Raw genomic sequence first — 57,671 nt, forward strand, 5'->3', positions numbered from 1 at the left:
ACTAATTGTTATCCTCTTCCACAAATTTCTTAAGAGCAGACAGCTTATCCTCCCAATAATGTTCAAAAAATGTAAGCCAGTCCTGTATTTCTACTAATGGTTCTGGATTAAGTCTATAACGGGTTTCACGTCCAATCTTCTGGCTTATGACAAGACGTGAACTCGAAAGAATATGCAGGTGTTTATTTACTCCTGTGCGGCTTATTGGAAAGTTTTCCGCAATTTCAGCTATTGACATTTCCCTTTCTGCAAGTAATTTTAATATACTGCGTCGAGTGGGGTCGGAAATAGCTTGAAAAACATCGTGCTTAGAATGCTCAACCATTTAAGCCTCAATATAGGCTGGAAGTTTATCTTTTACAATTTTTTCCCAGCCACTATCCATATGTTCGCGAATGGCAGTGTGTGGTTGACCGAATTCGGTTGTTTCTTCTGCATACCAGCCAGAATGAATGAGGGTAAACTCTGTTTTGTTCGCTTCTAATTTTTTTAATTCAAAGGTAAGATGCCAATCCTTATCCCAGTCAAATCCCACTCGGTTAGGTGGGTCTAGTTCGGTTATTTTACAAGGGGAGTCACCATATTCACCAGCATGAAGAACAAATTCGTGTCCCAAAACAGGTTCAAAAGTGCTTCGCATCCACCATTCAGCAATACCTTCTGATGTTGAAACAGCCTTCCATACTTTTTCAATTGGAGCATTGAGGACAATTGTTTTACGAATATCTGGTAATTCTTCCTTTGTTTGCATAAATTCATACCTCCAAAAATAGTAACTTTACGCTTAATCTTGATAAACGCTTTAACAAAAAACTTGAAAAATATTTAGATATATCTTAATTAGTGCCGTGGTTTCCAGCAAATTGCTTTACAATTTCTTTTACTTCTTCTATTTTTTCTGGCTTTAATAAACTATTCATCTTAGGTAAAAATTGTTGAATGTCATTTTGAGTAAAAGTACCGCCTACTTGCTTCCTAAAGTTGGCTGTAAGTATTTCTCTTGCTTCATCTTTCTTATCCTCTTTTACTCTTTCCAAAATAAAATTTAAAAACTTTTCTTGGCCTTGATTATTCATTGATTCTTCCTCCTAAGAACTGATGTGACACTTTTAGGTGTTATTTTATTATAACACCTAAAAGTGTCATGTCAAATACCAAAAATTGAATTTAAATCTTCTTTTGTAAATATTTATTGAATATTATTTTTCGGAATGGAATTGCTTTACTAACCCGAAATGGCATAAGCTTTCAACATATTACTGAAAGTGCTACAGTATATTCGTCTTATTGCATATCGATTTGTGAAAGCTGATGTATCTGATCGCGTTTTCCATAAACAACTGCAGCTTCTAATGCATCCAATAAACTTAGTGTTGCATCCATTTCATCGAGTGCTATAGGTTTTGTTGGAATGGGTAGAGAGAATGGGAAGCTCTTTGTCATGATGATTTGTTTGTAAAGCATATTGATGACAACAGAAGCTGGTAAGCCCAATTGGGACATAATCTCTTCAGCCTTTTCTCTTATTTCCGGTTCAACACGAGCAATGACATTTGCAGTTTTAGCTACCATAAATCATTCCCCATCAATAGGAAACCTCCTATGAAAATAAATATTTTTTTGTTCGAAATGAGATGTTTAAAACGATACCTAATCCAAACATGGTAGCTAGTACGGAGCTTCCACCATAGCTCATAAGCAGAAGTGGGATTCCAGTTATCGGAAGTAATCCGGAAACCATTCCTATGTTTTGAAAAGTGTGAAACCCAATCATCCCAATCATTCCAATACAAATAATAATTTCAAAGGTTTCTTCTCCTTGTTTAATAGCAATCGTAACAATGCGGTATATAAGAAAGAAATAGAAAAATATGACCGTACACGCTCCAATAAAACCAAATGCTTCAGCGACTACTGTGAATATAAAATCAGAGTGTGCTTCAGGTATATAGACCTGGCCACCATAATATCCTTTTCCAGTAATCATTCCAGAACCAATAGCTAAGATCGACTTGCTAAGCTGGTACCCTATTCCTCCGTCGTATTCAAACGGATTCAACCAAGAATAAATCCGGTCTAATTGATATGTATCCACGAATAGAAGCAATGTGTTCGGACTATAAAGAAATAATAAGACAAGAATGGCAATGACCGTAATACCCATCCCTAAAAACCCAACCATTATTTTCCAATTGATACCTGATACAAAAACAATAGATATAGTAATCACGAGCATAACAAGCGATGTACCAAAATCATTCTGACGATATACCAAGAAAATGGGAATCATTGAAGCAAGAAAGATTTTCAGTAGGTATTTACCATCCTGAGAAATTCTTCCCATTCCAATTTTATCTCTATGGTTTTTCGTTATGTAAGCCAGCATTAAAATGAGGAAAATTTTCATGAATTCGGATGGTTGAATTTGGCCAATACCAGGAAATAAAATCCATGATTTTGCTCCATTTCTAATTGGTGCAATTGACTCAGGTGCAAATAGAACGAAAATTAGTAATAGGATTCCGAACACGTAAAGGAATGGTGTTAGTTTCCTTATTTGTTCCATATCAAACGCGAAAATAAAAAGGATAATGATCGTTCCTAGACAAAACCATATAATTTGGCTTAGTAGAAAGTTCTGTTCATATTGCTGATATTTCTGAGAGCTTGCTATAGCAATACAGCTTGAAAGAGCGAGTAATATAATAGAAAGCACCAGTTTTTCATCTAAATGACTTTCTATAAGTTTTTTCAAAAAATCACCTCTGTATCATAGTTCCTATTCTAAATTTATCATGTATTGTTGAAAAATTGAATCTAATTAATGTAAAATTTTGTAATAAATTCTGATTTTGTTTACCAACTTAATTTTATATCATTCTTCCAATAATATTGTTAATCAAAAATACAATAAAGATTGTTTGTTGTACTGGGGTTAATTCTTAGTTTTTTTAGTATCTACACTTAATTAAAGTAAACGTTCCCAATCCGAGGGTATTTCCGTTACTTTTCCGGATGACCCCTGATTATTTTTATCCCAATTTGGATAAAACTTAGTTGAATTCCGATCTTATTTTTCAACTCCAATCCTATGTCAAATGGTGGTTTTAATGGTCTTCTAATCCTTTCAAGTTATTTTCCACACGACATTGAATCGGTATGCTCTCCAATGTAAGACTTAGTTCAATGTTAGAGGAAAAACTTAGGGACAGGTCAGGGAAAGGTTAAGCTATAAAAACATTTATTTTCTCGGAATATCATGCAACTAATAAAATTGCACGTAGAATTGCGATGTGCTACTCTTTGGTTGCACAACAAACCAAGGAGGAATAGTTATGAATAATGATCGAATAGAGAGAGAGATTTTTATTGTGTCTACGATTCAAACAGTGTGGGATTTGGTAAGTCAACCAGCATGGTGGGTAGGTGATAACCCTGGTCCTGATAGTGTACAAATCGACGGGAATAGAGTAGTAGCGAAAACAAGGTTTGGTATATTCCCAGTATTAATTGAAAAAATGGATACACCTAATTACCTCGCCTGTCGATGGGCTAGTTCATTCCCAGGAGAGGAACCTCGAGAAGAGAATGCTACACTTGTTGAGTTTCAGTTGACTGAGAAAGATGGAGGAACCTTGCTTTGTGTTGTTGAAAGTGGCTTTTCTAGCATTGCCGTACCGGAGGATGAGCAACGTAAGTTCTTTGAAGGGAATGTCTATGGTTGGGTACAACAACTAGAAGTATTGCGAAAGCGTGCGGAGCAATAAAATGAACTCCGCATATAAGAACAATTTTGAGCAGGTTTTGATTGCATTAGCAGACCTAACTCGCCATCAATTGCTTGACCTCATTGCTGCAAGGGGACAAGCTACTGCATCGACATTAGCGACGACAGTGAACGTATCTCGTCAAGCAGTTGAAACATCTAACCGTTCTCAATAGAGCTGGTCTTGTTGTTTCTAATCGTATTGGACGGGAAGTAAGGTATAACAGTATGTCCAGATCAATTATCCGCAACAGCAGAGTGGCTAGTGGAACTGGCAAAGGATTGGGATAGACGATTGGAATGGATTAAGCTGAAAGCAGAATCCAATGAATAAAGAGAAACAAGGTATAGACTAAATCCAGTTCCCTTACAGGAAGTGAAAGATTGGTTATCCTTTTACTCGTAGGTCTCAGGCAGATGCATGTGATTTTTTTATTGCTTCCTAAGCAACAATGAAAAACCCACTACTTTTGAAAAAGCAGGGAGAGAAAAAAAACGGTCATTTTTGAACCGAAAGAGTGTTAAAATGGGTGTTCGACAGCAAACTTTTATTCTAACTGAACCAGTGGAATTTGGGCTTGAGCTGGCGATTTTTTGAAGACATTAGATTGAATGTACAGCAAGTGTATAGTTAAAATAAACATAATTCGTTTGAAAAAAAGTGCCTATACATGGTATAAGTGTAAAGGAAGCAGAGTAATCTTTGCTTTTTAATTTTGCATAGGCTTTGACCTGGGAACCACAATGAGAGGATTTGAATTTAAGATGACAGATAATTTTTGGCGTGATTTACCACGACCGTTTTTTATATTAGCACCAATGGAAGATGTGACAGATGTTGTTTTTCGTCATGTAGTAAGTGAGGCAGCAAGTCCTGATGTGTATTTTACTGAGTTTACAAACACGGTGAGTTATTGTCACCCAGAGGGGAAACAAAGTGTTCGTGGGCGTTTGACTTTTACAGAGGATGAACAACCGATTGTAGCCCATATATGGGGGGATAAGCCTGAACACTTTAGGGAAATGAGTATTGGAATGGCGAAACAAGGGTTTAAGGGTGTAGATATCAACATGGGATGTCCTGTACCTAATGTGGCAGCGAATGGGAGGGGAAGTGGCCTTATCCGTCGTCCTGAAGTTGCAGCAGATCTAATTCAAGCAGCGAAAGCAGGAGGATTGCCCGTAAGTGTAAAGACAAGGCTTGGTTACACGAGTGTAGATGAATGGCGCGACTGGCTCACACATATATTGCAACAAGATATTGCTAATCTTTCTATTCATTTACGTACAAGAAAAGAAATGAGCAAAGTAGATGCTCATTGGGATCTAATTCCTGAGATTAAGAAACTTCGTGATGAGGTGGCACCAGATACACTATTGACAATTAATGGGGATATCCCTGACCGTCAAACTGGTATGAAGCTTGTTCAGCAATACGGTGTTGATGGGGTTATGATTGGGCGAGGGATATTTAAAAATCCATTTGCCTTTGAAAAAGAGCCGAAAGATCATAGTAATAAGGAACTGCTTGATCTCTTAAGGTTGCAGCTCGATCTCTTTGATAAATATTCAAAACTGGACCCGCGTCCGTTCAGGCCGCTTCGTCGCTTTTTTAAGATATATGTTCGTGAGTTTCAAGGCGCAAGTGAATTAAGAAATCAATTGATGAGTACAGAGACAACAGATGAAGTGCGTGCATTGCTTGATGAGTTTGAGTGAAAATTTTATATTAAACAGTTAATCTGCTTGAATGAATACGGTATTGAACCGTATTCATTCAAGCCAATTTTTGCTTTATACTTTTAGTATTTGTAATTCTGCTCTCTCTTCTTGATTCTAAGAGATATCCACCTATATTCAACAAAAAATCTTATAACATCTATTGCCAATCCTCATTTTCCCTACAATAAGAATGTATCTTTATGCTATAATTTAAAAGGTGAAAATTCGCAATCAAGAGAGGTGAATTACTTCGCTTATTGGAATATTGATTATTACAATTGGTCTTATTCCTATTGTATTAGCTTTTGCTATTAGTCAAATTTTTAAAGGATCTAAACTGTCCAAAGGATTATTCATGGCGATGTGTTTACTAGCCGTTTGGCAATTTTACATAGGAGTTCTTTACTTTGAAGAGTCTTGGAATGAAGATGTTGTATTATTTCTTTTTCGTATGTTTCGCTTCGGTCCAATCTTTACTATACCTACTCTCTTTTATTTAATATCCATCATCATACAGAATGAACCAATGAAAAAGGATAACAATAGATGGATAGAAGGTATCTCTAAGTCTGTATTTAATAAAAGAAACTTCTACTTATTACTTGTTTGGAGTGTATTTGTTTATCTTGTTGATTGGACAACGTTAGGTATTGCTGGACTGGATATTGTTAGTGTAGGTTTTTCTTCTATTAACTTTTATTACCCAGTTTACGGTCCGCTAGGTTGGTTGTTTAAAATTCATTTGGGCAGCTTTGCGCTGATCTTAACAATGGCATTTATCATTCTGCCAAAGCTATTTCATTCGAATACAAAAAACTTTTTAATGCGGTTTTCTATATATGCAGTGTTTTTTTATACATTTGGTTTATTAAACTTTCACCCAGCGACGGGCATGATATCCGGCAGCATAGCAGTCATACTATTCTCAACGTTAATCATGTTGGAGTTTGTAAAGCTGAATACGAATATGAAGTTAAATTACCATGTGCTGATGGAAAGACAAAGAAAGTTAGACTATACAGGAAGCTTAACTGCCAGCTTAATACATGAGGTTAAAAACACCAATCAAATCATAAAAGGTTTTTCTAAAATGTTAAACAAGACAGACTCCATGACAGATAGAGAGAATGGTGCTTTAGGGATGATCATGAAGTCATCAGTGCATTTACAGAAACTTGCAGACAATTACCAAGAATATATGAGGGCGTCCAAAATAGCACTTATAGTAGATGATTTAGAGTCAGTTATTAACAATGCCATAGAACTATCGCAGGAAATTGCGAAAGAGCGTCATGTAGAAATTGAATTCATCAATCATTATAAACCACTAAAGGCTTTCATAAATAAAACCTATTTGGAACAGGTGTTTATTAATTTGATCAAAAATAGCGTGGAGGCTATTCCAGACAATAAGGAAATTAGGAAAATAACGATTAGTACAGAAGTTGTTGACAAGCGTATCTTCATTCATTTTTGTGATACTGGGAATGGGATACCTTTTGAAAATTGGGAAAGTGTCTTTAATCCCTTTATGTCTATTAAAGATAATGGGATGGGATTAGGACTTCCATTTGTTAAAAAGGTATTAATCGAACATTTGGGAAACATCAGCATTGTTGAAAGTACTGCTATGGGAACCTATTTTCGAATTGAATTACCACAGAACGGGTTGTTGAATTTGGAGTAACTGAAAAAAGGATCCGCTTAAATAAGCGCTGATCCTTTTTTCATGGGAACTAAAGTGATTTGGTTCACCCTAAAATGAAACCTAATTAATTATCAATCGTAAATAAAGTTAGAGTATTATTGTCATATCCAATAAGTTTTTCCTAAAATAACCCTTTAAGAGAACTAGAAAATATGACTTCACGTAAACAAGGGGTGGCAGAATGAGAAAACTCGGTGGAATAGTAATCATTATTTTTAGTTTGCTGCTGGCATTTAGCGGGGCTATATCCTTTCAAGAGGATATTATCTTTGCCAGCATAGTGTTTTGGCTGATTAGTCTTCCTCTTTATATTAGTGGTCAAATAATCAGAACCTCCAAGTCTGAATTTAAACATCGTGGAAAACATTGGGTATCAATCTACATATTTTTCTTTTTTATTCTTCCTTTATTATTCTATTTATATGAATTTTATAACCATCTTAAGGAAGATACATTTGTTAATGAACAATTTATCATTTATGAACCAGCATCAGGAATATTAGGAGATTTGTCTCTTGGTGTTTTTTTAATTCTTATCTCCCTGTTTGCTGGTCGATTTCTTAATCCTGGATTAAAAAGAAAAGGGTTATTAAATGCAATGATAATAGGGACTCTTATTTTCTTAGCTGGATTTAATTATTTCATATTCTCTGATTACAGGGGGATACACGAGGACAAGGGATTAGTATCAAGCAATTGGAAAGGTGAAGAGCAGATTATTTCCTATGAAGAGATTGCAAGCGTCCATGTGGAACCTTATGTTCATTATGCAAATTTATCCAGTAGATCCGATGAAACAAGATTTGTTTGGAAGGTTATCTTTCAATCTAACAGTCCAAAAAATGAAGTAGTTTACCATTTTTCAGGGATGTCAGAGTTCCGTTTAGAACAAACCATCGATTTGAGGAAAATAGCGATGGAAAACAATATACCTTTTATTATGGGTGACATGAGTCAGGAAACAGTGAAGTGGTTTGATCTTGATTTGGAATTGGAAGAACTTGATAAAGAGCGTTATTATGAGCTTTTTCAAGTGAATTATAAGTAATATCGATTGGCAGACGTGGAGTTAAATATTGTAATTATATTTTAGATGAATGTTAACTGCGAATATTGTGAGATTATTAATTTTAAATAACTTTAAAAGTGAGGTCCTAAACATGTTTTTTATTCAAATGTCTGGCTTCCCGGGCTCTGGAAAGTCCACCCTTTCCAGGGAAATTGCCAAGAAAACAGGTGCAATTATTGTTGATCATGATATTGCAAAATCTGCTTTACTACATACGATACAAGATATGCCAATGGATGCAAAATTAGCTGGCAAGATTTCATATAATATTGATTGGGCCTTAATCGAATTTCACTTATCACAGGGGCACAAGGTAATATTTGATAGTCCATGCCTTTATCAAGTGATGGTTGACAGAGGAATTGAGTTATCTAAAAAGTATAAAGTAAAATATAAGTACGTTGAGTGCCGCCTCCATGATTTCCATGAGATTAACTATAGATTAAAAAATCGGGAAAGAATGGTCAGTCAAATACAAGTGGTAAGTTCTGAAGAGGAATTTAAATATACCGTAGAAAATAGCAAAAAGCCAACGGATTATCAGTGTATGGTGGTAGATACAGGTAAGCCATTAGATAGTTACATTGATAAGGTTATAGATTACATAAATGGATGAGTAATCCTCCTTATTTAAGCAACATCTTTAAATCAATTTTCTTATATCATTAAAAGAGGGGGATTTTATCATGATGGATAAAGGAAAAATCATTACTCTTATTAAAGAGGATGAATGGATGATGGAAATATTGCTCGCAGCAAAATCATTGAACTTGCCTGATTGGTGGATATGTGCTGGATTTGTTCGTTCAAAAATATGGGATGTATTACATAATTTCAGTGAAAGAACACCACTTCCAGATATTGATGTAATTTATTTCGACTCTAAAAATATTGATGAAATAGAAGAAAAGAAATTTGAAGAAATGCTCATCAAAATTATGCCAAATATTCCTTGGTCTGTGAAGAATGAAGCAAGAATGCATATTAAGAGTAATATGCCCCCATACTCCTCTTCAGTTGATGCTATATCTAAGTTTCCAGAAACAGCAACAGCTTTAGGGGTTAAATTAGATAGCAAAAATAATGTGATATTAGTGGCTCCTTGTGGAATTAGCGATGTTATCAATTTAGAGGTTAAGCCTACTCCATTTTTTGCAGAGGATAAATTACGTGTGGAAATTTATGAAGATCGTATAGTGCAAAAGAATTGGAAATCGATCTGGAGTAATTTAAAAGTGGAACATATCAATACTTCTTCATTAATCTAAATCAACTGATTGAGTTTATTTTTACTATTAATAGAAAACGTTTACAATTATATAAATGGAAAAAGAACGAAAAAGATTTATTCAAGAGCAGTAGAAAGTAGGGGGAAATGTTATGGGAAATAAAAAGCCGCCAATAGTTATTTCCATTGCTGGAGTCTCTGGTGGTGGGAAAACAACTATCGCAAAGAGTTTAAATGAAAAATTACATAATTCCAAAATCCTGTATTTTGATGACTATGACTTTGAAGGACCTGACGACATAATAGAGTGGGTCGACAATGGGGCTAATTATGATCAGTGGAATTTGGAACCGTTAATTACAGACTTAGAAGTATTACTTGCGGAACCCTTAGACCACATTGTCCTTGATTTACCGTTTGCTTATAAACACGCTAAAATAAGTAAATTGATAGACTTCGCTGTTTATATTGACACCCCATTGGATATTGCGATGGCACGTCGGATAATAAGGGATTTCAAAAATTACTCTGGAGAAAGCATTTTGATTGAAATGGAAAACTACTTGTCGGCTGGAAGACGAGGCTATCTTGAAATGCTTAAGTCTATTAAACCAAATTCAGACATGATTGAGGATGGTTCCCAATCGGTATCTGAAATTACGGATAATATTTGTACAGCGATTCTAAGGCGATAAAACTGGTGTTGTTGCTGAATTGGCAATTATTTTACGGTGGTACTCACTAAAATATAATAAAAGGGGGGATATTTATGCTTCTCACGGCTTTGATTTTATGGGCGTTAGCATTTATTTTTATTCTTTTCGTATTAGGATTCCTGTTAGAAAACTGGTTTAATAGATTACTTGGTGTTGAAAAGAAAAAGATTTCAGAAACGCCAGGTAAAAAGTTTGAGAAATGGGGAAGGGGAATTTTCATACTTTTCTATGTATGTACTCTTCCGTTTATGATAAGGGAACCTAGTCTTCTGAAGTGGCTTTTGATACTGTATGCAGTTGTGGCATTGGGTTTTCAGTCTGTTTTGGAGTGGAAATACATAAAGAACTCCAAACAATATATCACTACACTTATTATTATGGTTTTAGTAATAATTATTATCTTTGGTGTTGAGTATCTTATTCAATCATTGCTTTGAAATTAGTTTTTTGAATGTAATGGTAATATTGGAGTGGAAGGTTCAATGATTTCCGAACTAACTAAGAATGACTTTGATAGATGTAAAAGTTTAATCAATCAGCGGGAACAAATAGAAGTGAAAGCTGTAATTGAAGGAATTTACATTTGCTTATCAAATGTATTGTATACTGTAAATATCCTACTGACATGCAGGAAAGTATCTTTCTAGGAGAATTACGATGAAATTAGATTGCTTGATTGTTGATGATGAAATTGCTTTAACTCATTCGAATCGGAACAATCAAATGTCTTGGTCAATGTTAAGCCAACTGCAGATACAAGAGAACTTTTGAGAAATATTGAACAAATGGACCATGTGAGGAAAGTAAATATTTTCGACTTGATTACAACAAAAATTGATGGCCAAACCGTATATACAAATGTTACAGATCGTTATGATGATTTAGAGAATGATATTGTGTATGAAGGTCGCCAGCCAAAGTATGAAAATGAAATATCCATTTCTTGGGTCGTGTCAAATCAAGTTAATAAAGGAATTGGTGATACGGTTGAAGTCGAATATGGCACGGAAACAAAGCGTTACTTGGTAACCGGTCTGAGTCAATCAATTGGAAATCTGGGCCAGGTAGCAGCACTAACAATGGAAGGAATTCAGCAATTACAATCAGACTATAAAGGGTCGACTCTTTATGTGTACCTAAATAATATTAAGAATAAAGACTTCATCAAAAGTATACAGGAGCAGTATGGAGATAATATCGATGAAACATTAGATATCGATGAAAATATTGAAAGTCAGACAGGTATGTATACAGCTGCAGTGTTTGCTGTTATGGTGATGGTTCTGACAATTACTGTTCTGGTCGTTGTGATGATACTGTATTTAATAATTAAAACGATGATTATTAAACGTAAGAAAGAGTTTGGTGTAATGAAAGCAATAGGCTATTCAACGATTCAACTGATGAACCAAATATCCATTAGTTTTCTGCCTGTAATAATGACAGGTGTTGCAATTGGTGGTGTGCTGGGTTATTTCTTCACTAATCCTATGCTTTCCGCCCTACTTTCAAGTGCAGGGGTAAAACGGTTAGATTTTATTATTCATTTACCAACTATCTTAATGCTTTGTGTGAGCATTATTATTTTAGCCTATATTGTGTCATTGCTCGTATCTCGAAGAATTAAGTCTATTTCTGCTTATGGATTGATTACGGAATAGTGCAGGTGATGAACTATTAGATTCCTGCTATAATGTAAGGGAGCTTGCGGCTCTTTATAGGGTTGACTTATACACAGTTATGAATAACCTTCCAGTCGGTTTTTTTATAAATCGCGAGGGAAGGTTATTTATCATTCAATATGATTTTTTGTTTATGATTTAAAGTGGAACGGACATTTTACTTAAATAGACTTAATTGTTAATTGCCAAATATTCATTTAAGGCCTGCTGCAAGTTTCCTTTTATTTCTGTATTTTCCCCAATGTCTACCCCTAAGTTAACCATTTTTTTCGCAAGTGTTGGTCTTAAGCCTGTCAGGATTGATTTTGAGCCCATCAACTTTATCTCAATTAACACTTTTTGAAAATGGGCAACTGTATTTTCGTCCATGTCGGTTATACCGGAAAGATCAATAATTAATGCGTTAATCCTTAATCTGGATATTTCACTTAAAGCCTTTTCCTCAATAATATCCATTCGATATGAATCAAACATACCAATCAATGGTAGAACGGCTATTGAAGAGCTAACGGGTATGATCGGAACCGTTAGATGTTCAACTAACATTCTTTGATTCATAATTAATTCATCTTTAAATTTAGAATAGCTAATGAAAAAGTTGTTTAAAAATTCATCAATACCGTCATTGATTACCTGTTCGAGTTCGTAAAAATCTTCAACGGATGCAGAGCTGTTGTTCAATTGATTATATTCACGCAGGAAGTGCCATAAAGTGCGTCTAATTGCATGTACCCATTCTAATTTGAGCGCCAAGGTTAATGAATGTCTTGCCCAAGAAATACCCTCTACTTCTGCAAATGCAATAAGGTTATCACGTTTATTTCCCAAAACGTAGAGCGCAATAGTTTCTGCATTTTTTAAAAGATCAATATTTCCTGCTTCTAGAATAGCATGAATTTTTGTAGCAACATTACTTGCCTCTGATAAAAGCTTAGCCTGAAACTCCTCTCTATTATTCAATATATATTTATCAATATCGCTTCTGCCTGCCAAGCTCATTTCCTCCTTTTGTGAGTTTTTTATCGGAAGTCCCGATAAGAATAATGTTATGTATATATATATTTTCATTCTATAGTAAGAAGAAAATCCCTTCTTTTTCGTCTAACAATTAACCTAATTATACTCTATTACTGCTTCCAGATGTTAAATAAGAAAATATGGAGAGTTTTTATGTACACTTTAATCTATTATGATAAAATATTCAGTAACTTATTTGGAGGGGAATTTATGAAGGCTGTGGTAAATAAACATTTATTTCTATTTGACGGCAGTCCGCCATTTGGTAAAATGCTTGGCAGTAAGTTCGCAGACCTGTCTTTAAATGATAAAGGGAAGATAGCGATTTTATTTGTTGAAAGAGAAGGCTGGATGGAATATATGGGGAGATATACAAATATGCTGTTGGCCAATGGGGTTACCAACTTTGATTATTTGCCTCTTTCTTCAAATCAGACAAATAATTATATAAATGAATTGATATTCTGCACCGGAATAATTATTGGCGGGGGAAAAACTGAACGATATCATGAATATATTGTTGATACAGAGATCGGGAAGTATATTAGAAAACGATATGAAAAAGGAATTCTTGTAGCAGGATTTTCCACAGGTGCTTTAATCAGTCCTGAAAAATGTGTCATACCTCCGATTGATAATGCTGGAAGGCAGCATTTATTCCTTAGTGGTTTAGGACTTTTAAGGGATTGTATGATAAGTGTACATTTTACTAAATGGAATGAGGAAGAAAATCTAAAAAAGGCGATATATAAAGTTAAAGTGCCAATCGGTTACGGTATTGATGACGAGGAAGGTTTGTATTTTAAAAATGGAGTGCTTTCAGGATCAGAGGGCGATAAAATTTACATTTTCAATACGTAAAATTGATTGATCTGAAACTAAATATTGGACTTTATTGGCTAATGCTATTGGAGGGAAGGTTACTATGTGGAGAGGTTCAGCAGCTATTTGTATTAATCAAAAAGATGGAATTTTGATGGTGGCACAAGAAAAGCCAAATGAATCAGAACTTTAGTCCGTTCCATCTGGCGGAATTGAAGCAAATGAGACATTTGAAGATTGTTGCATCCGTGAAGTTTTAGAGGAAACGGGATACAAAGCTACCGTAATATCTAAAATCAATGAACGAAATACTCTTACATATGGAGTATGTATACCATATATAATACTTTGATGTTGAAATCGTCGGAGAGGAGAAAAAAATTCAACACCCTGATTGCTTAATTTTTGATATTTGTTGGAAGCCGATATCTAAAATAAAAAATGATTTAAAAATGTTATTTGAAGAAGAACATGAGATACTGCTTAATTATATAAAAGAAAGTTAAAAAAATGGAGGGGTACTTTGCAAAAATGTGAAAACTGTAACTCACAATTTGGCTGGGAAAAAGTCTTTAAATCGTTTTGGTGGGCATATAGACCAATTGAATGTGATAACTGTGGCAATACGCATAAGATAACCATTTTAGGTAGACTAACTGGAGCAGCCATATCCGTTGTGCCAATGATGTTATTTTTTAATTACCTCTCCCCTTTTGATAGTTCTTCTTTAACCATCAGTACAGGTCTTATTATAGGAATTGTTGGTTTATTAGTTGCGCCGTATGTTATTCAATACAAAAGGACATACTGAGCAGTTAAACATAAATAATTGGTGCTAGTATAGTTGACTGTTAGATAAACTGAATAAGTAGAGGAAATTTGCTATTTAACTAATTGGTTTGTTAATGCAAGAGGAATAGCGCCATGATATTTTACTAAAATGCAAGTTAATATAAAGGGGGGATTGGTGAAATAAAGGCGTGATTAAGAACATATTAATAAAGAGGTGTAGTTTATGTTTAATAATAAAATTACAAAACTTTTGCATATTCAGTATCCGATAATACAAGCACCAATGGCTGGCGGAGTAACTACTTCGAATTTAGTAGCAGAGGTTTCGAATTCTGGAGGTTTGGGGATGATTGGGGCAGGCTATATGACCCCTAATCAAATGCGTGAACAAATTAGGGAAATAAAACAGTCAACATCCAATTTTTTTGGTATAAATCTATTTGTCCCCAGCGAATTCGATGTTACGCAAGACAAGATAAAATCAGCTAACCAGATATTACAGCCTATTCGTGAGCAATTGGGTTTACACCATATAGATAACTTAGAAATTCCTAAATATGATAATGTACTAGAAACATTTAATGAACAAATTAAGATTGTAATAGAAGAAAAAGTCCCTGTTTGTTCTTTCACATTTGGCATTCCTTCAAGCAAAGTTATTAATGAGTTAAAACAACATAACATTATGCTAATGGGAACAGCCACAACTGTTAAAGAAGCAATTGAAAATGAAAATGCTGGAATGGATATTGTTACCGTTCAAGGCAGTGAGGCTGGAGGTCATCGAGGCAACTTTATCAATGAGGATCACGAAAGTTTAATTGGATTAATGTCATTAATCCCGCAAGTTGTTGACAATGTAAGTATTCCCGTTGTTTCAGCTGGAGGGATAATGGATGGGAGAGGGTTAATGGCATCTATTTGCTTAGGAGCCAAGGGTGTACAAATGGGAACGGCTTTTCTAACCTGTACTGAAAGTGGGGCTAGTGAGATTCATAAAGAAGAAATTCTTCATGCTCACGAAGATCAAATGGTTTTAACTCGTTCATTTTCAGGAAAACGGGCAAGAGGAATTAAAAATAAATATATTTCAGAGATGGAGAAACATGAAGCAACTTTACCGGAGTTTCCTGTTCAAAACACACTAACTAAAGGTATTAGAAGTGCTTCTTCTTCACAAAAAAACCGGGAATTTATGTCTCTTTGGTCAGGACAAAGTCCAAGATTAGCTGAAAAACAAACTGTTAACTCGTTAATAAAAAATATTATTACAGAAGCAAAGAATATTATAACAGCTTTATAGAATTAATTGACAGTTTAGTTCAATAGACACCGTCCATTACCACCGACAACAGGGCATGCAAAGAAGTAATAGGTATTCACCTATGGATGCCTAACTGAATAGCTTATTGGGAAGGCTATTTTTAGGGGGAATCGGTGTGGGTTACTATGTTACTGTAGAGTCAGGCGTAAAACTGTATGTAGAAGATATAAATACCGAGGGCAGTAAGACGATAGTGTTTTTACATGGTTGGCCGTTAAGCCATAAACAGTTTGAATATCAATTTAATGTTCTCCCTTTTATGGGTTACCGCTGTATCGGAATAGACTGGAGAGGATTCGGAAAGTCGGATAAGCCAATAAGTGGATACAATTTTGACCGATTGGCGGATGATATACGTGCAGTAGTTGATGTACTTCAATTAGACAATTTCACTCTCGTAGGTCACTCTACAGGTGGAGCAATTGCGATTCGGTATATGTCGCGACATAATGGTTACGGAGTATCCAGCCTTGTCTTAGTAGACGCCGCAGCACCTATAGGATTTTCTACAGAAACTGCAAATAGATTCCTTACTCAAACGTTAAATGACCGTCCTAAGATGATTAGAGAAGTGACAGACAGCTTTTTCTTTCAGTATATAACAAGCTCATTCTCTGAGTGGTTTTTTCAATTGGGTATACAAGCAGCAAGTTGGTCAACGGCAGCAATCATAATTACACTAAGAGATGAGAAGCTTTATACAGATTTGCAAAAAATACTTGTACCTACCTTAATCGTTCATGGTGTTCACGACAAAGTTATTCCATTTGCACAAGCTCATGAACTAAATCAACAAATAAAAAATTCACAGCTAGTTCCATTTCATTACAGCGGTCATGGTCTTTTCTGGGAAGAACGTGACAAGTTTAACGAGCTATTAGGAAAATTTATTGGTTGATAGTCCTCTTCAACAAACTATGCAGGGTTTAACAAGAAAATCTTCATTTTATCGATCTATTTTTCTTACCCCCCAAAGGAATTAGTTAAACAAAGAGACGATCAGTAATAATTAACAAAATAATTACTTGCTATTAAGCTAATAGGTTACAAATTAGGATTTTTTCTCGAAACTCGGACTTTTTATTGTTTCACACTATTTTCTTTTTGTACGGACTTGTTAAATTATAATGTCGATATTTATGATAAAAAATGACTTATTCTCTTGATAAGTCATTTTTAACTTTGCAGACTGAACATTACCCTTCGATAGCGCGTCACATAATTCAATCTTTGTATAAAGTTTTTTCTCTTGTTTCAGAGTATGAAGAAACAAACGAATCAAGTCATCGGTCAAATCGTGATTCTCTGATAATATTTTTACAGCGATAGTTCTATTATATGTTTCTTTGGATTTAAGCATTTCTAATAGTTCAATTTGTGTATGGTTGCTATATTGTTGCAAATCATCACTTGTAATCTTTCCACGATTTTTTAACTGAGAATCAGAACTTTTCATTTATTCCCCCCTATATCAATTTTACTCATTTCAGAAGCTTAGACAAATTATTAGGATCTTATTGGACAAGTTAGTTGCTATCGTAATTTAGTATGTAAAATTTTTGAGTTAAGTTGACTTTAGTCGTAGCACTTTAAGAAAGAATGGGATACCTATACAAAATGTTTTTAATGTATTCCTTTATGAAACTTTTCAAATTTCCACTCGTATAAAGATTAAAAGTTGTAATGAAAGGAGTGTTTATATGTCAGACCCATTTTTCATGGATGAACCTATGTTCCAAATTGTCCCTATTTTTATTGGAATTATTTTTGTTATAGTTATCGGTGGTATCTTATTTTCAGTTTTCAAAGGTGTTGGTCAGTGGCGTAAAAATGAGCAGTCTCCGAAACTAAAAGTGGCAGCTGAAGTCAAATCCAAACGAGCAGAAGTTTCTAGAAGTGCTAATATGAATCATCACAATGACGACCAACACTACCATTCCTCAAGCAGCACTCATACAAGTTACTTTGTTACTTTCGAGTTTGAAAGTGGTGACCGTTCAGAGTTTCATCTTTCCGGAAATGAATATGGGTTACTTTCTGAAGGTGACATTGGGATGTTAAGCTTTCAAGGAACTCGATATTTAGGCTTCGAGAGGGATAAAGCTAAGAGAGAAAATAATTAGGCAGAAGGATGAATTAATTTGATTGATACAGAGAGATGTTATTTCAATACTTTTACAAAAGCGGACAATGCCGATGTGAAAAAGCTTTTTGTAAATCAGGCTGTAAGAAAATACCTGGGTGGCATCAGAGATGAAGAATCCATTTTAAATGTATTAGACGATATGATAAATCCTCCAGATAATGCTTTTTATTGGGTTGTTAGAGAGAAACAAACCAATAACTTTATTGGCTTAGTTTCTCTGGATCCCCATCATGAGGGAAGGTTTCTTGAGATTTCATATCAAATATTACCAAATTGGTGGGGGAAAGGTTATGCAACGGAGGTAGTCCGGCCCATTATTGATTATGCCTTTAAAGAATTAAACCAAATAATATTAATTGCTGAAACGCAAACTGATAATAAAAATTCTATCAGGCTATTGGAGAAATTAGGGATGCAATTAGAATGCAAAATTACCAGATTTGGTGCTGAACAAGCAATTTATTCTATAAAACTATCCTAATATACTGCTATTAATTATTGGTTAGGACTGAGAAATCTGTGTTTAATCGTTTTGGTGCCTTTCATCCATGAGAATCTTTAACTATACAAATTATTAAGGGGGAGTAGTTAACATGAAAAAGTACATTAATAAGGGAAATATTATAATATTTTTATTAGGTTTTTTATCATATTTTATTATTTCTACGATTTTTAAACTAATATGGTAAGATCCCCTTTTAAAATGGGAGATTTGTTTTCATTTTTATGATTTATGATGAAATGGGCATTTGCCTTGAATTGGCTCTATATCGTCTCCAATAAAGAATTGCTTCCATTCATTATGTGTCGGATCGCCAAAGTGGCCGATATCTGGATGCTTCGGCAGCTGATCCCATGCTTCTACACGTTTACGGACCCTTTCACGTGACATAATACCACCTTTATCAGTTCCTCTCAATCCTTCAAAGATCTTGCGCGGCTGGAATCCAAGCACCATTGCATTTCCTAGATTACGAGTCTTTCGCTGCTTATATGCCGGAGCATTTCCGAACACGAAGATTGGCTCGCCATTAAATCGATAATCCCATAAATAATGTTCAGGATCATGCTGACTGCCCTTTGGCCATTCAACTTCATCGACTTCATGTAAGTATTGGAGAATCTCCCAAAACTGCTTACGGTAATCTTCAAGAGCGCCCTCTTGCTTAAAAGGTTCTACAAATACAAAGAGACCGTGTCTCTTGTAGTTTGGCAATTTAAACAAATTCAGAAAGACTTCCAGTGCAGCAGGCAGATTACTCCAATCTTCTTGGGTAATATAAGCATAGCGGAGCTCGCCTTTCAGTTCGCCACCCATACCAAAATAACATGGAAACGTTTTATTTGTTACCGTGTTATGAAAAGTTTCATATTCCTTATAGAGCCAGCTCGGCAAGTCTATTCGATTATGGAAATCATCTTTTGTTAATAATGCTTGTTTCTTCGTAATCATACTTTCGCCTCCACCAACTTTATTCGCAGATTTCTTTATGTCTAATCTCTACCCATCCTAATTTTCCCGAAACATTGGTGTAGTTGAATTTTTAAATTAGTTATGGAATGAAATTTCAAGTGAGCAAGGGAAGGATGAACTAAGAAAGTGAGGATAAATTATGATGAAATTGAGATGAATCTAATCTCAAATCCATTGGCAAACAAAGAATATAAGAATAATAATACTGAGCGTTCATTAGCTGTGTCACAGTACCATATTTTAGAGGTTGATTTTTCAAAAATTATGAATTCAGGTAGAATATTCCGATATTGTATCATACCAAAGATGCGCTTTTCAAAAATAGTGCCAATAGCATCATATTAAGAAAAAATGCTATTTATGCGAAGAAAAAAATTTAATTACAAATAATGCTTCAGCAGATAAATATAAAAAGTTTATAAATTATTTTGTGAAATCCCCATAAACTCTAGGGTGCTATTAGTATATGTTCGAACAATTTGTTATTAAATGGAATGCCTAACCGTTAACAATCAATTGCTCGTATGATAAAATATTCAGTAACTTACGTTGCATGTAGAGATCAGTGGGATTCATTTCAAGGAGGAAGGGAGCTCAGAATGAATTACATTAAAATTGCGATTGTTTTACTTTTGATAAGTAACTGTCTTTTACTTATTGGTCTTTTTCCAAGAGAAATACAATATATCTACATTTTTTTAGGGGTAATATTAAGTTATATTGGGATAGCAGCATTATTGCTGGGGGCTTTTAAAAGGTACAAAATCGACAAAGGGTCTAGATGATAGTTTGAAATTAATGATTTAAGGTGGAATGGAAATCTAACTGTTTGATATGTTGTAAATGATATGAAGTAATTACGGTGTTGTTCCTGGCTTAAGGATAGAATATGAACATTGGTGTCAGATTAATGTTAATATATAAAATAGGGTGATTTATTTGTTAATAAGGGAGGCGATTTAGAATGATGCAAAAGGGATTGCTAAAGTCCACGTGGAAAGTTGGAGAACCACATATAAAGATATCAATCCAGATGATTTTTTGAATAACTTGTCTTATGAAATACGGGAGCAATTGTGGATCAATAATATTCCGAGTGGAAATGTATTTGTTGCAGAAAATGAACTTGGCCAGATTGTTGGCTTTTCATCAGGTGAAAGAGAAAGAAGCGGAGAGTACAAGGAATATGAAGGTGAACTGAGTTCAATTTATATTCTAAAGAAGTATCAAGGCAGAGGAATAGGGAAGTTATTAGCAAAGCCAGTATTTGAGAAGATTAGGGATTTAGGAATGAACACAATACTTGTTTTTGTATTAGAAGATAATGAATCCAGATTATTCTATGAAGCACTTGGTGGTAAGGTGATAGATAATGTAGAAATTGAGATTGCAGGAAAGAAACTTAATGAACTTGTTACGGATGGGATAATATTAGAAGCATTTTATAATACCGAAGACACAGGAGGGTTACTATGAAAAGAAAATTTTTGTTCAGTTTTAGCATTATTGGGACTTTAGCGCTCTCAATTGGGCTAATGACAGAATTAGAAAGCACAGTTGTATTGGTAAAGGAACAGAAAGAATCGAAAATTTCTATTATAGGACAATCCGCCATTAATAATGGAGATCAATACAGAGTTGTAACGGCAGCAGAACAAGACATGCTGGAAGGCTATATTAAAGATAAAGATCGATACATAGAAATCACAGCAGAAGAACAAAAAATGGTAGAGGAATCGAAGGATTTATCCGGATTTGTATCGCAGGAAAATGGAGAAGGCTTCTATTTTGAAAAAAGGATGCCAAAGTATTAAAAAATGATAAAGGGTTGATCAATTAATGGAATCTATAATGTCGATATTCCCGATTATATTTATGCTGGCAATTATAGTGGCAGTAGTCACGATTTTATTAAGAGCATTAAATAATTCCAAACCAAACACAGATTTAGAAAGAAGGGTTGAAATCTTGGAAAAGGAAATAACCAACCTTAAGAATAATAAATGATACAAATTCTGCCGTTCTTACTTTTTCATACAGAATTACGATATTTGAGGAGGTATAAGACAATGGTGAAATTACGATATCACTCTTCAAAATAAAATTTGAGGAGGGAAAATACATGAAAATAGATTTTAGCAATAATAAAAGTGTTAACAAAGAACAATTAGTGAAATTATATAATGATGTCCAATGGTATGCTTATACACGGGATGTAGATGTTTTACAGCATGCAATATCACAATCATTAGATGTTATATCTGCTTGGGACGGAAATAATTTAGTTGGGCTCATCCGGGTTGTAGGTGATGGATTAACGATCATTTATATCCAGGATATCCTTGTTCTAAACGCTTACCAAAATCAAGGGATTGCAACTCAACTAATGCAGCAAATTCTGTTAAAGTACGGAGGTGTTCGTCAAAAAGTTCTTTTGACTGAGGAAGCACCTGACGTAAGACATTTTTATGAAAAGAATGGATTCGAATCTTGTGATAAGGGTTCTTTTGTAGCATTCGCTAAGTTTAGTTAATTCTTCAATTAAAATCATCTTGCAAATCTAGCATGCTATCTAACTCTTTAGTAAAACTTTATATGGGAATTAACAGGAAGTAATGATATATGGAACCAAGTTGGCTTGATTGGGCGAAGCAACATCAAGCAATTGCACAGGCTGGATTAACTTATTTGAATTAATAAGAGATATATTTATAGTAGAAACAGGGAAAGTAAATGGCAAATTAACACCATTATTTTTTAGGAGCATCCCTATATGTTATTTAAAAAAGTATTTGTAAATGGAAAATGAATATCATTTTGGGGGTAATCTAATGAATTTAGAAGAGCAGAAGAAATATATTTGGTCCGGTAAAGTGTATAACGATTTAACTCCGGATTTAGTCAAGGCAAGAGAAGATGCGGTATTTCATTACAAATGAATATAATAATAGTTTCGGCAAACCACAGCATGAAAGAGAAGACATATTAAAAAAGCTGTTAAAGAGTAGCGGAAGCGCCGTTCTTTTTCAACCAAACTTTAGATGTGAATTTGGCTACAATATTACAGTAGGCAATAATTTCTATTGGTGTGTTTTTATTCTAAGTAAATAATATCGATGAAAGTGGTCTTCACGGGAGAATGGCTATAAATAATGAATCATGAATCAATAAAAAACGAATCCTAATCTATAGAAGGATTCGTTTTTTATTTTCGTAATTGAAAGTTTGCCGGGGGGATAAATGGATATACCATCAATGGAAAATATGTCTGATTTGGACATTTTTCTACAAAAACACCTTGTCTAGCTAAATTTAATAGTATATAATTACTCTATTGATTTAGCGCTTTAATACGATAAAGTATAATGTGTTCTGAAAGTACTTGTTTAGTTTAAGAAAGTAGGGAGTTTTATAATGTTAGCGGAAAAAGGAAAGAATCCAGAGCCAAAAAATATGGAAAAATCAAAAATACCACATACCTTTATTATCCTATTCGGAATTATTGTTTTACTAGCAATTACTACTTATTTCATTCCAGCTGGTGAATATGATCGAGAAACGACTGAAGATGGAAGAACGATTGTTATAAATGGGACATATCATGAAACCGATGCAAGTCCAGCAGGCTTCCTGGATATCTTCACAGCTGTATTTGATGGAATGGTTCAAAGTGCAGACATCATTTTTTTATTATTTATTGTTGGTGGATCATTTGGAATTTTAACAAGTACTGGTGCGATTGAAGGTTTGTTTAACAGGTTAATAACAAAGCTAAAAGGGAATGAAATTTATTTAATCCCAATATTAATAACGTTTTTTGCTATCTGTGGTGCAACCTTTGGTATGGCTGAAGAGAGTATCCCATACTTAATAATTCTTTTACCTTTCCTGCTTAAACTGGGATTTGACCGAATCATTGCTGTGGCTGCCCCCATGATTGGTACGGCCATTGGATATGCGGGAGGCGTTACAAATCCATTTAATGTTGGGGTGGCACAAGGTATTGCAGAATTACCATTGTTCTCAGGAATGTTCGTGCGAATTGTTTTATTAGCAATCTTGATTATTATCACAAATATATATGTCATGCGATATGCTAGAAAGATATTGAAAAGTCCTGAGAGAAGTCTTGTATATAGAGAAAGACCATTTATTTCAGAAGATGAAAACCCAACTTTTAGTCATCAATTAACGAAAAGTAATGGAGTTATTTTGATTATCTTTCTTCTTACCATTTTAATCATTCCTTTTGGTATCATCAATTATGGATGGTATATGAAGGAAATCGCTTCCCTATTTTTAATCATGGGTGTCATAGTAGGGATCATTGCCAAAATGAAGTATAATCAGATAGCCGAATCATTTGCAAAGGGATGTAATGATATGGTTGTAGCAGCATTGGCTGTTGGTTTAGCACATGGTGCAGTCGTCATCCTAGAAAATGCAAATGCGATTGATACGATAGTCTACTCATTATCTGGTTTAATTGAAGGCCTGCCGTCAACAGTTGCAGTAGCTGGGATCTATGGCGTTCAGAATGTTATCAATTATATTGTTAGTTCAGGAAGTGGACAAGCTGCATTAACGATGCCGCTCATAGCGCCGTTAGCTGATTTGGTTGAAGTAAACAGACAAACTGCTGTTTTAGCTTTTCAAATTGGCGATGGTATTTCCAATGCGCTTACACCTACCAATGGTCAGTTGATGGCCAGTTTAGCGATTGCTGGATTATCCTGGATTAAGTGGGCAAGATTTCTTATTCCATTATTAATCATCCTTTATATTGTTGGGTTAATTTACCTTCTTTGTATACATCTATTTATATGGGTATAAAAAATTGCTAGTAATTAGAGAGGGAGAGACAACGATGTACAATAGTTTACAAAAACTAAATGAGATACCGATATTTCATTTCTTTTCCGAGATATCCCAAATACCGAGAGGCTCAGGAAACGAAAAAGAAATTAGTGATTATTTAGTCCGCTTTGCTTATGAGCGCGGATTAGAAGTAATTCAAGATGAGGCATTAAATGTAATTATCAAAAAGCCTGCTACAGAAGGATATGAAAATGGGCCGACAGTGATCATCCAAGGACATATGGATATGGTATGTGAGAAAAATGAAGGGACAATTCATGATTTTAGCAAAGACCCATTAAAGCTGCGAATTAAAGATGATATGTTATATGCAACAGATACAACGCTAGGAGCGGATAATGGTGTAGCGGTTGCGTATCAATTAGCGTTATTGGATGCTGTGGATATAGCCCATCCAGCCCTCAAAATTGTCATAACGACAGAGGAAGAAACAACAATGAAGGGTGCATTAGCAGTTGACTCCAGTCTTTTGGAAGGGAAAATTTTGATAAATATTGATTCAGAAGAAGATAATAAACTGTTGGTCAGTAGTGCAGGCGGATTACAGACAGTTTTAGAAATACCGATAATAGAAGAAACTACACATGAGGAATACGTGAGTTATAATCTATCGGTGAAAGGTTTAATAGGTGGACATTCTGGAATTGAAATTGACCAGGAAAGAGGAAATGCGATTAAAATAATGGGACGACTGCTGTATGACCTGTCGACTAATTTTAACTTAGTAATCCAACATGTGCGTGGCGGTATGGCATCCAATGCAATTCCTCGTGAAGTAATGGTTACCATCGCATTGCCGGAAGGGGAAGTTGGTTTATTACATCAAAAAATACAATCATGGACGCATACGCTTAAAAAGGAATTTGCCATTTCTGACCCTGATGTTTTCATTGAGCTGAAGCAAGTAGAATACTCCTTGCCGACATGTTTTTCAGAAGAAACAAAACGGAAGGTAATAACATCTCTCATGCTTTTACCAAATGGAATCCAAAATATGAGTATGGATTTGAAAGGCCTAGTAGAGAGCTCAGTTAATGTAGGGAAAGTCTATACAACTAAAACCTCGATTATAATTGAAAGTGATGTAAGAAGTTCCATGAAAAGCCGCAAATATGCGATTACGGATCAATCTCGAGTGGTTGCTGAAAGCTTAGATTGCAATTTTAGAGTTACTTCGGATTATCCCGAATGGCCATACAATCCTAATTCCGCAATACGTCAATTATTTGAAAAGATATATTTTGAAAGAGAAGGAAAAAATATTGAAGTGGTTGCAGTGCATGCTGGGATAGAATGCGGGATTTTTATCGAAAAAACTCCTGAATTAGACGCTATTTCTATTGGTCCCGATATGTTTGATGTACATACTCCAAATGAGCATGTTAGTATACCGTCTATGTTAAATAATTGGGAATATTTCCTAGCTGTACTTAAACAAATGAAATAGATCCCTGGTGAAGTGTGGAGAAGACATTAGTGTTTTAATCAGAGAGATTCGAGCCCTTAAACATTTTGTAGTAGACAGAAACCCTGTCTGTTTGTATTTTCAAACAGCAGGGTTATTTGCTTATTTCCTTTTCATTTGTTCCTGTGCCATCCTCACCATTTCTTTCACCATGTTTCCTCCAATCGGACCACCAACTTTCCCCGCTTGTTCAGAGGTTAGGTGTCCATTGTAGCCTTCCTTTAACGGAACTCCTTGCTCTTTTGCAACTTCGTATTTAACCGCATCTGGATTCTCATTGTCGACCGTGTACCCTTTTGCTTTCATGACGCGTCCTTTAAACTCGCTTAACTCATTTTTTCCCATGATATTCGCCTCCTTTTTATAGGTTTTCCTGAATGCATAAGATTACGCAAGCGGATTTGAAGGTGGCTAGAATCAACTGTGATATACATGCAAAAATAACCTGAATTTGTTTGCAAATTGTACTTTGTGGAGAAGTGGAACTTTTCTTAACTTTATTCGTATTAAATAATAAAAATAAAGTTATTGATTAGTTGAGAAACGCGAAGAGGAGTATAGTTTGAAAGTCGATTGAGAACATATTTAGGATAATAAAGGAATTCATATCAAAATAATTGGGGGGAGTATCCAGATGTTTGAAAAGTTTAATTTTGACTTAATTTAGTAGGTAAGAAAGTATAACTACTTTCTTAACGAATAAGTGCAACTAAGGCTGTCACCGAAAGGCTTGGTGACAACCAAGTTTTTTAATCATGAACGCGATGATTTCACCCCTCTAGTGGTAATGATGTGTGGCGTGGCTGTCTCTGGGAAAACTACATTCTCACAACAATTAGAAAAGGAAGGTTTTGTACGCCTTTCTATCGATGAAGAAATATGGGCTACTAATGGTCGTTATGGGATTGATTTCCCAATTGAAAGGATTGAGGAATACAAGAAAGATGCAGAAATAAAATTACGCAATCATTTTATAAAGTTAATTCACGATAAACAACAGGTCGTAATCGACTTCAGTTTTTGGGATCCTGTAAGAAGGGACCAATATAAACAACTCATTGAAAAATCCGGCGGTAGATGTAAACTTATTTATCTAAAAGTTCATCCTGATGATTTACGTGAATGGCTTAAAATAAGAAACAAACGTTTTGATGCTAATGCGTTCCCTATTACTGAAGAAATTTTAACTTCCTACCTAAATGGTTTCGAAGTATCAAAAGATGAGGTGGAAATTGTGATTGAGAATTAGGCCTGTAAATAAAAACCTATAAGACTTAAGAGTTCAACAAGGCGATAATCAAAACGATCGTCCTTTTATTTGATGGGTATTTGTGAATATTGTGTTAATATTTAAAGTAAAGTTCGAATTATGTCCCAGTTTTGAAGAGCGTTGTTTAACTTGTGTACTACAATCGGACCAGATAGTTATACAAAAGAGGGAGATAAATAATATGAATAATTGGTGGAATATCATTTATTTTGTACTTATAGCATTAATTTCGATATTTACTGGTGAAATTGTAACTTTTATCATGTTAGGTTTCATTTTGTTAACTTTGAACAATATCAACACGACACTAAAAAAGATTTACAAGCAAAATAGTCAAAAGAATGATAAAGAAGAAATCGGACAATAGAACATGGGATTATTAGTATGGAGGGGAATAGGTGATGAAGTCTGTCAAGGTTTATCATTACGATGCGTTTTCTAAAGAACCAAATAAAGGAAATCCGGCGGGAGTAGTTTTGAATGGGGATGAATTAAAAGATGAACAGATGCAGGAAATCGCCTTCAAAGTAGGCTTTAATGAAACTGCTTTTCCTGTTAAATCAGAAGTGGCAGACTTAAGAATACGTTTTTTCACGCCAGGTCATGAAATGGATTTATGTGGACATGCTACAATGGCGACTGTTTATGCTTTGAAAACAAGAGGATTATTAGGTGAAAAAACAGAGTTGACAATTGAAACGAGGGCAGGAATTTTACCTATAATTATTAGTACGTCTGCTAACAAAGAAATATATATTATGATGAAACAGGTTCCGCCAAAATTTGAAGAATTCAATGGTTCGAAAGAAGATTTAGCTAATTCGATTGGAATTGATGAATCAGATCTTGACGATAATTTACCAGTTTTATATGGAAGTACAGGCACTTGGACATTATTAGTCCCAATAAAAAACTTAGCTGCTTTTAGAGAAATGAAACCAAATAATAAAGATTTTCCTGCTATATTGCAGGAAATCCCTACATCATCTATTCACCCATTCTGTACTGAAACTTATGACTCTGATGCAGATATGCATGCCCGGCATTTCTCATCACCTTATTCGGGTACTGTGGAGGATGCAGTAACAGGTACTGCTTCAGGAGTAATGGGTGCGTACTATGCTAAATACATAAGTAAGAATTTCAAAGAACCTCTAACACTACTAGTCGAGCAGGGTCAAGAAATTGAAAAAGACGGTCGGGTAAAAGTGCGGGTGTCTAAAAATGATGATACTTATGATATTCAAATAACTGGAAATGCAGTTTGGGTTAAAGAGATGGATATCGTTATAGAGGATTAAGGAATTGCTACATAATGGATGGAATAAGTGAGTTCATTAATACCAAAAATGTATAGTTTACAGTAAGTTTATTTTGCAGAAATTATATAGAAAGCAGGTTGATTCTTATGAACAATTCTTCCAACATCGAAATATGGAAAAACTACAAAAAGCAGAACCCGAATGCACCAGAAGATTACGAGGCTTGGGCGTTTGGTGACTCAAAAGAAATGGCTGATGAGCTTGCGAGATTAGTATTAGAAGGAAAGAAAACAGCAACGGCATCAAACTATACGTTATATGAATTGGAAAAGGAGTCATTGCCGTATGTTGGTCTTCATAACATTATCCTTAATGGGGATGGAGAAGCTGTAGCTATATTAGAAACTATTTCGGTCGAAGTTGTTCCTTTTGATGAAGTTACAGAGGAACATGCATACTTGGAAGGTGAGGGAGACCGGACATTGAATTATTGGCGTGAAGTTCACGAATCTTTCTTTAAGAAAGAATTTGAGGATATAGATCAAGACTTTAATTATAAAATACCTGTTGTTTGTGAGAGGTTTAAACTGTGCCATAAATAAGGGGAGTTGTATGATTCATCTTATATTTGGAAGTGCTGCAATTGGCAGTTTGAAACATGTTTTACGTAGATAGAACGATAAGGTTATTGGGTTTCCAATTGATTTTTCTGTCGGCCCTATTAATAATATGCATAAAGAAAGTGGCATTAAAGATTATTTTTCTTGGTTGGCTGCTTCATTTCATCAAATGTGGGAAAGCTTTGAAGTAGATCAACCAGCTTATCAGCAGGCAGTGCAACAGTAATTGGAAATAAAGAATGGGAGCAGGTAACGATTTGGACTTGTGAAAATTCCACAGTCTAAATAGGGCTTCGATTCGTCACCTATTTATTGGAAAATAGAGAAGTTGAGCTAGCATATGTAGACACATTAAATGCTAAAAGGTATAAACAAATATATGATCAGAATAAAGTTGAAAAAGGGCTATGATATTGAAGAAAACAATTGGTTTACTATTTGGCGGGAAGTCTGCGGAACATGAAGTGTCTTTACAATCGGCGAAAAACATTATGGAGGCAATTGACAAATCTAAATATGATGTATTGTTAATTGGAATAGATAAGAGTGGGAAATGGAATCTGAATGATGCTTCACACTTTCTGCTACATGCGGAAGATCCTAAATTAATTGCATTAAATAAAACAGATAACGGAATCGCTCTAGTTCCTGGTGAAACGGAAAATCAACTATTAAATATAAATGTTTCAAAGTCCTTAGGAAATCTTGATGTTATATTCCCGATATTACACGGTACTTTAGGGGAAGATGGAAGTTTCCAAGGAATGCTTCGTATTGCAAATATTCCTTATGTTGGTTCTAATGTCTTGGGTTCTTCAGTAAGTATGGACAAAGATATTGCTGAATGCAGCTGGTTTGAAAGTTGCGAAGTCCTTAACTTTTACAAGGGTAACAAAAGACAAAATAATTTATGAAGAAATAGCAAGAGAATTGGGTTTGCCTTTATTTATAAAGCCAGCTAATCAAGGGTCTTCTGTAGGTGTAAGCAAAGTTACCACAAAAGAGGAATTTTTGAATGGGATTGAAGATGCATTTAAATATGATCATAAGATTCTAATTGAGGAAGCTATCAAGGCAGAGAAATTGAATGTTCTGTTTTGGGAAATGACAATCCAATAGCTTCCAAGTCCTCTTTCATTTCCTATTTAACAATTAACAATCTTATTATTTATAAAAAAATTTGGGATTCCACGAGAATTCTAATCATTATTTCCCTCAACATATTCTTTAAGAGCTTATTCCATTTGGATATATTCCATAGATACCAGTTGAGGAGATGGAATGGACGCCAATCCTTATGTTAATTGGTATCGCAGTATTTTTAACGTTTCTTGGCTTTAGTTGGTATAATAAGAGGAATATCGAAAGTTAAGATTTCTTACTTACCAGTCAATCAATCTGGTTTTAAAAATCTAAAATTAACACAAAGGCGCGCTGGATCCGATAAGGGTTCAGTGCGCCTTTTGTGGATAAGAAAGAGCAGAACTTTTAAGAAGCTTTATCTAGTCCTGCAATAATATACTATATCCCATACCATTTATAGATATATATTTATTGAAAACGTTAAAGGGAGTTTTCATCATGGATATTACGTCTTTTATCATTTACTGTTTTATTGTTACTTTTACCCCGGGACCTACGAATATCGTCATATTATCTACTGTACATAACTATGGGGCAAAAAGGGCAATGGAATATACGTATGGAGCAACGATTGCTTTTGGATTATTACTTGGTATTTCTGCCCTGTTGAATAGTATGCTGATAACTGTCATACCAAAAATATTAATAGGAATGCAGCTTATCGGAAGCCTGTATATGTTATATCTCGCTTATCAAATCTACAAAATGGATTCATCAGAAACAACGGACAACAAAACCGGTACTTTTATCTCAGGCTTCCTTATGCAGTTTTTAAATCCAAAAGTAGTCATATTTACACTTACTGTTATTCCTAGCTTTGTATTGCCCTACTATACCGACATGCCAACTGTGACAATCAGTGTTATAGTGGTAACTATCATTGGATTCTTAGCATTTATTACATGGGTTCTATTCGGTGCAATCTTCAAGAATTTCTTACAAAAGCATAAAAGGGTTGTCAATGTAATAATGGCACTATGTTTAGTTTATGCTACAATCATGATTTGGAAATAAGGTAGTGTGCAAAGAGGTGAATGATGTGGAAAAATTTATCTATAAAAAGGCGGCAGGTATTACCGCATTGTCAGCTAGTATCACGGATTTTAAATATAAAAAGCACTATCATCAGGAGTATGCTATTGGTGTTACATTACGTGGGATTCAACATTATAACTTGGATGGCAGTTTACAATTATCTTATCCGAATGGTGTGATGCTTTTTAATCCAGAACAGGCGCATGATGGAATGGCACATGATGAGACTGGCCTTGATTATGTGATGCTATACATTTATCCACAATCGTTTTTTGAAATTACTCGGAAAAAGGATCGACCATGTTTTTCAAGTCCCATTGTGTATGATTATCGGCTTGAGCAAAGCGTATTAAATCTAGCAAATGCAATATTAAGTGAAAAAGATGAGGCGCTGTGCAGCGAATTATTCTTATCCCTCACAGATGGGCTTATTCAAACAAATCCATCCATCGATTTTAAGAAAGATAATACCCTAATTCGAAAAGCAAAGGATATGCTTCATTCGGATTTAGGAAATGTACTTAAACTTGACGAGATCAGCAAAGAACTTAATCTATCAAAATTTCAGTTTATCCGATTGTTCAAGTCTCATACTGGAATTACACCATACCAATACTTTCTGAACTGCAAGATCGAACATGCCAAACAATTGATAGATAGAAACCGAGATATTTATGCAGCAGTAGCCGCATGTGGTTTTGTTGATTTAACCCATTTAAATAAACACTTTAAAAGAGTATATGGGATAACGGCATTTGAATATATGTTACATCTAGATTGAGGAGAGAAGCATTTAGAATGAAAGACCAAAATGCTATGTATTATGATGCTGAAACAATACATAATATATCGTTGGCCACCTTGAATGATGAATTCGCCACAATTCTTACAACAGAGTAATTGATAGATGACTTCATAAAATAAGCGTGTTATTAAAGGGTGCGATTCTCAAGTAAAGAACGCACGCCTTTTTTATGTATAGAACCAAATTATTGAGTGAAAATTACTGAAAGAAATGAAAAATGTAATTTATATTTATAAAATTTATGGTATAATTATACATATTTTTGATTTTTATAGTAATATAGAAAAGATTTTACTTTTTATGGAGGTGTGGGTTCAATGGTATTATTTTTTACATATGTTTTGGCTGGGCTCGCTATTGCAATGCCAGTAGGGGCAATTACAGTAGAAATGACAAAACAAGGACTTAAAAATGGATTTATGCACGGTTGGGCTGTTGGGTTAGGTGGGATGACGATTGACCTTGTATTAATTGTCGCTCTATATTTAGGACTGGCTTCTATTCTGCAACTTCCTTTTATCCAAATACCGATGTGGTTAATTGGTGCCATATTTTTATTTCTAATTGGCTATGATTCTATTAAAAATGCAGATAAGGATATTACATTAGCAGGTGAAAAACCTACAAAATCAATAAGTTCTTCTTTTCGTAATGGATTTCTTGTTGCAATATCACCAGGGAATATTGTTTTTTGGTTAAGTGTGTTTGGAGCAGTACTAAGTAATACGTATAATGCAGCTGAGCCTACAAGTTTTTTAATTATCGCAGCTGGTGTCTTAACAGGGATTCTACTACATGATATTGGGTTATTAACAATTGTAGCTACTACTAGAAAGGTTATGAGTCGATCAATAATTAAAGGATTTTCTGTCATTGCAGGATTAGTATTAATTGGTTTTTCAGGATATTTTGTTTATCAATTTTTTACTGTGATAATAGATATGATGTAAATTTTAGTTATTCCACAAAAGTTGTGATACTTCAAAAGGGATGTATGATTTCTTTTATTGAAGTAATAGGGAGGAAATTCAAATGAGAATATATCAAGCTGCAATTGAGGATATAGAAGATGTATCACATTTATTTAATATGTATCGTGTGTTTTATCAACAAGCATCAGATTTAGAAGGTGCTAAGGCTTACATAAAAGAACGCTTAGAAAGCAAGGATTCTGTGATCTTTGTTGTTAAAGACAAACAAAGATATGTCGGATTTACTCAACTATATCCGACATTTTCGTCAATATCTATGAAAAAAGCATGGATATTGAATGACTTGTATGTTGATGCAGAAGCCAGGAAACAAGGAATAGGAGAAATGCTTTTACAAAAAGCAAAAGAATACGCCATTGAAACAGGTGCTAAAAGTATTAGTCTTAGCACAGCACCAGATAATTATTCTGCACAAAAATTATATAAAAGAAATGGATACGTGAGGGATTCACAATTTTATCATTATGAATTAAGTTTGTTACCAAAATAAAAGAAAATCTGAAAGAAGCAATACTGGAAAACGCTGACCCTAACGCAATAAGTGCTAGATGAAGTTAAGCTCTGGGAAACAAGGAAAGTATACGAGGATAAAGATCAACTGCTAAAGGATTTATGTGAAAGAACTGGAAGAAGTATCTTACCTGAATTAAACGATGAAGAATTGAAATTACTTATAAGTCATATCGATAAATCATTATCAGCAAATACTAATATAATTGAAAAAGATAGATGGACAATTTGGAAAGCGATAAAATAATTGGCGATTAGATAGCTTGTAAAGGAATGTACTATAAAGTAAGGGGCATTAGTTCTTATGATCCGAAAGTTATGGTACTAATACAACGGGATAATTATTTAATTGTTATGAAAAAGATAAATATGTTAATATTTAAGTAAGAATTAGTTTCAGGAGGTTTGAAAAGTGAAAAATAAAACTCGAATGATCATTACACTCGTATGTAGTTTGCTTGTTTTTAGTGTTGGTATGTTTAGATTACTTACTGAATCACTTTCTTCTACACCATTTTTTGTAGCTTATATTTTTGCAATTTTTGGGTTTATCGGAGTTGTTGCAAACGGCGTAATACTCAGAAAGTAAAAATCGAAATAAATAAACCAGAAGTGCGATTAATTATAGAATTCGCCTTTTTCTAATTCAACCAATGGGTACATTATTTAAATTAGGGATTACATATCTTGTTCAACAAACGAATCAGTTGAATGGAATAGGCAAGTGAATTTTATGTAATTACATATACTCTAGGATCTTTAATTGGTTTTACAATAATGAAAGGAATGTATTAACGAATGGAAAAGCTATTACATATTATTTATTTTACAGCTGCATTATTTATGCTTGTAGGTTGTGCTGACAATTCAATCGAAGAACCTACAACCGATTCTTTAGAAAATGATTCTGTTTTAGAATCAACAGAAGAAGATACAATTGAAACAGATGGAAATATATCTACAAGTGAGTTAGTGGAATCAGACACTGATGCCGCAAATGACATCACTTTAGAGGAATCTGTTAATAATGATTTGGAAAGTACCTCATCTGAAAATAGTGACTTAAATGCAAATGATAAGGAAGACATCGAAACACTATCCCAATATTCTAGCGAACAAATTGAATATGCCCGGGTTTGGCTGAAGTTAGGACCGAATCAAGAGGTAGATGAATTGAGTGTTCAACATATTCCAGCTGGGACACCACTTATGCCTGACGATGACATCGATGTTAGCTACCCAGAGGATGTTATCCAGTTACGTGGTTCTCGAATAGTGGATGGAATAGTAACTTATAGTGGTAATGGGGATGGCACAATTAATGTGTACAACATTCCATATCGTTGGTATGGTGGCTTTTCTCGTCCTGATAATGTGAGCGCAGGCGAAATTCGAGAAGAGATGGAGGATATTATTAAAAATACAGAGGTAGTGTACGTTGAACCAGGAAATGATGAAAGAATCATAGAATTAATCAATATACTAAATGTTTATTAAACTGCTAGTGCAAGCGTTCAACAAGGAGATCGTCATTTTAGCCGATCTTTTTTCTTTACCTAATATTGATTTATGTGGCCTTAAGCTAAAGCCACATTTTAGTTTTTTGAACATTGCAACAATATTAAAAAAGAGTTTTGGAACAAATGGCGCAGGTTAATCGAAGAAACACTGATGAAATAAAACAAGTTTCCTTAGTTTTAAAAAGGCATTTAGGTACGATAAAAACACGTATTCAGAGGGGAATAGAGGATGATAAGAAGTAAAACAGCACTCATTAGTTCAGCAATTATCTTATGTATATGTATGTATTTATGTTTTCCTTTTCCTAATAATGTAATGTTAGACGTGCGTTCTGCATTCATGTCGTTCCCAATCCGCAACCGAGATGGATATATTATGCATGGCATAATTGGGTCCATATTATTTATAATAGCCATGATTTTACTTGCTATTGGATTAAAGAAATATCATATTAGGACTCTTTTAATTGTTGCAATAGTATATGCATTAACACCACAATTTCTTATTAAAGTGTACCAAGAAACGTTAGCTAGTGGTATTACTGCAATTTCATACAATGGTGATGGTAATTGTCAATTTGAGACAGTGAGTAAAGACTTATTAAATGGAGAATGTAATTTTATATTGCATAATCATAGCAATGAAGATGTTTCATTTGAGTTAGAGTTTTTAGATTCAGATTTCGGAGATGAAGAAGTACAAATGGAGTCACTCATGAATTTAGCGGATTCATATCCATTTAGAATTACATTAGAAGCAAATAGTCAAAAGCCAATTCATATAAAAGAAGTACTTGAATTATCAGATGTTCCAAAACATATTGATGGAGGTACATCGTTTGATATTCATTTTAAATTAATTGACGGGGAGATCTCACGTACTTTATAACGATGTTTCTCTTTATTAAATAGATAAGATTACAATCTTCGAATATTATTTTCAGTATTAAGCAAGTGGGATTGTTGAACAAGAATCAAGAAACAAAAAATACAAAAGGGGAATTAGATATAATTGGTCTACTTAATCTTGGCAGCCTCGTACTTGGACTAATTGCTTGGATACTTCCTATTATTAATCTGGCGAAATATGAAAATCCTAACAATAGAAGTTGGGTCGCTCGTTCCATTATGAGCATCAGTGCTTGTGCTATTTCTTTGTGTTTCCAGATTTACTCCACCTATCATCGAGTAGAAAAATAGGATGTAATTATCAAAAATTAAGGAGGATTTCTATGAATTATAGGAATATTTACTATACAATGTTTAGTATCTTATTGTTTTTTTTACTTTGCATCATCTTTTTTTCGCTCTTTGTTAAAAATGATTTTCTAAGGGATTTTTCTATCTATGGGCTGCTTTACCCTATCATTTGTCTAATCTATTACTTCAATAAACAAAGAAAAAGTTCTTAGTCTTTGTCATGTTATGAAGTGGACCGTATCTAGGAAGAAAACAGGGGTATAGTAAATTAATAGAGTTACTTTGAATAATAGACAATCACAATTATTAGGAAGATGGGAAATGGTGTACTCATAGTAAATGATGGTAATGTTGGATAAGAGAGAATAAATCGGTTAATTCATTTATAAAGATGATGAACCCAGGAGGTTGTATAGCGGTGGGGTACTGGTACTTGAATGCTAGAAAAATAAATATAAGATTTTTATTGTACCAAGTCAGCTAGTCAAAGCTAAAGCATACTTATTTCTAAATAGGCACATGAATGCGCGTTTTTTTTCATACTATATTCTGGAGGTGGAAAAATGGCAAGAGTAGCTTACCGAGAGGCGGACGTTGATTTAATGGCAAGGATGATGAGAGCAGAGGCTGAAGGTGAAGGAAGACAAGGGATGCTGTATGTCGGAAATGTAATTGTTAATCGTGCTGTAGCTGATTGTGTTGACTTTAAAGATGTGAGAACAATTGAAGATGTCATTTTTCAGGTACAAGGAGGAAATTACTCTTTTGAAGCTGTTCAAAAAGGTAATGTGTTTTATCAAAGAGCCAGAGACTCTGAAAGAAGATTAGCAAGAAGGAATTTGGAATCTTGGAGAGATCACCCAGCAAAATATGCCCTTTGGTACTTTAATCCATTTGGCCCATGTCCACCAACATGGTACGACCAGCCTTTTACTGGTCAATTCAAACAACATTGTTTCTATGAACCATTGGCTGGAACATGTGATAGCGTTTATATGGGTTAGGTGTTTAGGAGCTTTGATTAATCTTGAAGTTTTATAGCAATTTTGGCCTGTATGGTGCCAACATACAGCTTTTTTAAAACCAAGGTACTAGTAGCCAACAATATTCATTCGATGTATCCTTTACAATTTATAATTACTTTAAAGACGTAAAGGAAAACGGTAATGTAAACTAAACTGTGTAAGTGGAGAGTAATTAATTTCCACTCGCAGTTTAGTTTTTTATATGGAAAAGAGCATGAAATAAATTCTGGCACCAAAGTCGATGATGTTTTGTTTAGACCTTCAATTTTGACTAGGGAAAAAGGCATTTACAATAGCATGAATCACTAAGTAATGGTACATTCACTATAGGAAAAAGAATACTTTGATAATTGGACTGATGGAGGAATAATGATGAAAAGGTGGACAAGGGATATAGAAATAAATGCTCCCATTGAACAGGTGTGGAGTTTTTTTGGTGGATCGCTGGAAGAGATGCAAAAAATCATGCCGCAGGTCGTCGATCAGAAGTCTGTTAAAATAACAGAAGAAGTGGTTGGAAGTGTCTATCGTCAAAAATATAAGGAAGGTAAACGAATCGAAGAATATGATGTGGAAACACTGGAATATTTGAATGAACCAGACCGTAAAAAGATGAAAATTGGTTTTATACTTGCCAATCTATTTGAAATCACTGCTTTCTATGAATTGAAAAAGATTAATGAAAACAAAACATATTTAAAATATACAACTACCAACCGTCCATTAAAATGGTTTGTTAAAGTCTTTTTAATCTTTGCATCTGATAAGGTGGTCGTTGAATTCCTGGAACGTGTCAAACGTGTAGCAGAAACAGAAACTAGCAGATTATAATTGTATTTATCTACTTTAAATATAAATAAAATAAACGACTTAGTCATGTTCTGAGTCGTAATTTTGTCTTCATATCCTATATTAGTAACTTGGGAGGATACTTCATGATGCAAATACTACCGACTGTTTTCCCTATTTTTCTTTTTATTATTGGATTAATAATCATGATAACTTGTTTAAGAAGAATTTCAATTCAAAATTATTTCAAACACTTTAACAAGAATATATGGATTTTTATTATCTTTTTTGGCAGTATTATTGGACAGCTAATGTATTTAGCCATGGAAGGTGATGAAAGTAATTAATAGATTTTCAAGGTTGGGACAGAAAAAATAATATAGTATTTTGACTTTTGATTAATGGGGGTAACGCAATGGTTAATGAAAAAATTGTTATAGGCACTGAAACGAAATACCCACTTAGTGGAATATTGACCATTCCAGATGAAACTAATGAATTATTTCCCGCAGTTGTTTTGGTTCACGGCTCTGGTCCAGCAAATATGGATGAAAAAATCGGGAATAATTACCCGTTTAAAGACCTTGCTGAAGGTTTATCGGAAAATGGAATTGCAGTGCTACGTTATGACAAGAGAACATTCGTATATGGCAAAGAAATGAGAAACGATACTGGATTATCAGTTAAAGAAGAAACTATTGAAGATGCCATCCTTGCATCTGATTACTTACGAAATGATTCACGGGTTGATTCAAATAAAATATTCATTGTAGGTCATAGTTTGGGTGGGATGTTAGCTCCACGAATTGATGCAGAAGGCGGAAACTTTGCTGGTATCATTATTATGGGTGGTTCTCCACGCAATTTTGAAGACATTCTGATGGATCAAAATAACGATGTTTTACATTCTTTGAATAAGATTTTGAAAATAATTGCTAAGAAACAAATTGCGAAGTTATCATTGAAATTTGACAACATCTATAATTTAAGTGATGAAGAAGCAAAGACAACAACAGTTTTGGGGAAGTACACTAGGGCTTACTACTTTAAAGAAATGGGTGAACACCCATCTACCAATTATCTCAGCGCTTTGGATAAACCAGTATTAATTTTACAAGGAGATAAAGATTTCCATGTATCAGTGGAAAAAGATTTTGAGGGATACAAACGTTTATTGGGTGATAGGCCAAATGCAACATTTAAACTTTATCCGGACTTGAATCATTTGTTTATGCCTTCTGTTTATGGAAAGATACTAAAAACTAAAAAAGAATATAAGGTCGCACAGAATGTAGATAAACAAGTTATAAATGACATTTCCGACTGGATTCTTCAGTTTAGAAATCTTAATAAAATGTGAGAATACCCTTAAAATATATCGATCCCTCTGATAAGGAGGGATCTCATGTAAAGTGAAAAAAATTAGCAAAACAACTTGTGAATTATTGAACAAGATGTTATAGTATGTCTATAAGTTATTTATGTGAATTACTTCACATGACATTGTGAAATATTGAACATAAAAATGGAGGATGATTAATGATGAAAGTAGCAGTTATTGGATGTACACACGCAGGAACAGCAGCGATTAAAAATATATTGAACCTTTACCCAAACGCACAAATTGACGTTTTTGAAAAAAATGATAATGTTTCATTCTTGTCTTGTGGCATTGCCCTTTATGTAGGCGGTGTTGTGAACGATCCAAATGGACTTTTTTACGCTTCTGTAGAGGAATTTGAGAGTCTTGGTGTACACATGCATATGAATCATGAAGTGACATCATGCAATGTTAATAAGAAGCAATTACAAGCAAGAGATATTAAAACAAATGAAGTTAAAGACTATAGCTATGACAAGCTGATTATTACTTCTGGTTCTTGGCCTGTAACACCACCGATTTCAGGAGCTGACTTAGAAAATGTTTTATTATGTAAGAACTTCAACCATGCGAAAGAGATCATTAAACGTTCAGAACCAGTTGAAAATGTAGTCGTTGTTGGAGCAGGGTATATTGGTGTTGAGCTAGTAGAAGCATTTGAGGAAAATGGTAAAAACGTAACATTAATTGATAGTGAAGAAAGAATTTTAAATCGTTATTTAGATGATACATTCACAGCTCCTGTTGAAGCAAGTTTCGAACAACGTGGCATTAATTTAGCTCTTGGTCAAACCGTTTCAAAATTTGAAGGAACTGGAACTGTCGAAAAGGTGATCACTGATAAAGGTGAATATAACGCAGACTTAGTTGTGATGTGTATTGGCTTTAGACCGAATACTGAATTATTTAAAGGACAAGTAGATATGCTCGGCAATGGTGCAATTATAGTCGATGAGTATATGCAAACAAGTGTGAAGGATGTGTATGCTGCAGGTGATTGCTGTGCAGTAAATAATAATGCAACAAAGCAGCCGGCATATATTCCATTAGCAACGAATGCGGTAAGAATGGGTACGCTTGTAGCTCATAATCTTGTAAAACCTGTACTTGCACATCCTGGGACACAAGGAACTTCTGGATTAAAAATATACAATCATAATATTGCATCTACAGGATTAACAGAAAGTGCTGCCAAATTAGCAGGGTTATCTGTAGATAGTGCTTATATTAGAGATAATTATCGTCCAGAATTCATGCCGGAAAATGCAGTAATTCAATTAAAATTAGTCTACGAAACAGAAACGCATCGCATTGTTGGTGCGCAAGTAATTTCTGATGCAGACTTTACGCAGGCAATCAACACAATCAGCGTTGGTATTGCAAACAATATGACGATTGAACAATTAGCATTAACCGATTTCTTCTTCCAGCCGCATTACAATAAACCAGTAAATTATCTAAATCAAGTAGCAATGGAAGCAATGGCAAAGGAAGCTGAAAAAGTAAAAAAACAAGAAGCGGTACTTGTTTAAAATTTTCATTTTAAAACTAAAAGTGGAATGAGTCACATTATAGTATAGGAATTTAACCTTTACTTATTCAAACTAAATATTTCCAATTCTGACCCTGTTTTCGTTAAAATAAACATTTGCGAAATCGGGGTATTTTCTATGTGAAACCCTTGTCATTCTAATCCTTTCTCGATTTACTCTTTCGTCCATTATCCAAATCACGAAAAAGCAGTTGAAAAGTCAGGGTGAAAGAAGAAAAAAGAAGGAAGATCCCCCATACTCTTTAATGAAATTCAAGGGTTAAAAAAATCCCTTCATACATACCCGATTTTTCGGACAACCATTTTTATCCTACAAATAGCGGGCAGTAAGACCACCAAATTAAGATTTAGAGGAAAGAAAAGAAAGAGAACTGGGGAACTCAACTGTCCGTAAATGTATGATTCGCTCAACTAATTTTCAGTTGGGGAGGAAAAGAATCTCTAACTGATTAAAGTTTCATTTTATGTAAAGGAGAAAAATCTATTCCATAAAAAGAGAAAAGACATTAACAAAAGTCATTTCAATAAGAAATGTATTTTGCAATGTCTTTACAATCATGTTAGGATAACTCAGCATCCTCATTTACCCAAAGCTGTGACCATTTCTCGATGTCTCGAATGATGGGCTCCATGGACCGTCCTTTTTCAGTTAATGAGTACTCAATAATAACTGGCGTTTCAGGAATTACCTCACGTTTAACGATTTCTAGATTTTCTAAATCCTTTAGGCGATTAGATAGAACTTTCCCACTTACACCAATTGAAGACTGAATTTCACTAAAACGATGTGTTCCTAATAACAACTGATAAATAACTAATGTGGTCCATTTTTGACTTAGTAGTGAGATGGCTTTTTCAAACTTTGGACAAATAGTTGGTTGCGCCACTTATTTCACCTCTTTTATTTTAGTATATCACAATATGTTATCTATTAATAAATAGTAATTTACTTACTTGACAAAATATAATTTCGATAATAAACTAAGTTACGGAAAGTAATTATGTGACAAAAGGAGAGTACAGAATTGAATAAAAATGAAATTGGGAAAGTTATTTTAAGAGCAATGTTAGGTCTTATATTCTTCATTCATGGATTATCGAAATTTCAAGGTGGAATTTCAAATACAGTAGGATATTTTGATAGCATTGGTGTTCCGGGATTCCTTGCATATGTTGTTGGTATTGTAGAAATAGTAGGAGGAATTGCATTAGTTCTAGGAATTGGAACACGAATCATTGCTATATTGTTTACATTGATTATGGCAGGAGCTATTCTTACAGCGAAACTTTCAGCTGGCTTCCTTGGCAATGGCCAAATGGCAGGATATGAACTTGAACTTGCATTACTAGCAATGTCGATTTACTTTATACTAGCTAATAAATCGGTAATATCTTTAGATCAAAAAATGTTTAACTCAAATAGTAACTAGGATATCTATTATAGGATTTTACAAAAAGACATCGACTAGAGTTGGACAAGTAAAAATTAGAGTAACCAACTTAGAGCGTTCCTTCTGGCAGTTGAGTCAGACGATGATGATAATGTCTAGATTTAGGAATAATTAAAAGCCAAATTCCCTAAGGCTGCTTCCAGAACAAGGGAAAATGTAAACTAAACTGTGTAAGTAGAGAGTAATTGACCCTCTCATTACGCAGTTTAGTTTTTATATAGAAAAAGAGTATAAAATCCATCCTGGCCCCTAAGTCGATGATGTATTGTTTAGACCATCTTTGACTAGAGGAAAAGCCAGTGGGACGATTGGTTTTGTCTATACTTAATTCAAGAGTGAAGGCTAGAGCAATGAGGCTATTCCTCTTATATATAAATCATTTCTATATCTCAATTACTGAAAAAATCAGTATTAGGAAGTAAACTTCCTAATACTGATTTTTTTCAGCTAGGAGATTTTTAAGTTAGGAGGATAATGATTACGCTGTCCTGCTCGATAAAAAACTTACTCTGTATCAGAATTCCATACCATGTTCTCAGTAAGCTCTATTACTTCCTCGATAGTAATATCGGGGTTTGTGATGATAATGGAATATCTCAAGCCGTCTTCGTCCCACATGATGCTATTTATTTGTTCTTCATACTCTGCATTATTATCACGAACCTTCATTTCTCCTGGTTTGATTTCTATATCTTCTTCCTCAGGAGCAGGAAATATAGATAGGAAAAACATTGGAACATCGTCGTTTGTAGTATATTCCATTTCTAGTTCATATCGTTCTAATTCTTTTGTGAAATCGTACATTTGAATGTTATTAAGTTTTACTTCATCATCCGAGAATACGAGAAATGGTTTGCCTAACGCATTTTCTGCTTCTTCTATTGTTACTGTATCTGGGGCAAGATTCTCATCAATCGATTCGATATTAATTTGATCAGGGATATCAATGGTAAAAACATTTTCTTTAAACTCAGGTGATAAATCTAGTTTTGTATACTCGAAGTCCATCCGACTGTTACCAGTTTCCGATGTTATTTTAAGAATAAACCAAGTTTTTTGGTCGACCCATAGTTCCATATCTCCTAATAAGCTATCCTCTTGTTTTGCATTCACTTTAATATGATAAGTGTTATACCCAAGTACCTTTTCCTCGCCAGCTATTTCATATTCATGTGTTTGCTCCATTGACTCGATCATCATTTTAAATTGTTCTTTGGGATTCATTGAGGCAGAAATGTCAATATCGGAAACATTCATTTCAAAAGCTTCTTCTTTTCCTTTATCATACATAATCATTTTCTCTCCATCATTCAATGCCACTATCTCATTGTCATTTAGTTGATCTTTTGTCAATATTTTTCGCTTACCTTCTTTTGAAACATATTCTTGAGTATTTACATGATCGATTAAATCTTCTCCATCAAACATTTTCATTTCCATTTCACCGTAATAGTCATTCATATCCTTGTCTGATTCGATAACATTTTGGATAACCTCTTCAGCAGAAGCATTCATACCCATGGAACATCCTCCCAAAAATAATAGCAGAGCACTTAATAAAAGTACTGATTTGTTTAATGTTAACTTCATTGTTATCACCCTTCTTTAAGCCAGCAGGCAATTAAAGTTCCTTTATTTTCTGCAGACCATATTTTTATTTTTCCTTCATGTCTTTCCATAATTATCTTTGCAATACTTAAGCCTAAACCTGATGTTGCACCTTTGCCCCTTGATTTATCCGCCTGATAGAATGGCTGGAAAATCCGATCGAGCTGATGTTTCGGAATAGCGCTTCCTTCATTTTGGATTAAAATTGCCGTACCTTCTTTTCTCCATTCTTCCAGTTCATGATAAAAATCGCGGAAGGTCCAATCTGGTATTGGTTTTCTGGATGAAATAGCTGCCAGCCAAATGGTGCCATTTTTAGGCGTGTAGCGAATACTATTGTCCAACAAATTATCGACAATTCGAATCATTTGTTTTGGGTCAAGCAAATAGGAGTGTTTTACCTCTTGTTTCAATACTAATGAAATTTCTTTCTTAGCGCATAATTCATCATAACCGGAAAACAACATGTCAAAATACTCATTCCCATTCACCTGAACAGGATTAATTTTATTTTGGGAAGACTGCAGCGAAGTGTATAAAGCCAGATCTTCAATCATATGTTTCATATGATCAAGCTTTTCAAAGAGAATTAGCTTATACTCACGTTGTACTTCCTTCGTCAAATTATTATTTTCCAATGCTTCCGAATACGTTCGGATAACAGTTAAAGGTGTTTTTAGATCATGTGATAGAGAGGCAACCATGAATTCCTTTTCTTGTTGTTGTGCAGCAAGTGCATCTTTCGTTTGATTGATTTGTAATTTCATTTCCTCAAAATGAATCATTAGTTCACCAATTTCATCCTTAGAAATGGATAGGCTTTGCTCCAGCTCTTTTCCTTTCGCAAATGCATTCATATGTGCTTGCAATGTTTGTAAGGGTCGGTTGAGCTTTCGATTTAATAGGATGATAATAATGGAATATAAAGCGATAAAAAATATACTGAATAGACTAATCATAATAATGGTATTTCTATTGTATGCTTCTATCCATTCCCTACGACCAACCGTGATTTCATATACCCCAGCAATTCTATTTTCTTCGTCAAAGACAAGTTTTTTAACAGAATAGGTTCGTGGGCTCTTTTGAATTTCATTTACATTTTGATAGAGTAATTCGGTGTTTGTATTGAATAACTGATATGAGTTTGAAAAATCCATGGAAGAGAATATTTGGACACCATCATAACGATATAGGTCTATTTTTAAGTTGTCATTTGTAAGACTTTCAAGGTGTTTATAATTTTTATTAGACTGAATCTTGTAAAGTGATTCATCTAGTAAATGGGATTCTATATTAGAGACTGTGTCTTGAAAATCTATATATTCTCTTAAATCTATTTTCTGATCATAGTAACTGAGACTGACATAAAGAAAATATACTGCAGCAATAGGCAATACCATCACAATGAAGTAACTTATCATAAGCCAATTTTTAATTTTCATCTTAAGTGCTCACCGATAAACCGATAGCCGACACCCCAAACTGTTTGAATAAATTTTGCTGTCCTTTGTGTATCTTTCAGTTTGGTTCGTAAGCTTTTTATATGAACCGTTATTGTGTTATTCCCGTCTACGTTCTTCAATTGCCAAACATGTTCATAAAGTTCCGATTTTTCAAAGGTTGTAAATGGATTCTTCGCGAGTACAAATAGAATATCCCGTTCCTTAGCTGTCAGTGTCAGCAGCTCCTCATTTAAAAATACCGCTTCATTCAAAAAATCAATTACTAGATCATGCTTATAATAGGACTTTTGCCCATTATGATGTTTGTCCGTGTAGCGTTTATACCTTCTAAGGTGGGAATTCACTCTTGCTGTTAATTCCTTCAAGCTGAAGGGCTTTGTTAAATAATCATCGGCACCAAGATCAAGTCCAAGGATTTTGCTTTCATCCTCATTTTTTGCACTAACAATGATTAATGGGACATCACTTTCCAGTCGAATGGTCTTACAAAGTGTAAATCCATCCATTTCAGGAAGCATTAAATCGACCAAAACAATCGAAAAAGTATCCTGCTTAAAGTCCTCCCATCCCTCAACCCCTGTCGATGCCCATGTGATAAGAAAACCTTCATCTCTTAAATGATCACTCATAACGCGGGCAATCTCGTAATCGTCTTCTACGATCAGTATTTTACTTTTTCCTTCCATCGGCATTACCTCTCTCCAAACCTAGTATAAATTATGTATAACAAAAAAGTGGAAAAGTTTATTATTGCTTAATAATTGATCAGAATTAATGACTTAGCTATTTCAGGTATCTTTTGAATATGGATTAGTAATGCAAAAAAGAATAGTGGGCTTCTTTACTCCCCACTATTCTTTATTTTACATCACTTTCAATTGTTGTTCCTCTTCATCTTTTATTGTCTTGTCTTTTTTCTCTCGGTTAAATAGGCTATAGAGTACCGGTACGATGAAAAGTGTAAGTATTGTTGAAGTTGAAAGTCCTCCAATAACTACAACTGCTAGAGATTTAGAAACGATTCCAGCATTACTTGAAATTGCCATTGGAATTAAGGCACCAACCGTTGCAATTGCCGTCATCAATATAGGTCGTATTCGAACGACGCCGGCTTCGATTAGGGCTTGATGCTTCTTCATTCCAACTTTTTCGTTTTTCTTTACCTTATCAATTAGAACAATTGCATTTGTAACTACTATACCATTCAGCATGAGCAGTCCGATCATCGCGGGCATTCCAATTGGCTCTTGCATAATGAATAGTCCAATTAGTGAGCCGATAATAGAAAAGGGAATAGCGAACAGGATGACAAATGGTGCTTTGCCTTCTCCAAAAGAAATAACCATGATGAGATAAACTAGAAAAATACTGACAATGATTGCGAGTCCTAAGTTCTTAAACCCATCAGCCATGATTTCCGATGTGCCTTGTTCATAGTAGCTGACACTGTCTGGTAAATCTAGATTAGATATCGCCTCATCCACTCTAGCTGTAACATCACCAGTGTTCTGATCTGTAATTAGACCACTAATCATGACATATTCATTTGTATTTAGATGGGAAACTGCAGTTGGATTATTGACCTGTTTCAGTTCGCCAATCTCATTTATAGCAACTGGTATACCAATGACATTGTTAATTTCTTGATTGCCTAGATCCTCAAGGGAAGCAACTTCATCCATTTTTAAGCCTAGTACGACATCTGTCATTTTATCTTCCATCGTCATCGTTGTGATGACGTCACCATTAATAAGTGAACGCAGGCTCTGGCCAATCATTGCTGGCATTAAACCATGATCTGCAAGTTTATTCACATCTAATTCCATTTCAATCTCAGGTTCTTCTCCCTCTATTGATGAGGTAACGTCGGCCATACCTTCGACTTCTTGTAATCTAGTAACAATCTGCTCACTTGCCGTTTTAATATCTTCAGAGTTAGCACCATTCACTACAAGTGCGTATTGATTCTCTGCTCCTCCAATCAGCCCGCCAACACCAGTTAAAGAAATGGATGCAACATTGGGGATTTTTTCAAATTGATCACGTAAGTCTTCCGCAAAACGATCTACATCTTCAACCGATTCTTTGACAACAAATGAAATGGAAGCATTCTCGTTTTCTCCATTTACATTCGTATTGACAAGCTCTACTTCATCACTTGTAAGCAATATATCTTCTACAGTACTTGCTGCTTCATTTGTTAATTCAGGGGATGTTCCTTTTGGCATTGTAATACCAACATCATAATTGCTCGATTTTTCTTGTGGCAAAAAGGTAGTACCAAGTCCGGGAGCAATGAATACGACGGACCCTATTAACAGTACTAATGCAATGGTTAAAGTAACAAATCGATGTTTTAACACCCACTGTAAACTTTTCCGATATCCTTTTTGTATTCCATTTTCTTTATATTCCTTAGGTTTCATATTTAATAGAAACGTTTTTGACATTAGCGGTACAACCGTAATTGCAACCACAAGGGAAATCAATAGTGAGATTACGATTGTCCATGCGAGTGGTTTGAAGAATCCTCCTACAATTCCTGGTACAAATGCCATTGGTAAAAACACGGCAACGGTTGTAATTGTTGAAGAGGTAATGGCAGACGCTACTTCCCTAGTAGCTTCCTCGATTAGTTTTTCATCCCGATCTTTGGATGTTCTTACTCTGCGAAACACATTTTCAATAACTACAATAGAGTCATCTACAACCCTACCAACTGCAACCGCAATCCCCGCAAGTGTCATTATATTTAATGTATAGCCTAAAGCATTCATTAACATTAAGGATGACAATATGGATAAAGGTATGGAAATAACTGCAATTATAGTTGAACGGATATTTCTTAAGAATAGTAATGTTACAATAACAGCCATTAATGCACCAAGTAATGCCTCTCGAAGCATCGAATAAACAGAGTCTTCAATTTCAATCGATTGATCTCTAAGTATTTCAGCTTCATAGCCTTCTGGAAGCTTAATCGATTCAATTTCTTTTCTTGCTTGCTCAACTATCTCAACTGTATTTGCTCCACCCTCTGCTATAATCCCAAAACTGACACCAGGTTCTCCATTAATGCGTGTAATATTACTTGTGTTTTCAGTATCATAGGTTATTTCAGCAACTTCACTTAAACGTACTGATTTAAGTTCTGGCGTTGCATTTGGAGCCGCTACCTGCTGCATGAATAATGGAATGTTTTCAACATCCTCAATAGATTTCAGCTCTTTACTAACACGGACTGGTAGCACTTCATCTCCAACAGAAATATCTCCAGTTGGGATTGTCAAATTATTCGCGGAAATCGCCGTTTTTATATCATCCAGTGTAATTCCCTTTTCTTTTAGTTCATCAGGAAAAAGTCGAATCGAAACCGTTGGATCATCTGTACCGCCTACTACAACTTCACTTACCCCTTCAATAACTTCGATCCTTGGAATGATTTCTTCCTCTACATATTGTTGAACATTCTCCTGACCTTCTTCTGCATATATACCCATCGAGAAAATGGTAGGGTCAGGTTCAGGTCCAGATGGATAGTACAACGGATCTTCAGCTAATTCAGGTAATTGTATCTTGTCAACACTTGCTCTGACAGTTTGCTCCGCCTCATTCATATCTACAGACATATCAAATTCGAGTGTTGCGTATACCGCATTTGCAACTCCGTCTGTATATACATTTTCTACTCCATCCAGATTTAATAGTTCTCTCTCAACAGGTTCGCCAATCTCCTTCATGGACTGCTCTGGTGAAGCACCAGGATATGGAATAACGACCGTTAAATATGGAATATCTACACTAGGATACTTCTCAATATTAATTTCCTTTAAAGCATAGATACCTCCCGCAACCATAAGAAATACGACTAGAAATAAAGCCACACCATTTTTCATACTGAATCGAATAATTGATTTCATCACTGCCGCTCGTCTCCCATTCTTAACTTTGATTTGTAAATTTAGCTTTCTAAATTATAACAAAAGTTATCTGTTGATTCGCCCAATTTACAAATTTATAATAAATGATTTACCCGCTGTTGAAATCGTGCGGTAGATATATCTTTCTATAAGTCTTGGGGCTTAGCGAAAGTTAAACAATTGTAAAAAGCTAAAATACAATCGTAATGAGATGGAATAGAGAATTTTATTTCTCCAACTTGTAACTTTTAAAAGTGAAGTGGAAACATGATATGGAGGTGTCGCGTGATAGAACAAAAAATGTATAAATTACATTATTTTACACAGTGAATGAGTATGAACCAGCACGACTTTATGAATCTAGCATATAGTTATGCAGAAATAATTAGTGATAATAATGAAGAATGAGTCGGGAATTCAAATATAGGAGATGCTATTGAGCTAAAAACATCTTATTTAATGTTTTTTTATACTGGGAATAAGACTGAAATTGAAAGTTCTTAGTCATTTTGAATAAAATTTCGATTTTATAGTTTTTCCGCAATCGAGGTAACATGCTAAATAAATGATTTTATTTAATTTAGTACATAATTATTTATGTAGCCGGGGATTCTTCATCCCCGACTTGTAATATGCTGATATCGATTAAAATCTTTACATTAAAGGTCTTGCATGTGGTAATGAAATTAATGTTATTTCGTTGAAAGTTTAGTTTGACTTGTTTTTACCACTTCCTGATCTATGAACTTACTAATCTCTTCTATTCGATATCCAATATCTTGTAAAATACTCTCCGTGTGCTCACCAAGCTTTGGAGGGAATGTACGAATAGATCCAGGTGTTCTTGATAGTTGGAGCGGTATACCTAGTGTTTTATACTTTCCAATTTCACTGCTCTCTTTTTCTTGAACCATTCCCCGTTCGATAACATGTGGATCTTGAAGGATTTCCGATAGTTGATTCACTGGTCCAACAGGTACTTTAATTTCTGTGAAGAACTCATCCCATTCCGTCCTTGTACGTTGCATAAAGGTATCCTTGAGTATCTGGAGTAATTGATCCCGATGAGTTACTCTTCCTTTATTTGTGTCGTATTTCGAACTTTTAAGAGTGTCCAAATTAAGTTTGTTTGTAAAAGCAGACCACATTTTATCGTTAGCAATAGCTACTACGAAATTTCCATCGGCTGCTTCAAAGACTTGATATGGAACAATGTTTGGGTGTTCAGTACCTAGTGGTTCTGGATTTACTCCTGTAGCAAAGTAACTGCTTGCGAGATAGGTTTGCCATGAGATGATTGTGTCGAGAAGTGAAGCATCAATCCATTGTCCTTTTCCAGAACGATCTCGTTCCCAGAGTGCAACAAGAATTCCAAATGCTGCCCACATACCCGTACCAAGGTCTGCAAAAGAGTACCCTGCTTTAACAGGTGTTCCTCCTTTTTCTCCTGTTACAGACATTAAACCGCCCATCGCTTGTGCTAAAACATCATATCCAGGCTTTTGTGCATATTCTCCCTTTTGTCCAAAACCGGAAATAGATGCTAAAATGATGCCTTGATTGTGTCCTTTCATTACTTCATAAGATAGACCTAATCGTTCAAGAGTGCCTGGTCTAAAGTTTTCTATGACAACGTCGGCTTCTTCAATTAGTTTAAGTAGTATTTCTTTTCCTTCCTCTGTTTTAAGGTTCAGACTGATGCTCTTCTTATTGCGGTTTATACTCAAAAAGTAAGTACTCCAATCCTCAATAAAAGGAGGACCGAGATGGCGGGTATCATCTCCATTAGGTGTCTCCACCTTAATAACTTCAGCTCCGAAATCAGAAAACATCATTGTTGCATATGGACCACTTAATAGACGAGATAAATCAATTATTTTAAGGTTGCTTAATGGCAAAACAAACATCTCCATTTCTATATTTTATTTAACTTTCTTTCAGCATCTTTTCAGTCTTTAAATGAAAAAGTTTTAAAAAGCACCAGCAATGACAACGAATATTAACCAGGATATAAATGGACCGACTAAAACAAAGATACCTGCTGCCATCAAAAGGTACGTAAAGAATTTACGTTCACTCATGCCTTGAATATTTGATAAAAACAATGCACCAACTGTGGAAAATGGACTAAGATCTACAACACTAGCTGAAATGGAAATAGCAGATACAACACCCATCGTTGATATCGATGGATCGCTAAGAATAGGGACACCTAATGGAATAATCGCTGCAAGAAACCCGGTTGTCGAAGCAAAAGCAGAAATAATTCCACCAATATATGATGCGATAAGTGATGCAATATAAGGGTTTCCAATCATTCCAACTAGACCTTGCATTAATTCCATTGCTCCAACATGCTCCATAATTCCAATAAATGTTACAATCCCTGAGACCATGACAATCGCTGACCATGGCATCTCTTTAAAAATTTCACCCTGTAATTTTGGTGTTAAGCAAGCGAGCAAAAGACCTAATGTTAATGCTGCAAAACCAATATCCACTTTGAAACCAATTACAAGAAAGACAAGGAGAATGACTCCAATAATTGAAATAATGTTGTGTAAAGTTAATTTTGGTTTATTTTCTTTTTCTTCATATACTGGATTGGAAATGATATTTAATGATTGAACGGATGATACGCGGAACAGTCGAATTCCACCCAATAAAATAAATGCGACAACCCCTAAGAAAACATAAAAAGTTAGCGTGTTTATATAAAGAGTCGTCTCTGAAAAAGGTAAACCTTCTGATTTCATTACTCCGTTTACAATAATTCCGAAGATATTTAATGGTGAAAAACTACCTGCCATACAACCAGCTTGTATCATAATCGCAATCAATAGCGGATTGATCTTTTGTCGATAGGCAATTCTAAAACCAATTCCTGCAAGGATTGATGCTACTGCAATTGCTGAAGTGCCAATACTTGTTAAAAGCATTGCTAGGAAAAATATGATCCAGGGAATCATCCCGATATTACCTTTTACGAAACTGAGTCCCCAGCCAATTATAATATCCAGTGTCCCGTTTTTTTGGATTACCGCAAATAGATAGGTTACACCAAACAATAAAATAAATAAGTCTGCTGGAAAACTACTATACACATCGTCAATAGTAATCGTACCCGTGAATGAAAATAATACAAAAGCTGTCACAAATGCTAAAATACCGATATTAACGGATAAAAAAGCACTAACGATAAACATCATTAATAACAATATGATAGAAACAACTTCTATACCCATAATGACCTCCATTTATCAGAAATATGTTAACGCTTTCATTTGGACGGGAAGAGATATATTTTTAGTAGATAAGAAATTGAACGACTTTCGTACTACATAAGTACAACTAAAGCTATTATACAATGGCTTGGTGATAACCAAGCTTTGTAATGAATTGACTATTTGTTAGATAGATATCTAGTTAAGGTATAGCTATGAATAATTCATTGCTTAGAATTGTGGCTGTCTCTTTTCTTTAAAGGCCTTTATTCCCTCATGAATGTCAGTAGAATAAAATTTGAGATTATGTTCGAAATCATTGTCTACTTTTCCTTCGAGAATTAATTTTGTAATTACTTTTGCTGCTTTTATCGTTGCTTGTGATCTTGTTCCGAGTAATCTAGCATAGTTATAAGTTTCTTCGACGATAGATTCCTCTGGGTAAACAAAATCGATAAGACCAACTTGATGGGCTTCGCTCGAATCTAGAAACCGTCCAGAAAATAATATGTCTTTTGCACGTGAAGGACCTACTGCGTCAATTAATCGCTTTGTTTGAGGAACCCCATAGATAAGCCCTATTTTTGAAGGGGTGATCCCAAAAGTTCCAGTATTTGAACTGAAACGAATATCACAAGCCAATGCCAATTCAGCACCTCCGCCAATACATGGACCTTCAATCATGGCGATAACTGGTTTTGGAAAATTTCCAAGTGCTTCACCTGTAGCGGTAAGATAATTATCATAATTTTGTGCACTAGACGCATCCATTCGTTCAGTAGAGAATTCTTTTATATCTGCTCCAGCGCAAAATACCTCCTCATTTACTCCACGAATAATTACTACTTTCACTTCCGAGTCGTGTTCCAATTCATCTAGTATCTTCGGAATTTGCTTCCACATATCCAGTGTCATGGCATTCTTTTTTTCTGGACGATTCAAGTAAATTGTTGCGATGTCCTCCAACTTGCTAATTAAAATAGTGTGTTGCTCATTCAAAGAAAACGCCTCCTTTTATTGTAGGTTAACGGGTGGTCAATCATAAAGCAAGCTTCACCAACAAGGATAAACATAGCTTGTTTTCATGAATTAATACTACCATCTTCGCCAAAAACGTGATAAATCATTTTTAGTTTGAGGATTTGCCCTCCGAAAAACCTGTTTCTTTTAACTAACATTCAGTTTAGGAAGTTCAGAGACTCCACTGAATGTAGTTTCACTATATTACTTGCAAATATCATGCCAAGTATTTTAGATAATGAAATCATTTGAGAGAATGCAGATGAAATGAGTGGTGGAATATTCCAAATAACTTTACAATTGGGAAATTTAATATTATTATGTTTCATAATAAAACTTGTTAGTAATTCAAATTGAAACATTGTGATATTGAAGGGAGGGGACAAGGTGAATTTAAAAATTGTCATTACAGGTTCTAGCGACTTCTCTTTATTGGCTAGCAAGGTATTGGGAAAATTATCGATACCGAATTGGATTAAGCTTGAGATAAGTGAACACCCAATCGAATCGTTATTGGAAGGGGGAAATATAGAGCTTGGGCAAACGCGAATTGAACCAGCAACGATTATTATTAGCGGAGAGCAAAGTTCAAAGATGATTGAACAACGATTAAATACAATCGTTGTTCCCGTTAAGATAATTGAGAGTGAAGTGCTAGTATCTCTAGCTAAAAGTACACCTGGTCAACATATCGCGATTATTAATTATCGAACAAGATTTGAGAATATTGACTGGTTTGCAAAGCAATTAAATCTAAATATTTCTCAGTATAGTTTTGAGACCCTAAAAGAAATTTATGATGTGTTTGAGGTTCTATCGAAAAAGAAGATTGATAAAATCATTGGTGGAAGTTATGCATGTAAAATAGCGAATGATTATGGAATGAAAAGCTCCTTTCTATATTCGGAGAATTCCTTACGTGAAGCGATTCTTACGGCAATTAAATTTCTCGAAATTTATCGTAAGGAAATGGAGCAGGCCGCTTTATTTAAAACAGTTTCTGGTGTAAATAAGAGTGGAATCGTAAGTATTGATGAGGCGAATAAGATTACATCGGTAAATAAGATTGTAGAAGAGCTATTCGGCTTATCAAAGGATAAACTTGTGGGACAGAATATGGAAAGATGGATTAATAAGGAGCAATTAATGAAGGGTGGAAATGATCGTCAAATAATATTTACAGTGAAGCATCGAACATTTATTGCTGTGCTGTCCCCAGTTTATGTTGCTCGAGAGAAGGTTGGCAACATATTAGTGATAGATGATGTTAAGGAAATTCAGAAAAAAGAGCTGAGCATTCGCAGCAAAATTAATAAAAAAACAATGAAAGCTCAATATCATTTTACTGATATAATTGGTCCCAGTGAAGCGCTCAACAAAGTCAAAAAAACAGCAGAAAAATTTAGCCGGTCAAGTGCTCCTATATTAATTCAAGGAGAGTCAGGCACAGGGAAAGAGCTGTTTGCTCAGAGTATTCACAACGAAAGTAATCGGAATGAAGCTGCATTTGTCGCAATCAACTGTGCAGCCATTCCTGAGAACCTCCTTGATAGCGAGCTGTTCGGCTATGAAGATGGTGCTTTTACTGGAGCGAAAAAAGGAGGTAAAAAGGGACTTTTTGAACTTGCACATCAAGGAACTATTTTTCTTGATGAGATTAATGCATTACCGTTACATTTACAATCCAAGCTATTACGCGTACTTCAAGAAAAAGAAGTGATGAAAATTGGTGGAGATAGTGTCATTCCTGTTAATATTCGGGTTGTTACTGCTGCTAACGAGGATTTAATGGAATCTGTTCAAAAAAGAACATTTCGAGAAGATTTATATTATCGAATTAATGTGCTGCAATTAATTATCCCACCACTTAGAGAAAGAAAAGAGGATATTGCTGAAATAACTAGACACCACCTTAACTTGTGGGAAGATTCGCAGTCCTTAATCATGCCATCCATTTTAAATACTCTCCAGCAATATTCATTTCCAGGAAACGTACGTGAATTAAAAAATATATTAGAAAGATTCCAAGTGTATTGTGAAGGTGAAGAATTAAATGAGAAGGTGATTAAGGAAATGATGAGACAAGCGCTATCACCAAAGATGAGTGAATCATTTGCTCCATTAAATCTTTCATCAAATAGTCTAAATTTAAAAGAACAGGAGGATAATTTAATAAAAGCAGCATTAGACAAACATCAAGGAAGGAAAGACCTAGCAGCAAAAGAATTAGGTATAAGTAGAGCAACACTTTGGAGGAAATTAAATGATTGAGGTCTTTAGAAGTAATTGGTGATATCGTTTCCTATCATTCTACCTATGAGTTGTCAGAGCAAGTTGATGGAACAAGTTTAGTGAACAGTGTGCATATAAAACCATCAAAAATGAATAATATACTATTTAATATGATGCAAAGGAATATTAAAAGTGCGTTAAGTAAAAATTTAAAAGTTTTAAAAAGGATATTGGAGAAAGAAAAGGTTTCTTATATAGCAATTGGAATGATCTAGATTACACTAACTTCGCCTGTAATACTTTGCCAGTATGCCCTTAGTTTTATTAGTGAAGAAAGAATGATAGGATTATGTCTCACATGAACAAGGTAAATGGAGGAGAATAATGGACCAATTATTACAGGAAATAATAAATTGGATTAAGAGGACGGATAAAAAAATTGTTATTGGTATTTCGGGACATGGTGCTGCTGGAAAAACAACATTTTCTAATAAACTTGTAAATCTATTGGAACATAAGGAATTAAATTATATTAATACGGACCCATATATTGTTAGTTCAAACATACGGAAGCATTCTATTATCGACTATACGTATCAGAACGAACAGCACAGTAATAAATTTACCGCTTGTCACCCATCAGCACATCATTTACCCTCTTTAGAAAGAGATGTTCGAATGGTTAAATCTGGATTAGATTTATATACGATCGACACGGGTTATCTGAAAAGCACGTTGATTTCTTCTGGAAATAAAGTAACGATTGTAGAAGGAATGAGTGTTGCATTTATCGATCTCAATTTATTCGATTTAAAAGTTTACTTTTACACAGATGGTAAAACTGAATTGATGAGAAGATCAGAAAGAGATATTGCTGAAAGGGGGGCCGTTATCAGCTACTTAATGCAATCACATGAAGAACGACGGATTCAATATGAATTGTTCATGCATCCATATAGTCAGCTTTTTGATATTATAATCAAAACTTCAAAAGAAGCAGTATGTATAGAAAAAAATACATTTGAGTTTACATGTGAGTAATTCAATCCTAAATAAATATTGCTACATAAAAAGTATAGGAGTGTTGCTTGTAGAAAATCGTGTACCTGATTGGTTGGGGAAGCCGCACATAGTATTTCCAACAGGGTTTAATCAATACTTCCTGCAAAAATCGATATAAAGATTTCGAATCATGAGTGGCAGATTTTCAAAAAATAGTTAACAATCTTTTATAAACAGCCTTATGAAAAATGTAGAGGTGCAAGAAAATGGATAGCAGAATAAAAGAATTAATTGATTCTACAAAATCAAAATTTGGATTGGATAATTATTATTTAGCAAGGCATAGCCTTAATCGAAATGTAAACATTTCTTATGAAACGATTTATACATTAGATGTGGAGTGGTTTCCTAATCTTATCACACAACCTGAAGATGATGACTCCAACCCAGAAGGAACCGCTGTTATTGAAATTGAAGTGAATAGCAATAAAATTGAAAGTATTATTTTCGTCGGAGCTAAGTCTTTTGCAAACGGGATTAAGTTTAACAAAAATGACAGGAGAGGGATTATAAAATGGATTGAACAGGAAACGGGATTGATATACGGGAAACAGTTTGAATTACATAAAGAAGTGAAAGGTGGATTGTACTTTAAAGAATGTATTGATGGGGTTGCCGTTTCTCCTTCTGGTTCTATTGAAATAAAATTTGATCAAGAAGGCAAGCTCACATTATTCTCGATACATGGTCAATTTCCTTCTAAAGAAATGATAAAGGAAGATACCTATTCGCTTTCCCTGGAAATGGTAGACCATATAGCGAAAGAACAATTGAA

General features: G+C 34.6%; 63 protein-coding genes and 4 pseudogenes (1 of these 67 only partly in view). 50 read left to right on the forward strand and 17 right to left on the reverse strand.

Translation table 11 applies throughout. From position 1 onward, the window contains the following. Position 1: 1 nt before the first annotated feature. From CWR48_RS06005 to CWR48_RS06025, 5 genes are all read right to left on the reverse strand, one after another. Positions 2-325 (reverse strand): ArsR/SmtB family transcription factor, encoded by a 324-nt coding sequence (locus CWR48_RS06005; protein ID WP_115772325.1) that lies wholly within the window; start codon positions 323-325, stop codon positions 2-4. Next, positions 326-751, reverse strand: a complete 426-nt coding sequence (locus CWR48_RS06010; RefSeq protein WP_115772327.1) for an SRPBCC family protein — start codon at positions 749-751, stop codon at positions 326-328. 85 nt (positions 752-836) lie between these two features. Then, a complete protein-coding gene (locus CWR48_RS06015) occupies positions 837-1,076 on the reverse strand; it encodes a hypothetical protein (protein WP_115772329.1) in 240 nt (79 codons plus the stop codon). A 208-nt stretch (positions 1,077-1,284) separates the two neighbouring features. After that, a complete protein-coding gene (locus CWR48_RS06020) occupies positions 1,285-1,572 on the reverse strand; it encodes a type II toxin-antitoxin system RelB/DinJ family antitoxin (protein WP_115772331.1) in 288 nt (95 codons plus the stop codon). Between the two features lie 28 nt (positions 1,573-1,600). Beyond that, positions 1,601-2,755 carry an FtsW/RodA/SpoVE family cell cycle protein gene (locus CWR48_RS06025; protein ID WP_115772332.1) on the reverse strand — a complete coding sequence of 385 codons (1,155 nt, stop codon included), beginning with the start codon at positions 2,753-2,755 and terminating at the stop codon, positions 1,601-1,603. A 580-nt stretch (positions 2,756-3,335) separates the two neighbouring features. Between CWR48_RS06025 and CWR48_RS06030 the strand changes: the two genes are divergently transcribed. From CWR48_RS06030 to CWR48_RS06085, 11 genes and pseudogenes are all read left to right on the forward strand, one after another. After that, complete coding sequence (locus CWR48_RS06030) at positions 3,336-3,767, forward strand: SRPBCC domain-containing protein (RefSeq protein ID WP_115772334.1); 432 nt, start codon at positions 3,336-3,338, stop codon at positions 3,765-3,767. A gap of 1 nt (position 3,768) precedes the next feature. Next, positions 3,769-3,942, forward strand: a complete 174-nt coding sequence (locus CWR48_RS20580; protein WP_211316719.1) for a helix-turn-helix transcriptional regulator — start codon at positions 3,769-3,771, stop codon at positions 3,940-3,942. A gap of 589 nt (positions 3,943-4,531) precedes the next feature. After that, a complete protein-coding gene (locus CWR48_RS06045) occupies positions 4,532-5,485 on the forward strand; it encodes a tRNA dihydrouridine synthase (RefSeq protein WP_115772464.1) in 954 nt (317 codons plus the stop codon). 358 nt (positions 5,486-5,843) lie between these two features. Further along, positions 5,844-7,175, forward strand: a complete 1,332-nt coding sequence (locus tag CWR48_RS06050) for a sensor histidine kinase (protein WP_245976734.1) — start codon at positions 5,844-5,846, stop codon at positions 7,173-7,175. 202 nt (positions 7,176-7,377) lie between these two features. After that, on the forward strand, positions 7,378-8,244 hold the full coding sequence (locus CWR48_RS06055) for a hypothetical protein (protein ID WP_115772338.1): 867 nt from the start codon (positions 7,378-7,380) through the stop codon (positions 8,242-8,244). Positions 8,245-8,356: 112 nt separating this feature from the next. Then, positions 8,357-8,881 carry a P-loop nucleotide/nucleoside kinase family protein gene (locus CWR48_RS06060; protein WP_115772465.1) on the forward strand — a complete coding sequence of 175 codons (525 nt, stop codon included), beginning with the start codon at positions 8,357-8,359 and terminating at the stop codon, positions 8,879-8,881. Between the two features lie 70 nt (positions 8,882-8,951). Continuing rightward, positions 8,952-9,533 (forward strand): nucleotidyltransferase family protein, encoded by a 582-nt coding sequence (locus tag CWR48_RS06065; RefSeq protein WP_115772340.1) that lies wholly within the window; start codon positions 8,952-8,954, stop codon positions 9,531-9,533. Positions 9,534-9,645: 112 nt separating this feature from the next. Next, entirely contained in the window at positions 9,646-10,188 is a 543-nt protein-coding gene (locus CWR48_RS06070; protein ID WP_115772341.1) for a nucleoside/nucleotide kinase family protein, read from the forward strand. 74 nt (positions 10,189-10,262) lie between these two features. Further along, complete coding sequence (locus CWR48_RS06075; RefSeq protein ID WP_115772342.1) at positions 10,263-10,646, forward strand: DUF4181 domain-containing protein; 384 nt, start codon at positions 10,263-10,265, stop codon at positions 10,644-10,646. 45 nt (positions 10,647-10,691) lie between these two features. Continuing rightward, positions 10,692-10,787: pseudogene (locus tag CWR48_RS20765) on the forward strand (GNAT family acetyltransferase); the annotation flags it as partial. A 189-nt stretch (positions 10,788-10,976) separates the two neighbouring features. Next, positions 10,977-11,870 carry an ABC transporter permease gene (locus CWR48_RS06085; protein WP_245976735.1) on the forward strand — a complete coding sequence of 298 codons (894 nt, stop codon included), beginning with the start codon at positions 10,977-10,979 and terminating at the stop codon, positions 11,868-11,870. Positions 11,871-12,062: 192 nt separating this feature from the next. On the opposite strand, the gene CWR48_RS06090 is transcribed toward CWR48_RS06085, so the two are convergent. Beyond that, positions 12,063-12,890 carry an STAS domain-containing protein gene (locus CWR48_RS06090; protein ID WP_115772343.1) on the reverse strand — a complete coding sequence of 276 codons (828 nt, stop codon included), beginning with the start codon at positions 12,888-12,890 and terminating at the stop codon, positions 12,063-12,065. A 228-nt stretch (positions 12,891-13,118) separates the two neighbouring features. On the opposite strand from CWR48_RS06090, the gene CWR48_RS06095 reads away from it, so the two are divergent. The 5 genes from CWR48_RS06095 to CWR48_RS06115 all read left to right on the forward strand — a co-directional run bounded on the left by CWR48_RS06095 (position 13,119) and on the right by CWR48_RS06115 (position 16,744). Next, the gene (locus CWR48_RS06095; RefSeq protein WP_245976736.1) at positions 13,119-13,769 is read left to right on the forward strand and encodes a Type 1 glutamine amidotransferase-like domain-containing protein; all 651 of its coding nucleotides are present in this window, start codon (positions 13,119-13,121) and stop codon (positions 13,767-13,769) included. Positions 13,770-13,974: 205 nt separating this feature from the next. After that, positions 13,975-14,082: a hypothetical protein gene (locus CWR48_RS20770; RefSeq protein WP_245976750.1), complete on the forward strand. Its 108-nt coding sequence runs from the start codon at positions 13,975-13,977 to the stop codon at positions 14,080-14,082. A gap of 171 nt (positions 14,083-14,253) precedes the next feature. Further along, entirely contained in the window at positions 14,254-14,541 is a 288-nt protein-coding gene (locus tag CWR48_RS06105; protein WP_115772344.1) for a TIGR04104 family putative zinc finger protein, read from the forward strand. 204 nt (positions 14,542-14,745) lie between these two features. Further along, positions 14,746-15,825: an NAD(P)H-dependent flavin oxidoreductase gene (locus CWR48_RS06110; protein WP_115772345.1), complete on the forward strand. Its 1,080-nt coding sequence runs from the start codon at positions 14,746-14,748 to the stop codon at positions 15,823-15,825. A 136-nt stretch (positions 15,826-15,961) separates the two neighbouring features. Continuing rightward, the gene (locus CWR48_RS06115; RefSeq protein WP_115772346.1) at positions 15,962-16,744 is read left to right on the forward strand and encodes an alpha/beta fold hydrolase; all 783 of its coding nucleotides are present in this window, start codon (positions 15,962-15,964) and stop codon (positions 16,742-16,744) included. A gap of 219 nt (positions 16,745-16,963) precedes the next feature. Here CWR48_RS06115 and CWR48_RS06120 read toward each other — a convergent pair whose 3' ends face one another. Beyond that, positions 16,964-17,302: a hypothetical protein gene (locus CWR48_RS06120; RefSeq protein WP_245976737.1), complete on the reverse strand. Its 339-nt coding sequence runs from the start codon at positions 17,300-17,302 to the stop codon at positions 16,964-16,966. 244 nt (positions 17,303-17,546) lie between these two features. On the opposite strand from CWR48_RS06120, the gene CWR48_RS06125 reads away from it, so the two are divergent. Together CWR48_RS06125 and CWR48_RS06130 are read left to right on the forward strand one after the other, a co-directional pair. Further along, the gene (locus tag CWR48_RS06125) at positions 17,547-17,969 is read left to right on the forward strand and encodes a DUF2500 domain-containing protein (RefSeq protein ID WP_115772347.1); all 423 of its coding nucleotides are present in this window, start codon (positions 17,547-17,549) and stop codon (positions 17,967-17,969) included. 18 nt (positions 17,970-17,987) lie between these two features. Beyond that, positions 17,988-18,473: a GNAT family N-acetyltransferase gene (locus CWR48_RS06130; RefSeq protein ID WP_115772348.1), complete on the forward strand. Its 486-nt coding sequence runs from the start codon at positions 17,988-17,990 to the stop codon at positions 18,471-18,473. Between the two features lie 243 nt (positions 18,474-18,716). On the opposite strand, the gene CWR48_RS06135 is transcribed toward CWR48_RS06130, so the two are convergent. Further along, positions 18,717-19,445, reverse strand: a complete 729-nt coding sequence (locus tag CWR48_RS06135) for a YqcI/YcgG family protein (protein ID WP_115772349.1) — start codon at positions 19,443-19,445, stop codon at positions 18,717-18,719. Between the two features lie 1,014 nt (positions 19,446-20,459). On the opposite strand from CWR48_RS06135, the gene CWR48_RS06150 reads away from it, so the two are divergent. The 7 genes from CWR48_RS06150 (at position 20,460) to CWR48_RS06175 (ending at position 25,791) form a co-directional block, all read left to right on the forward strand. Continuing rightward, entirely contained in the window at positions 20,460-20,942 is a 483-nt protein-coding gene (locus tag CWR48_RS06150; protein WP_245976738.1) for a GNAT family N-acetyltransferase, read from the forward strand. Further along, positions 20,939-21,280: a hypothetical protein gene (locus CWR48_RS06155; protein WP_115772352.1), complete on the forward strand. Its 342-nt coding sequence runs from the start codon at positions 20,939-20,941 to the stop codon at positions 21,278-21,280. The genes CWR48_RS06150 and CWR48_RS06155 overlap by 4 nt, the downstream gene beginning before the upstream one ends. A 25-nt stretch (positions 21,281-21,305) precedes the next feature. Beyond that, a complete protein-coding gene (locus CWR48_RS20375) occupies positions 21,306-21,473 on the forward strand; it encodes a hypothetical protein (RefSeq protein ID WP_170140712.1) in 168 nt (55 codons plus the stop codon). A 115-nt stretch (positions 21,474-21,588) separates the two neighbouring features. Beyond that, entirely contained in the window at positions 21,589-21,999 is a 411-nt protein-coding gene (locus tag CWR48_RS06160) for a GNAT family N-acetyltransferase (RefSeq protein WP_115772353.1), read from the forward strand. 89 nt (positions 22,000-22,088) lie between these two features. After that, positions 22,089-22,163 (forward strand): NUDIX hydrolase N-terminal domain-containing protein, encoded by a 75-nt coding sequence (locus CWR48_RS06165; protein ID WP_115772468.1) that lies wholly within the window; start codon positions 22,089-22,091, stop codon positions 22,161-22,163. A gap of 717 nt (positions 22,164-22,880) precedes the next feature. Then, a complete protein-coding gene (locus CWR48_RS06170) occupies positions 22,881-24,299 on the forward strand; it encodes a YfcC family protein (RefSeq protein ID WP_115772354.1) in 1,419 nt (472 codons plus the stop codon). A gap of 34 nt (positions 24,300-24,333) precedes the next feature. Next, the gene (locus CWR48_RS06175; RefSeq protein ID WP_115772355.1) at positions 24,334-25,791 is read left to right on the forward strand and encodes an aminoacyl-histidine dipeptidase; all 1,458 of its coding nucleotides are present in this window, start codon (positions 24,334-24,336) and stop codon (positions 25,789-25,791) included. A 120-nt stretch (positions 25,792-25,911) separates the two neighbouring features. Here the strand turns inward: CWR48_RS06175 and CWR48_RS06180 are convergent, their stop codons facing one another. Next, the gene (locus CWR48_RS06180; protein WP_115772356.1) at positions 25,912-26,154 is read right to left on the reverse strand and encodes an alpha/beta-type small acid-soluble spore protein; all 243 of its coding nucleotides are present in this window, start codon (positions 26,152-26,154) and stop codon (positions 25,912-25,914) included. A 442-nt stretch (positions 26,155-26,596) separates the two neighbouring features. On the opposite strand from CWR48_RS06180, the gene CWR48_RS06185 reads away from it, so the two are divergent. The 20 genes and pseudogenes from CWR48_RS06185 to CWR48_RS06280 all read left to right on the forward strand — a co-directional run bounded on the left by CWR48_RS06185 (position 26,597) and on the right by CWR48_RS06280 (position 40,893). Beyond that, the gene (locus CWR48_RS06185) at positions 26,597-27,058 is read left to right on the forward strand and encodes a P-loop nucleotide/nucleoside kinase family protein (RefSeq protein WP_115772469.1); all 462 of its coding nucleotides are present in this window, start codon (positions 26,597-26,599) and stop codon (positions 27,056-27,058) included. 202 nt (positions 27,059-27,260) lie between these two features. Then, on the forward strand, positions 27,261-27,446 hold the full coding sequence (locus tag CWR48_RS06190) for a hypothetical protein (RefSeq protein WP_115772357.1): 186 nt from the start codon (positions 27,261-27,263) through the stop codon (positions 27,444-27,446). Positions 27,447-27,480: 34 nt separating this feature from the next. Continuing rightward, positions 27,481-28,380 carry a PhzF family phenazine biosynthesis protein gene (locus CWR48_RS06195; protein ID WP_115772470.1) on the forward strand — a complete coding sequence of 300 codons (900 nt, stop codon included), beginning with the start codon at positions 27,481-27,483 and terminating at the stop codon, positions 28,378-28,380. A gap of 107 nt (positions 28,381-28,487) precedes the next feature. Beyond that, a complete protein-coding gene (locus tag CWR48_RS06200; RefSeq protein WP_115772358.1) occupies positions 28,488-28,943 on the forward strand; it encodes an ASCH domain-containing protein in 456 nt (151 codons plus the stop codon). 85 nt (positions 28,944-29,028) lie between these two features. Beyond that, the gene (locus CWR48_RS21175; protein ID WP_115772359.1) at positions 29,029-29,187 is read left to right on the forward strand and encodes a DUF1835 domain-containing protein; all 159 of its coding nucleotides are present in this window, start codon (positions 29,029-29,031) and stop codon (positions 29,185-29,187) included. Positions 29,188-29,371: 184 nt separating this feature from the next. Continuing rightward, positions 29,372-30,085, forward strand: a pseudogene (locus CWR48_RS06210) (D-alanine--D-alanine ligase family protein); the annotation flags it as partial. A 457-nt stretch (positions 30,086-30,542) separates the two neighbouring features. Next, positions 30,543-31,118: a LysE family translocator gene (locus tag CWR48_RS06215; protein WP_115772360.1), complete on the forward strand. Its 576-nt coding sequence runs from the start codon at positions 30,543-30,545 to the stop codon at positions 31,116-31,118. 25 nt (positions 31,119-31,143) lie between these two features. Further along, positions 31,144-31,920 carry an AraC family transcriptional regulator gene (locus CWR48_RS06220; RefSeq protein ID WP_115772361.1) on the forward strand — a complete coding sequence of 259 codons (777 nt, stop codon included), beginning with the start codon at positions 31,144-31,146 and terminating at the stop codon, positions 31,918-31,920. An 8-nt stretch (positions 31,921-31,928) separates the two neighbouring features. Then, positions 31,929-32,039: pseudogene (locus CWR48_RS06225) on the forward strand (cysteine hydrolase); the annotation flags it as partial. Between the two features lie 222 nt (positions 32,040-32,261). Next, entirely contained in the window at positions 32,262-32,894 is a 633-nt protein-coding gene (locus CWR48_RS06230; RefSeq protein ID WP_115772362.1) for a LysE family translocator, read from the forward strand. A gap of 82 nt (positions 32,895-32,976) precedes the next feature. Then, positions 32,977-33,426, forward strand: a complete 450-nt coding sequence (locus CWR48_RS06235) for a GNAT family N-acetyltransferase (RefSeq protein ID WP_115772363.1) — start codon at positions 32,977-32,979, stop codon at positions 33,424-33,426. 54 nt (positions 33,427-33,480) lie between these two features. Beyond that, positions 33,481-33,693: pseudogene (locus tag CWR48_RS21180) on the forward strand (class I SAM-dependent methyltransferase); the annotation flags it as partial. Positions 33,694-33,858: 165 nt separating this feature from the next. Then, positions 33,859-34,035: a hypothetical protein gene (locus tag CWR48_RS20380; protein ID WP_170140713.1), complete on the forward strand. Its 177-nt coding sequence runs from the start codon at positions 33,859-33,861 to the stop codon at positions 34,033-34,035. A 209-nt stretch (positions 34,036-34,244) separates the two neighbouring features. Continuing rightward, positions 34,245-34,943, forward strand: coding sequence for a hypothetical protein (locus CWR48_RS06245; RefSeq protein WP_115772364.1), 699 nt, complete (start codon positions 34,245-34,247; stop codon positions 34,941-34,943). Positions 34,944-35,195: 252 nt separating this feature from the next. Beyond that, positions 35,196-35,855: a hypothetical protein gene (locus tag CWR48_RS06250; protein ID WP_115772365.1), complete on the forward strand. Its 660-nt coding sequence runs from the start codon at positions 35,196-35,198 to the stop codon at positions 35,853-35,855. 874 nt (positions 35,856-36,729) lie between these two features. Continuing rightward, positions 36,730-37,170, forward strand: a complete 441-nt coding sequence (locus CWR48_RS06260) for a cell wall hydrolase (protein ID WP_115772367.1) — start codon at positions 36,730-36,732, stop codon at positions 37,168-37,170. Positions 37,171-37,560: 390 nt separating this feature from the next. Beyond that, positions 37,561-38,022, forward strand: a complete 462-nt coding sequence (locus CWR48_RS06265) for an SRPBCC family protein (RefSeq protein WP_342772437.1) — start codon at positions 37,561-37,563, stop codon at positions 38,020-38,022. 104 nt (positions 38,023-38,126) lie between these two features. After that, positions 38,127-38,327 carry a hypothetical protein gene (locus CWR48_RS06270; protein WP_115772369.1) on the forward strand — a complete coding sequence of 67 codons (201 nt, stop codon included), beginning with the start codon at positions 38,127-38,129 and terminating at the stop codon, positions 38,325-38,327. A gap of 68 nt (positions 38,328-38,395) precedes the next feature. Next, entirely contained in the window at positions 38,396-39,340 is a 945-nt protein-coding gene (locus CWR48_RS06275) for an alpha/beta hydrolase family protein (protein WP_115772370.1), read from the forward strand. Positions 39,341-39,522: 182 nt separating this feature from the next. Next, a complete protein-coding gene (locus CWR48_RS06280) occupies positions 39,523-40,893 on the forward strand; it encodes an FAD-dependent oxidoreductase (protein WP_115772471.1) in 1,371 nt (456 codons plus the stop codon). Between the two features lie 580 nt (positions 40,894-41,473). Here the strand turns inward: CWR48_RS06280 and CWR48_RS06285 are convergent. Beyond that, positions 41,474-41,800: a winged helix-turn-helix transcriptional regulator gene (locus tag CWR48_RS06285; RefSeq protein ID WP_115772371.1), complete on the reverse strand. Its 327-nt coding sequence runs from the start codon at positions 41,798-41,800 to the stop codon at positions 41,474-41,476. 138 nt (positions 41,801-41,938) lie between these two features. On the opposite strand from CWR48_RS06285, the gene CWR48_RS06290 reads away from it, so the two are divergent. Then, complete coding sequence (locus CWR48_RS06290) at positions 41,939-42,343, forward strand: DoxX family protein (RefSeq protein WP_115772372.1); 405 nt, start codon at positions 41,939-41,941, stop codon at positions 42,341-42,343. A gap of 525 nt (positions 42,344-42,868) precedes the next feature. Here CWR48_RS06290 and CWR48_RS06295 read toward each other — a convergent pair. The 7 genes from CWR48_RS06295 to CWR48_RS06325 all read right to left on the reverse strand — a co-directional run bounded on the left by CWR48_RS06295 (position 42,869) and on the right by CWR48_RS06325 (position 53,581). After that, positions 42,869-43,885: a LolA family protein gene (locus CWR48_RS06295; RefSeq protein WP_115772373.1), complete on the reverse strand. Its 1,017-nt coding sequence runs from the start codon at positions 43,883-43,885 to the stop codon at positions 42,869-42,871. Positions 43,886-43,959: 74 nt separating this feature from the next. Beyond that, the gene (locus tag CWR48_RS06300; protein WP_115772374.1) at positions 43,960-45,417 is read right to left on the reverse strand and encodes a sensor histidine kinase; all 1,458 of its coding nucleotides are present in this window, start codon (positions 45,415-45,417) and stop codon (positions 43,960-43,962) included. Then, entirely contained in the window at positions 45,414-46,124 is a 711-nt protein-coding gene (locus CWR48_RS06305) for a response regulator transcription factor (protein WP_115772472.1), read from the reverse strand. Before CWR48_RS06305 ends, CWR48_RS06300 begins: the two co-directional genes overlap by 4 nt. A 177-nt stretch (positions 46,125-46,301) precedes the next feature. Next, positions 46,302-49,358, reverse strand: coding sequence for an efflux RND transporter permease subunit (locus CWR48_RS06310; protein WP_245976751.1), 3,057 nt, complete (start codon positions 49,356-49,358; stop codon positions 46,302-46,304). Positions 49,359-50,050: 692 nt separating this feature from the next. Beyond that, a complete protein-coding gene (locus CWR48_RS06315) occupies positions 50,051-51,256 on the reverse strand; it encodes a CaiB/BaiF CoA transferase family protein (RefSeq protein WP_425453881.1) in 1,206 nt (401 codons plus the stop codon). Positions 51,257-51,328: 72 nt separating this feature from the next. After that, on the reverse strand, positions 51,329-52,603 hold the full coding sequence (locus tag CWR48_RS06320) for an SLC13 family permease (RefSeq protein ID WP_170140714.1): 1,275 nt from the start codon (positions 52,601-52,603) through the stop codon (positions 51,329-51,331). A gap of 210 nt (positions 52,604-52,813) precedes the next feature. Beyond that, positions 52,814-53,581 (reverse strand): enoyl-CoA hydratase/isomerase family protein, encoded by a 768-nt coding sequence (locus tag CWR48_RS06325; protein ID WP_115772378.1) that lies wholly within the window; start codon positions 53,579-53,581, stop codon positions 52,814-52,816. Positions 53,582-53,989: 408 nt separating this feature from the next. On the opposite strand from CWR48_RS06325, the gene CWR48_RS06330 reads away from it, so the two are divergent. The 4 genes from CWR48_RS06330 to CWR48_RS06345 form a co-directional block, all read left to right on the forward strand. Beyond that, complete coding sequence (locus tag CWR48_RS06330) at positions 53,990-55,873, forward strand: sigma 54-interacting transcriptional regulator (RefSeq protein ID WP_115772379.1); 1,884 nt, start codon at positions 53,990-53,992, stop codon at positions 55,871-55,873. Beyond that, complete coding sequence (locus CWR48_RS06335; RefSeq protein WP_115772380.1) at positions 55,870-56,109, forward strand: hypothetical protein; 240 nt, start codon at positions 55,870-55,872, stop codon at positions 56,107-56,109. Before CWR48_RS06330 ends, CWR48_RS06335 begins: the two co-directional genes overlap by 4 nt. Before the next feature lie 109 nt (positions 56,110-56,218). Beyond that, complete coding sequence (locus tag CWR48_RS06340; RefSeq protein WP_115772381.1) at positions 56,219-56,875, forward strand: uridine kinase family protein; 657 nt, start codon at positions 56,219-56,221, stop codon at positions 56,873-56,875. Positions 56,876-57,102: 227 nt separating this feature from the next. After that, positions 57,103-57,671 carry the 5' end (the start) of a hypothetical protein gene (locus CWR48_RS06345; protein ID WP_115772382.1) on the forward strand. It continues 700 nt past the right edge of the window, so the window shows 569 of its 1,269 coding nt (coding positions 1-569); its start codon is at positions 57,103-57,105; its stop codon lies off the right edge, out of view.

Source organism: Oceanobacillus arenosus, assembly GCF_003369575.1.
Lineage (GTDB): Bacteria > Bacillota > Bacilli > Bacillales > Amphibacillaceae > Oceanobacillus > Oceanobacillus arenosus.

What these genes read in the sequence shown, in the direction of transcription:
- CWR48_RS06005 (WP_115772325.1), bottom strand. Translation starts at nt 325, where the DNA reads ATGGTTGAGCATTCTAAGCACGATGTTTTTCAAGCTATTTCCGACCCC.
- CWR48_RS06010 (WP_115772327.1), bottom strand. Translation starts at nt 751, where the DNA reads ATGCAAACAAAGGAAGAATTACCAGATATTCGTAAAACAATTGTCCTC.
- CWR48_RS06015 (WP_115772329.1), bottom strand. Translation starts at nt 1,076, where the DNA reads ATGAATAATCAAGGCCAAGAAAAGTTTTTAAATTTTATTTTGGAAAGA.
- CWR48_RS06020 (WP_115772331.1), bottom strand. Translation starts at nt 1,572, where the DNA reads ATGGTAGCTAAAACTGCAAATGTCATTGCTCGTGTTGAACCGGAAATA.
- CWR48_RS06030 (WP_115772334.1), top strand. Translation starts at nt 3,336, where the DNA reads ATGAATAATGATCGAATAGAGAGAGAGATTTTTATTGTGTCTACGATT.
- CWR48_RS20580 (WP_211316719.1), top strand. Translation starts at nt 3,769, where the DNA reads ATGAACTCCGCATATAAGAACAATTTTGAGCAGGTTTTGATTGCATTA.
- CWR48_RS06045 (WP_115772464.1), top strand. Translation starts at nt 4,532, where the DNA reads ATGACAGATAATTTTTGGCGTGATTTACCACGACCGTTTTTTATATTA.
- CWR48_RS06050 (WP_245976734.1), top strand. Translation starts at nt 5,844, where the DNA reads ATGGCGATGTGTTTACTAGCCGTTTGGCAATTTTACATAGGAGTTCTT.
- CWR48_RS06055 (WP_115772338.1), top strand. Translation starts at nt 7,378, where the DNA reads ATGAGAAAACTCGGTGGAATAGTAATCATTATTTTTAGTTTGCTGCTG.
- CWR48_RS06060 (WP_115772465.1), top strand. Translation starts at nt 8,357, where the DNA reads ATGTTTTTTATTCAAATGTCTGGCTTCCCGGGCTCTGGAAAGTCCACC.
- CWR48_RS06065 (WP_115772340.1), top strand. Translation starts at nt 8,952, where the DNA reads ATGATGGATAAAGGAAAAATCATTACTCTTATTAAAGAGGATGAATGG.
- CWR48_RS06070 (WP_115772341.1), top strand. Translation starts at nt 9,646, where the DNA reads ATGGGAAATAAAAAGCCGCCAATAGTTATTTCCATTGCTGGAGTCTCT.
- CWR48_RS06075 (WP_115772342.1), top strand. Translation starts at nt 10,263, where the DNA reads ATGCTTCTCACGGCTTTGATTTTATGGGCGTTAGCATTTATTTTTATT.
- CWR48_RS06090 (WP_115772343.1), bottom strand. Translation starts at nt 12,890, where the DNA reads ATGAGCTTGGCAGGCAGAAGCGATATTGATAAATATATATTGAATAAT.
- CWR48_RS06095 (WP_245976736.1), top strand. Translation starts at nt 13,119, where the DNA reads ATGAAGGCTGTGGTAAATAAACATTTATTTCTATTTGACGGCAGTCCG.
- CWR48_RS06110 (WP_115772345.1), top strand. Translation starts at nt 14,746, where the DNA reads ATGTTTAATAATAAAATTACAAAACTTTTGCATATTCAGTATCCGATA.
- CWR48_RS06120 (WP_245976737.1), bottom strand. Translation starts at nt 17,302, where the DNA reads ATGAAAAGTTCTGATTCTCAGTTAAAAAATCGTGGAAAGATTACAAGT.
- CWR48_RS06125 (WP_115772347.1), top strand. Translation starts at nt 17,547, where the DNA reads ATGTCAGACCCATTTTTCATGGATGAACCTATGTTCCAAATTGTCCCT.
- CWR48_RS06135 (WP_115772349.1), bottom strand. Translation starts at nt 19,445, where the DNA reads ATGATTACGAAGAAACAAGCATTATTAACAAAAGATGATTTCCATAAT.
- CWR48_RS06155 (WP_115772352.1), top strand. Translation starts at nt 20,939, where the DNA reads ATGAAAAGAAAATTTTTGTTCAGTTTTAGCATTATTGGGACTTTAGCG.
- CWR48_RS20375 (WP_170140712.1), top strand. Translation starts at nt 21,306, where the DNA reads ATGGAATCTATAATGTCGATATTCCCGATTATATTTATGCTGGCAATT.
- CWR48_RS06160 (WP_115772353.1), top strand. Translation starts at nt 21,589, where the DNA reads ATGAAAATAGATTTTAGCAATAATAAAAGTGTTAACAAAGAACAATTA.
- CWR48_RS06170 (WP_115772354.1), top strand. Translation starts at nt 22,881, where the DNA reads ATGTTAGCGGAAAAAGGAAAGAATCCAGAGCCAAAAAATATGGAAAAA.
- CWR48_RS06175 (WP_115772355.1), top strand. Translation starts at nt 24,334, where the DNA reads ATGTACAATAGTTTACAAAAACTAAATGAGATACCGATATTTCATTTC.
- CWR48_RS06180 (WP_115772356.1), bottom strand. Translation starts at nt 26,154, where the DNA reads ATGGGAAAAAATGAGTTAAGCGAGTTTAAAGGACGCGTCATGAAAGCA.
- CWR48_RS06185 (WP_115772469.1), top strand. Translation starts at nt 26,597, where the DNA reads ATGATGTGTGGCGTGGCTGTCTCTGGGAAAACTACATTCTCACAACAA.
- CWR48_RS06190 (WP_115772357.1), top strand. Translation starts at nt 27,261, where the DNA reads ATGAATAATTGGTGGAATATCATTTATTTTGTACTTATAGCATTAATT.
- CWR48_RS06195 (WP_115772470.1), top strand. Translation starts at nt 27,481, where the DNA reads ATGAAGTCTGTCAAGGTTTATCATTACGATGCGTTTTCTAAAGAACCA.
- CWR48_RS06200 (WP_115772358.1), top strand. Translation starts at nt 28,488, where the DNA reads ATGAACAATTCTTCCAACATCGAAATATGGAAAAACTACAAAAAGCAG.
- CWR48_RS06215 (WP_115772360.1), top strand. Translation starts at nt 30,543, where the DNA reads ATGGATATTACGTCTTTTATCATTTACTGTTTTATTGTTACTTTTACC.
- CWR48_RS06230 (WP_115772362.1), top strand. Translation starts at nt 32,262, where the DNA reads ATGGTATTATTTTTTACATATGTTTTGGCTGGGCTCGCTATTGCAATG.
- CWR48_RS06235 (WP_115772363.1), top strand. Translation starts at nt 32,977, where the DNA reads ATGAGAATATATCAAGCTGCAATTGAGGATATAGAAGATGTATCACAT.
- CWR48_RS06245 (WP_115772364.1), top strand. Translation starts at nt 34,245, where the DNA reads ATGGAAAAGCTATTACATATTATTTATTTTACAGCTGCATTATTTATG.
- CWR48_RS06250 (WP_115772365.1), top strand. Translation starts at nt 35,196, where the DNA reads ATGATAAGAAGTAAAACAGCACTCATTAGTTCAGCAATTATCTTATGT.
- CWR48_RS06260 (WP_115772367.1), top strand. Translation starts at nt 36,730, where the DNA reads ATGGCAAGAGTAGCTTACCGAGAGGCGGACGTTGATTTAATGGCAAGG.
- CWR48_RS06265 (WP_342772437.1), top strand. Translation starts at nt 37,561, where the DNA reads ATGATGAAAAGGTGGACAAGGGATATAGAAATAAATGCTCCCATTGAA.
- CWR48_RS06270 (WP_115772369.1), top strand. Translation starts at nt 38,127, where the DNA reads ATGATGCAAATACTACCGACTGTTTTCCCTATTTTTCTTTTTATTATT.
- CWR48_RS06275 (WP_115772370.1), top strand. Translation starts at nt 38,396, where the DNA reads ATGGTTAATGAAAAAATTGTTATAGGCACTGAAACGAAATACCCACTT.
- CWR48_RS06280 (WP_115772471.1), top strand. Translation starts at nt 39,523, where the DNA reads ATGAAAGTAGCAGTTATTGGATGTACACACGCAGGAACAGCAGCGATT.
- CWR48_RS06295 (WP_115772373.1), bottom strand. Translation starts at nt 43,885, where the DNA reads ATGGGTATGAATGCTTCTGCTGAAGAGGTTATCCAAAATGTTATCGAA.
- CWR48_RS06300 (WP_115772374.1), bottom strand. Translation starts at nt 45,417, where the DNA reads ATGAAAATTAAAAATTGGCTTATGATAAGTTACTTCATTGTGATGGTA.
- CWR48_RS06305 (WP_115772472.1), bottom strand. Translation starts at nt 46,124, where the DNA reads ATGGAAGGAAAAAGTAAAATACTGATCGTAGAAGACGATTACGAGATT.
- CWR48_RS06310 (WP_245976751.1), bottom strand. Translation starts at nt 49,358, where the DNA reads ATGAAATCAATTATTCGATTCAGTATGAAAAATGGTGTGGCTTTATTT.
- CWR48_RS06320 (WP_170140714.1), bottom strand. Translation starts at nt 52,603, where the DNA reads ATGGGTATAGAAGTTGTTTCTATCATATTGTTATTAATGATGTTTATC.
- CWR48_RS06340 (WP_115772381.1), top strand. Translation starts at nt 56,219, where the DNA reads ATGGACCAATTATTACAGGAAATAATAAATTGGATTAAGAGGACGGAT.